Genomic DNA, 57,671 nt, shown 5'->3' with positions numbered 1-57,671 from the left:
GACGGGTGGCGCGGCCCTGTGGCTGTCCGCGCGGCAGGGCGCGCCCGCGCTACCCGAAGGTGGCTTCGGCTGGTCCACGGTCCCGGCACTGGGCTTCGTCGGTCTCGCCGACGTCGCCGCCAATGGCACGTACTCCGTCGCCGCCCAGCACGGCCCGGTCACCGTCGCCGCGGTGCTCGCCTCGCTCTACCCGGTGGTCACCGCGCTGGCGGCCCGCGGATTCCTCAGTGAGCGGCTGCGGGCCGTCCAGGCGGCGGGAGCGGGGCTGGCGCTGGTGGGGACGCTGCTGCTGGCCACCGGCTGAGTCAGTTCTCGCTCTCGAGGGCGGCGAGCCGCGCCACACCCTCCTCGTCCAGCTCCGCGAGGGCGCGCAGCTGTTCCGGGGTCATGCCCTCCGGTATCGGCACCGGCGCGGGCGTGCGCAGCGGCGGCTGCCAGCCGGTCTCGGGGGTCCAGCGGCGGACCACCCGGGCGGGCGCGCCAGCCACCACGGCGTGGTCGGGCACCGTGCCCCGGACCACCGCGCCGGCGGCCACCACCACGTTCCGGCCGATCCGCGCGCCCGGCAGGATCACCGCGCCGGTGCCGATCCAGCAGCCCGGGCCGATCTCCACGGACTCCATGCGGGGCCACTGCCTGCCGATGGGCTGGTGCGGGTCGTCGTAGGAGTGGTTGGTGGAGGTGACGTAGACGTACGGGCCGAAGTAGCAGTCGCTGCCGATGGTGACGGTGGTGTCGGCGATGACATGGCTGCCACGGCCGAGGACCACGCCGTCGCCGATGCGCAGGATCGGGTCCGGGCCGAGGTCGAGGTCGGGCATCAGGCCCGCGGTGAGGGTGACCTGTTCGCCGACGATGCAGTGCGAGCCGAGGTGGATCCACGGTTCACCGAAGACCGTGCCCAGCGGGAAGGCGAGGCGGGTGGCCTCGCCGATCGCGCCGAACCGGAAACGGCCGGGGTGGTCGGCGGTGACGGAGCCCGTGCGCTGCACCCAGGCCCAGCCCGCGTGCACCGCGCGCTGGGCGAGGCGGCGGCACCAGGACGAGAACGTGTTCTTGGGCTTCGGCACGGGGTCACGCTACGCGGAGGGGGCCGCCGACAAGAGGGTGGGCTGCTGTGATCTTCGCCCCAGGCGGTGAGCTAGGTTGCCGTGGACGTCGATGGCGACGGCCACGGCGACGGCGATGGGGATGGGAGACCGTGATGACGCGGAGGGCGCTGATCGTGGGGATCGGCGGGCGCGAGCCGAAGATCGAGGACGACGTGTTCGTGGCGCCGACCGCCTCGGTGATCGGGGACGTGACGCTGAAGGCCGGGGCGAGTGTCTGGTACGGCGCGGTGGTGCGGGGGGACGTCGAGAAGATCACCGTGGGGGCGCAGGCGAACGTGCAGGACAACGTGACGCTGCACGCCGATCCGGGGTTTCCGGTGAGTGTGGGTGAGCGGGTGTCCATCGGGCACAACGCCGTCGTGCACGGGGCGACGGTCGGGGACGACTGCCTCATCGGGATGGGGGCGACGGTGCTGAACGGGGCCGTGATCGGGGCGGGGTCGCTGGTCGCCGCGCAGGCGTTGGTGCCGCAGGGGATGGTGGTACCGGCGGGGTCGCTGGTCGCCGGGGTGCCGGCCAAGGTGCGGCGGGAGTTGAGTGAGGAGGAGCTTCAGGGGGTGACGCTCAACGGCACCTTCTATGCGGAGTTGGCGAAGGCGCATCGCGGGGTGCACGAATAGGTGGGACGGCGGGTGCAGCGGGTGGGGGCTGGTCGCGCCCACGCGGCGGAGCCGCACATGGACACAGCCCCGCGCCCCTTCAGGTGCGTCTACTCCCCGGCATCGACAAGCTCGGGTTCCTTCTCCTGTAGCTTGCTCGCCCTGCGCTTGACGATCAGCATCGACGCCACGCCCACCAGCACCGCCAGCGCCAGGCCCACGTACGAGAACCTCTTCAGCCAGTCCTCCGCGACGATGCCGACGTAGTAGACCACCGCCGTCGTGCCGCCCGCCCAGCAGATGCCGCCGAGCAGGTTCGCCGTCAGGAACTTCCAGTACGGCATGTGGAGGACGCCCGCCAGGGGCCCCGCGAAGATGCGGAGGAGGGCGATGAAGCGGCCGACGAAGACCGCCCACATGCCCCACTTCTCGAAGGAGCGCTCGGCGGTGGCGACGTGTCCCTCGCTGAAGTGCCTCGGGAACTTCCTGCCCAGCCAGGCCAGCAGGGGGCGGCCGCCCTTGCGGCCGATCGCGTAGCCGATGGAGTCGCCGATCACCGCGCCCGCGGTGGCGCAGGCTCCGAGGACGAACGGGTTGACGCCCGAGTGCTGGGAGGAGAGCAGCGCGGCGGAGACCAGCACGATCTCGCCGGGCAGCGGGATGCCCAGGCTCTCCAGCCCGATGACCAGCGCCACCACGGCGTAGACGGCGACCGCCGGCACCGAGTCGAGCCATTCCTGGACGTGCACCGCCGGATCCTCCCCTGTCGCGTGCTGCGTACCCCAGGAAGGCTACCCGGTCGGCCGGGCAGGGCCGTGCCCGCGGCACCGGCCCGCCCCCCGGCCTTCGGTTTTCCGACATCCGGGTGTCACACGGGGCGGGAAGGCTCCCCAGCGGTCCCGCACGCCTGCGGTCCCGCTCGCCTGCGGCTCCCCACCGCGGCCCGCCGTGGAAGGACAACGTCCCCGTGTCCTCACTGTCGTCACTGTCCTCGCTCCGCTCCGACGCGCCCGTGCGCGCCCTTTCGACGCCCTCGACGGCCGGCCGGCCGCTCCGGCTCGCCCTGTGTCTGTCCCCGCTGCTCATCGCGGCGGTCTGGGGGCTGACCAACCAGGCCCTGCTGTACGAGGGGGTGGGCCGGCTCGTCCGCGCCGAACCCGCGTGGCTGCTGGCCGCGGGCGGTCTCACCTGCCTGACGTGGGTGGTGGCCGCCTGCATGCGGCAGGGTGCCGTTCCCGACCGGCTGCCGCCGGGACTGCTGCTGGCCTCGCAGTTCGCCGCCGGCGCCGCCAACCACGCGCTGCCCGCCGGACTGGGCGCACACGCCGTCACCGTCCGCTTCCTCCGCACCCGGGGCGTCCCCCTGGAGCGGGCCACCGCCTCGGTCGCCCTGTACTCGGTGGCCAAGTCGGGTGCGAAGGCGGTCGTGCTCATCGGGTTCCTGCTGTCCTCGTCCGCCTGGCGACGGCTGGGCGAACTGGTCCCGGACGGCGTGGTGCTGATCCCGGCGGCCGCCGTGCTCACCCTGGTGGGCGTGGCCGTGGCGGTCGTACGACCGCTGCGGCGGCCGGTCACCGGGCTGGTGCGGTGTGCGCTCACCGACGCCCGGACGGTGCACTCCCGGCCCTCCCGGGTGCTGGCCCTGTGGGGCGGGGCGACGGCGATGCCGCTGGTGCAGGCCGGCGTGCTGGCCTGCACCGGGGAGGCGCTGGGGCTCGGGCTGTCGTGGGCGCAGGTGACCCTGGCGTATCTGGCGGCGGGCACCGCGGGCGGGGCCGTGCCGGCGCCCGGCGGGATCGCGGTGGACGCGGCGCTGGTGTTCACGCTGGCCGCGTTCGGCTCCCCGGTCGCGGTGGCCACCGCGACCGTGATCGGCTACCGGGTGCTGACCGACTGGGTGCCGCTGCTGCCGGGCGCCCTGGTGCTGTCGGCGATGATCCGCGCCAAGGTGCTCTGAGGGCTCAGTCGCGGCGGGCCACGATCCGGTAGGCGTTGGAGACGCGGAGGCGGTAGGAGAGGGGCCGTACGGCGAACCGGTCCAGGAGGGTGCCGGCGATCAGGGCCGGGATGCCGGCGAGGAGCAGGGCGGCGCGGAGCGTCTTCTGCAGGGCGCCGGGCGGTGTCGGCAACCAGGGGCCGTCCTCGCGCGGGGCGGTGTGGTCCAGGGCGAGCCAGACGGCGGCCAGCAGGTCGACGGGGTCGTGCGCCTCGGCGTGCTGTTCGGCGACCACCGTGAAGCCCAGGTCGGTGAGGCGGGCGCGGAGGTTGGCGACGGGGACGAAGTGCAGGTGCTGCGGCTGGAGCCAGGGCAGCCACCAGCGGCCGAGGAGACGGGCGTAGCGGCTCTCCGGGTCGGGGACCTCGATGAGGAGGTGGCCGCCGGGTCGTACCGCCTGGTGGGCGGCGCGGAGTTCGCTGTCGGGGTCGGTGCTGTGCTCCAGGTAGTGGAACATGCTGACCACGTCGTAGCCGGCGGTGAGGTCGGGGGCCAGTTCGGGGAAGGCGCCCCGGTAGGCGCGATCCACACGGCCCTCGCGGGCGGCCAGTTCGACGCCGTCGGTGAAGTCGAGGCCGTCGAAGGCGGTGCCGGGCAGTACCTCGCGGGCGGCCTCGCAGAAGTGGCCGTGGCCGGTGCCGACGTCGAGCCAGTTCTTGGGGGTGGCGTCGTGCGGGAGCATGGACTCGGCACGGCCCCGGTACATCTTGGTGCGGCCGCCGAAGGTGCCGCTCATCTTCTTTTCGCCGAGGCCGTCGTAGAAGTCGCGGTAGTAGAATTCCAGGCCCGTCTCGTTCAGGCGCGGGTTCTGGAAGGTGTGCCCGCACTCCCGGCAGCGGTCCAGGAGGAAGCGGCCGGGCTTGTGCTGGAGCAGGTCGGTGGTGCGCAGCCGGGTGGTCAGCCGGTCGGAGCCGCACCAGGGGCAGGTGGTGCGGCGGGGTTCGAAGAAGCGGTCGACGCCGTCGGCCAGGTCCCGCTGGTAGGCGGAGCGCAGCGCCTCGATCTCACTCTGCTTGCTCATCGGGTCTCCTGAATCGCGAGTCGACTGCCAGGTCTTCCAGGTGGGTGGCGGCCACCGGTGCGCCGCCCGCGGCGCGGAACGCGGTGCGGATCCGGGCCGCCGCGGTGCGCGGGCCGGGCTCGTACAGGACGGTGTCGAGGGCCTCGCCCAGCCGCTGGGCGGTGACCCTGCCGAATCTGACCCGGATGCCCGCGCCGGCGTCGACGACCTGCCCGGCGATCACCGGCTGGTCGTCCCGGATGGGGGCGACGACCAGCGGGACGCCGTGCCACAGGGCCTCGCACACGGTGTTGTGCCCGGCGTGGCAGACGACCGCGTCGACCCTCTCCAGGAGCGGCAGCTGGGGCAGCGAGGGCAGGATCAGGATGTCCTTGTCGTCGCTCGCGGGAGGCAGGGTGCCGCCGGGGTCGGCCACCAACGCCTGTACCCGGTGGGCGCGTTCGCGTACGGCGGCCACGCACTCGGCCAAAAACCGCCCGCCGACGTCCGCGTTGGCGGTGCCGAGCGAGACGAGGACCCGCTCCCGGCTCGGGTCCAGCCACTCCCAGGGGAAGCCGTCGGCCACCGGCCGCTCCGAGATCGACGGGCCGACATGACGAACGGTCATCTGACTGGTAGGGCCTGCCAGTTCAGGGGTGGTGAAGGCCAGCGTCAGATACGGCGAGAAGCGCGGGTCGGCCGTGCCCGCCGGGTCGCCGATGCGGTTCCGGAGTTCCGTGAGCCGGGCCCGGAGCCACTCGGCGACCTTGGGGATGCCGTCGTAGGCGCCGCCGAACTCGGCGGAGGTGGTCGCGGAGGTCGCCCAGGGCAGGCCGAGCCGCTCGGCCACGAGGGCGCCGGCGAAGGCCTGTTGGTCGGCGACCAGGACATCGGGACGGAAGTCGTCGACGGCCCGGCGGACCCCGGGCGCCATCGCCTCGGCGAGCGGCACCAGGAACCACTCCCACAGGAACTTCAGCGCCTCCGCGCCGCGCAGGTCGGCGGGCCGTTCGCCCTCGGCCGTCCCCGCGCACGGGTACACCCGGGCCTGGGATCCCGCCAGCCGGCGCAGCAGCCCGGCGTCGGGGCAGACCCAGGCCACCCGGTGCCCGCGCGCAGTGAGTTCGGCGGCCACGCCGACGGCCGGGTTGATGTGCCCGACCAGGGGCGGTACGACGAAGAGGAAGCCGCTCACCGGACGCCGGCCGCCCGCGCCCCGCTGACCGAGTGGATCAGCTCCATGATGTGGCCGCCGACCGTGCCGGCGGCCTCGACCAGCACCGAGTGCTCGTGTCCGGGCAGCACCACCGACCGGAAGTCCGCCAGCAGGGCCTCCTTCAGCGGGACCACCTCCACCAGGTCCGAGTCACCGCCGTACACCCCGAGGACCGGGCAGCGTACGGCGCTGATCTGGTCCTCGGTCAGGACCCGGCTGGCCGGGATGTCCCGGCCGAGGGAGGTCTCGCGGGCGAGCCGGGCCGCGCCCTTGGCCAGGCGGGCGGTGTTGTGGCCGCGGTTCGAGGTGATCCAGGCGATCGCGTCCGACTCGTTGTGGGCGAGTTCGGTGACGACCCGGGTCAGGATGGAGCCGAGTTTGTCCGCCCAGGCGGCGGTGGCGGGCTCGGACTCGATCAGGGTGAGGCTGGCGGCGCGTTCGGGGTGACGGGCCGCGTAGCCGAAGGCGATGGTGCCGCCGTAGGAGTTGCCGACGAGGTGGACCGGGCCGGTGATCGACAGCTGGTCGAGCAGGGCCTCCAGGTCGTCGATGTTGTGGTCGAGGGTGTAGCCGCCGGCCGGCCGGCCGCTGCGGCCGTGGCCGCGCAGGTCGTACATGACCACGTCCAGGCCGGAGGCGGCGAAGGCGGGCGCCACGGTGAAGTAGTAGCTGGCGAGGCTATCGGTGAGCAGCCCGTGGACCAGGACCACGGTGGCGACCGGGGTACGGCCCTGACCGGGGCCCATTCTCTGCACGTGCAGCCGGATGTCTCCGGTATCGACGATCGCCATGGCTCAGCCCGCCTCCGTGGCCTTCAGGCTCCACACGACGTACTCCACCAGCCGGCCGACGGTCAGCCCGATGATCTCGTCGAACTCCATCCCGGCCAGGAACTCGGCGAAGTTGACCCGCTTGCCGTACCGCTCCTCCAGGAGCCCGGCGAGGGTGACCAGGTCGATGCTCTCCAGCTCCAGATCACGGTTGAAGGTGGTGCTCATACCGATCTCGGCGTCGTCGTCGCCGTACTCCTCCAGGAGGACACGGAGCATCCGGGTGAGGTCGGCGAGCACCGCCTCCTCGTCGGCGCGGACTTCGGGCTGGGTCGGATTCATCGCGGGTCCTCCTCTGGGTCTGCGGCTGCCGGTCCGGTGGTCCAGGCCACGACGTAGTCGCGGTCCGGCAGTGCGGGGGGATTGCGGACCGGCGCGCAGTGCACCGGGTAGACGCGTTCCAGCCGGCCCGAGACCAGCAGCCGGCTGCCGTCCGGGGCCGCCTCCAGGACGGCGAAGTCCCTCGGGCGGCCGTCGAATCCGGTGCCCTCCGCCTTGGCGACGGCCTCCTTGGCGGCCCAGAACCGGGTGAACCACAGCGCTGTGGAACCGTTTCCGGAAAGTCCGTGCAGCAGGTGCAGTTCGCCCGCGCCGAGGGCTGCCGCCAAAGCGGCCGGGTCGCGTTCGGTGACCTCTTCGATGTCGATGCCCGGGCCGGGTCCGGGCCGGTGCGGTCGTACGATCGCCACGGCCGCCTCGGCCCGGTGGGCGAGCGACACGTCCAGCGCGGGCAGCGTGCGGCCGTGCACGCCGGTCACGTAGGGGCGGCCCAACTCGTCGTTGCGAACCCGGAGTTCGGCGGGGAAGACGGGTCCCTCGCCGTGCTGCCAGAGCCACTGCCGGACCGCGTCCTTGGCGGCGATCCGGCCGAGCAGCCACTGTCTGCGGCCGCGCGGCGGGTGCTCGGCGTACTGCGAACGCTCGACTCCGCCGAGGGAGTTGCGCATGATCAGTTCACGGGAGGCGAGGTCCGGCCAGCGTTCGTGGACCAGTGCCCAGCCGCCCGGCCGCGCCTCGGAGAGGGTGTTGCGGTCGGGGAAGCGCTCGACGGGGCGGGTCTGCGGGTCGTTGTCGAAGCGCCGGTCCTGCCAGCCCTCGATCCGGGCCCACACCCGGTCCTCCACGGTCAGCTCCACGTCCGCCTCCAGGACGGTGTCGGTGAGCGAGGTGATCCGCACCAGGCAGCCGACTTCGGTGGCGGGTGCGGGATGCGGGCCGTGGAAGCGGATCTCCCGCATCCCCACCGGGAAGACGACGGTCCGCTCGGTGCGGGTGGCCATGATCCAGTAGCCGAGGATCTGGCCGACGTTGTCCAGGAGGGCGCCCGGGGCGGCGGGCGTGGTGATCACGCCACGGACGTGCCGGTCACCGATCGCGGTGAGTTCGGTGACGCCCTGGAACGCCGGGCCGTGGAACATCCAGCGCTCGGAGTAGAGCTGGGCGGCGGTGTGGTCGGGGGTGCGTTCGGGGGCCGGCGGTGGGGTGGGGGCGGTGGGCGGCGGCGCGTGGCCCGGGGCGAGTTCGACGACCGCGCGGGCGGTGGGCCCGAAGGCGACCAAGACACGGCCGGGGCCCTCGGGGGTGACGGTGACCGGGACGTCGACGGGAGGCGTGGCGGTGAGCCAGCGGTCGAACCGGGCGCCGTGCACGGCCACCGCCCGCAGTCCGGTGGCCTCCTCGGCCGCCTCCATCAGGTGCCGGACGATGGTGGTGGCCGGGACGACCGGCCACCGGTCCTCGATGTCCGGCCAGCCGGGGCGTTGCGGATAGAAGCAGTGGTCGAGCAGATGGGGCATGGTGTCCGGGGAGACCCGGACGGTGGTGGTGCGGCTCTCGGGGGCACGGGGGGCGGGCGGGGCCGACGGAACCGGTGCAACCGGTGCAACCGGCGGGGCCGGCGGAAGGGGCGAGGCCGCGGGAGTCGACAGGACCGCGGGAGCCGGCGAGGCCGGTGTCCGGCGTGCGGTGAGGAGGGCGACCGCCGTGTCCGCGGTGTCGCGCAGCAGCGCGCTGAGTTCGGCGGCGGCCGGGACGCGGACGGCCAGGTCGTCGAGCGGGGACGGACCGGTGGGGGCCTGCGTACGCCCCAGCTCGGCGCGGAGCCGGTGCAGGACCGGGCCGTCCAGGGACACCAGGGCGCCGTCCAGGTCGAGGCGGACGGGCGGACGGTGTCGTACCGGCGTACTCGCGCCGCTGGTGGGGGGGACGACCGCTACGACGGCCGGTGCCACGGACCCGCCCGCCGTCCACAACGCCGTCGCCACGCGCCGGAGTTGGGCGAGGCCGGAGCGGTGCGGGGAGTTGGCGGCGACGGCCAGGTGGTCGCGGTCGCCGAGGGTGTCGGCGATGAGGGAGGCGAGCTGGCCGGGGCCGGTCTGGACGAAGGTGCGGTGCCCGGCGGCGTACAGGGCCTCGACCAGCTGCCGGAACCGGACCGGCTCCAGCAGGTGCCGGACGAACAGCTCGCGTACCTCCGCCTCGGCTTGCGGGAAGGGGGCCGCGGTGGTGCCGGACCAGACCGGGACGGTCGGCCGGTGCAGCCGGAAGCGCTCGGCGGCCTCCTTGATGGGCGTCAGGTACGGCTCCAGCATCGGCGTGTGGAAACCGGACCGGAACGGCAGCACCTGGCACAGCACGCCGTCGGCGCGGAAGGCGCGGACGAAGTCCGCCACGGCCCGGTCCGGACCGCACACCATCGACTGGCCGGGCGCGTTGTCGTGCGAGAGGACGATCCCGGCGTCCGCCCAGTCGTCGTCCAGGGCGGCCAGGACCCGCTCCGCGGGGGCGCCGACGGCGGCGAAGGCGAGGCCCGGGACGGTGACCGCGTCAGGGTCGAACTCGGCCATGAACGCGTCCACCTGGTCGCCGGAGTAGAGACCGGCGGCGACCATCGCCGTCCACTCGCCGACGCTGTGCCCGGCGACCGCGTCCGGGACCACGCCCATCCGGCGCAGCGCGGTGTCCAGGAGCCGCCCCACGCCGACGACGCCGAACCCATGACGGCCTACGTCACCGACCCTTACGTCCTGAGGGGCGGGGCCGGTGACGGTGGGGAGGCCGAGATGCGCGGCGATGTCGTCGACGCGGGGAGTGAACTCGCCTTCCAGACCGGGGAAGACGAAGGCCAGCTTGCCGGTGTCGAGGAGCGGGGCGGGCCGGAACCACACGTCGTTGCGGCCCTGCCAGGCCCGGCCCTTGCCGACCGCGCGGCGGGCGAGGGCGAGCCGTTTGGCGGTGGGGTCGACGATGCCCAGGCGGGCCGGACCGGCCTCCGGGTGGGTTCGGTCGGGGGCGAGACCGGCGACGAGGACGGCGGAGTCGTCGGCGGCGAGGGCGGCGGCGAGCTGTTCGGGGGTGCGGGCGGCGAGCAGGAGGATGCGCTCGGGCTCGGTGACCGAGGTGACGTGCGCGGCGTGCGCGGCGTGCTCGACGGCTGCGGCACGCTTGCCGGGTGCCTCCTCCAGCACCACGTGTGCGTTGATCCCGCCGAACCCGAAGGCGTTCACCCCGGCCCGGCGCACCGGCTGGTCGGGGGCGGTCTCCCAGGGCTCGGCCCGGTCCAGGGTGCGGAAGCGGGTGTCCGCGAGGGCCGGGTGCGGGTCGTCGCAGTGCAGGGTGGGCAGCAGGGTGGCGTGGTGCAGGGCGAGGGCGGCCTTGACCAGCCCCGCGACTCCGGCGGCCGGCATGGTGTGGCCGATCATCGATTTCACGGAGCCCAGCACGGCCCGCTCGTCGCTGCCGCCGCGCGGCCCGAACACCTCGGCGAGGGTGGTGAGTTCCGCTCCGTCGCCGGCCGGGGTCGCGGTGCCGTGCGCCTCCAGGAGCCCGACGGAGTGCGGAGCGGCGGGGTCGAGACCTGCGGCCCGCCAGGCCTGGCGTACGGCGTGGGTCTGGCCGCCGGGGTCGGGGCTGACGAGTCCGGCGGTACGGCCGTCGCTGGCCACGCCGGTGCCGCGGATCACGGCGTAGACGCGGTCGCCGTCGCGTTCGGCGTCGGCGAGGCGCTTGAGGACGACGACCCCGGTGCCCTCGCCGATGAGGATGCCGTCGGCGTCGCGGTGGAAGGGGCGGATGCGCTGGCTCGGGGAGAGCGCGCGCAGCTGGGAGAAGACGCTCCACAGGGTGATGTCGTGGCAGTGGTGCACGCCCCCGGCGAGCATCAGGTCGCAGCGCCCGGCGGCGAGTTCGGTGACCGCCTGGTCGACGGCGACCAGCGAGGAGGCGCAGGCCGCGTCCACGGTGTAGGCCGGGCCGCGCAGGTCGAGACGGTTGGCGATCCGGGACGCGGCGAGGTTGGGCACCAGGCCGATCGCGGACTCGGGGCTGGCGGGCCCGAGCCGCTCGGTGAACGCCGCCCGCACCCGGGCCAGTTGGCCGGGGGTGAGGTCGGGCACCAACTCGCCCAGGGTGCGCACGAGTTGCCCCGCCGTCCGGACCCGCTGGTCGAGGCGGACCAGACCGGGCGTGAGATAGCCGCCCCGGCCCAGGACCACCCCGATCCGGTGCCGGTCGGGCAGCCGGTCCTCGCCACCCGCGTCGGCGATCGCGGCGGCGGCCACGTCGAGGGCGATCAGCTGGTCGGGCTCGGTGCCGTCGACGGAGTTCGGCATGATGCCGTACCGGGTGACCTCCACCTCGGCGAGGCCGTCCACGAAGCCGCCGCGCCGGCAGTACACCTGGTCGGGGACGGCGGGGCCGGCCGCCGAGCCGGGCCGGTAGTAGTCCGCGTCCCAGCGCCCTGCGGGCACCTCGCCGATCGCGTCCACGCCGTCGCGCAGGTTTCTCCAGTACGCGTCGAGCCCTGCGGCGCCGGGCAGCAGCACCGCCATGCCCACGATCGCGACCGGTGTCCGTCGGTCGTCGGTCATGTCACCAGCCCGACGCGGTGTAGACGACGGCCCGGACGGACTCCGCGCCCCAGGCGAGTTCGCGCAGCAGTGCGGCGGCGCCCTCGTCGGGGTCGATCAGCTTGATCCCGCGCCGGGCGTACTCGCGTCCCAGCTCCGGGCTGACCATGCCGGTGTGGCCGCCGGTCGGCGCCCACGGCCCCCAGTGCACGGTCAGTGCCCGGTTGCCGGTGCGGTCCGCCCAGTCGGCGCCGAGGCTCTCCAGGGCGTCGTTGGCGGCGGCGTAGTCGACCTGGCCGCGGTTGCCGAGGACGGCGGAGATGCTGCCGAACAGCACCGCGAAACCGGGCCCGTTGGGCAGTTCCTCGAGGGCGGCGAGCAGGGTGGTCGCGCCGCCCGTCTTCGTGCCGTAGACGCGCTGGAAGGACTCCGGCGTCTTCTCGGCGATCAGCCGGTCCTCGATCACCCCGGCCGCGAAGACGACTCCGTCCAGGCGGCCGTGGTCGGCGTGGATCTCCTTGACGGCCTGGAGTGCGGCGTCCCGGTCGCGGAAGTCCACGGCCCGGTAGCGCGCCTCACTGCCGAGCGCGGCGAGTTCGTCCAGGGTGGCGGTGATCTCCCGCTGGGCGAGGATCAGTTCGGTCTCCCGGTTGACCTCGGCGGGCTTGAGTCCACCCCGGGCCGCGAGGGCCGCGCGGAGTTCGGCGGGGGTACCCGCGGCGGCGGTGTCCGGGGCCTCGGGGCCGGTGGGCGCGGGGGTCCGGCCGAGCAGTTCGACACGGCAGCGGCAGGCGGCGGCGAGGCCGGCCGCGAACTTCGCGGTGATGCCCCGGGCCCCGCCGACCAGCAGCACCACGGAGTCCCGGTCCAGGCCGAGCGCGGCGGCCTCGGCGGCGCCCTCCCCGGCGGGTCCGGCGCCGGTGCTGCCGAGCGGGCCCAGCGGCACCTCGGTCAGCTCCAGGCCCTGCCGGCCGGCCGCGGTGTACAGGACGACGGGGGCCGGTTCGGGTGCGAGCAGTTCGGCGAGCAGTGCTTCGGCGACGGCGGCCGGTCCGGTGTCCGCGAGGGTCACGACCCGGGCGACCGTCTCCGGGTACTCCCGGGCGACGGTACGGAACAGCCCGTGCAGTCCGGCCGAGCGGGCCGCGTCCTCGCCCTCGGCGGGCCGGGCGGCCAGCAGCCAGCGCGGGCGGCGCGCCAGGGCCGATCGCAGCACGGGGAACGCGTCCGGCAGCACGGGGGTGTCACCGGCGGGCAGCGCGCCCAGGTACAGCACTCCGTCCACGGGTCCGTCCGCCTCGCCGAGCCGGTGGTCCGGGCCGACGGCCACGCACTCGGCGCCGTAAGCGGAGAGCCGTTCCGCCAGGTGGGCGCCGTCTCCGAGGATCACGAACCGCCTGCCGGACAGCAGGGCGGCCGGGTCGGCCACGGGGTCCGGCTCCGGCAGCGCGACGGGACGCATCTCGAACCGCTTCGGTGCCTCGCCCGGGGGGATCTCCTCGGCCGAAGCGGCCGCCGCCGGCTCGGCCGCCGTACCCGTCCTGTCCATGGTGCCGCCGGGGGTGGCAGTGGCCGTCTCCTCCTGCCGGCCGCCGCTGTCGACCCGCGCCCGCAGCCATCCGGTGACGGCCGCGGCCGTCCGCGCCTTGGCCAGTTCCTCCAGCTCGGCGTCGTCCAGGGTCTCCGCCCCGCCCGCGATACCGAGCCGCTTCGCCAGCTCCCCGGCGATCTCGGCCCGTTTGATCGAATCGATGCTCAGGTCCGCCTCCAGATCGAGGTCGGGCTCGATCATGTCGACGGGGTAGCCGGTGCGCTCGCTGATGATCTCCAGAACGATCCGCTCGACGTCGGTCTCCGCAGCCGCCCCGGCGGGCACGGCCGGCACGGCCACCGGTTCCGGCTGGGGTACGGCGATTTCGGCGGGCGCGAGTGCGGGGGCGGGAGCAAGCGCGAGAGCGGGGGCAAGTGCGGGCGCGAGTTGCTGCGGCGACACCGGCGCGGCGGGCACCGCCCCCGGTGTGGCCCCGAAGTAGGTGAGCAGCACATCGCGCTGCGCGGCGATCATCTCCCGGCTGGTGCGCAGGAACTCGGAGATCAGCGCGTCCCGGTCGGCCGGGGCGCCGTACGGCTGGTTCGTCGTCACAGTCGTCTCCACGACTCGTCGGGCCGGTGCGAGGGCACCGGGCAGGAGGTCTCCGGCGGCGGTGCGTACGAGCTGTCCGTCGACCGTCCAGCCGGGCCGCTTGGGCACCGGGGTGCGGACCGCGTCCACGGCGTCACGGCCGCGCAGCAACCAGGCGGTGCGTACCGGTGCCCCGGCCACGGCCAGCCGGGCGAGTGCGTCGAGCCAGCCGCGCAGCCCGCTGTCGGCACGGGGTTCGCAGGCCACCGTGGTGTGCGGGCGGTCGCCGAGGATCTGCCCGACGAGCCGGGTGAGGACGGTGCCGGGGCCGGCCTCGACGAAGACCCGCGCCCCGGCCTCGTACATCGCCTCGATCTGGGCGGCGAAGGCGACGGGGGAGCCGATCTGGGCGGCGAGTTCGGCGCGTACGGCACCGGGATCCGACGGGTAGGGGGCCGCCGTGCGGTTGGACCACACCGGGAACTCGGGCGGTCGTACGGGCGTCTCCGCGAGGACCTCCGCGAACCGCTCTCCGGCGCCGGCGACCACCGGGCTGTGGAAGGCGCAGGCCACCGGGATCCGCTTGGCGCCGAGCCCGCCCGCACGCAACAGCCGTACGGCTTCCGTGACTTCTTCCGTGGGCCCCGAGATCACGCTCTGCTGGGGCGAGTTGTGGTTGGCGACCACCACCGAGTCCGGGACCGAGGCGGTGCGCAGCGCGCGTTCGACGTCCTCGGCCGGGCCGGACACGGCGGCCATGGTGCCCGGTTCGTCGCCCGCGGCGGCCAGGATCGCGGCGGCCCGTTCGACGCTCAGCTCCAGGAGGGCCTCGGGGGTGAGGGCGCCGGCCGCGCCGAGGGCGACGAGTTCGCCGTAGCTGTGTCCGGCGGCCATGTCGGGGCGGACCCCGGCCGCCGTCAGCAGGGCGTGGGCGGCGAGGCCGGTGATGCCGAGGGCGGGCTGGGCGGCCCGGGTGTCGGTGAGGGCGGCCCGGTGGCGCTCACGGGTGGTGTCGTCGAAGGCGGCCGGCGGGTAGAGGGGGCCGGCGTGGGCCCGGCCGAGCTGGAGGTAGTGCTGCAACTCGGGGAAGGCCACGAGGAGGTCGGCGAGCATGCCGGGGCGCTGGCTGCCCTGGCCGGGGAAGAGGAACGCGACCTTGGCGTCGGTGTCGGCCGCCGGGTCGGCCAGGTGGAGGCCGGCGGCCGCGTCGTGCTCGCCCGCGAGGACCCGCCGCAGCTGCCCGGTCAGCTCGTCCGGGTCACGCGCCACCACCGCGGCCCGCACCGGCTCGTGCGAGGCGTCCGCGCGGCGGGCGGCGGCGAGCGCCAGGTCACGCAGCCGCCACGACCCGGTCTCGGCGGCCCGCAGGATCTCCTCGACGCCCCGGTGGGCGGCCTTCTCGTCCCGTCCGCGGAACAGGAACAGCTCGGCGGGCCAGAGGTCCAGCCCCTGCTCCGGCGGTACGACGCTGTCGTAGGCGCCGAGCACGACGTGGAAGTTGGTGCCGCCGAAGCCGAAAGCGCTGACCCCGGCGAGCCGTTCGGCGGCGGGGGTGGCCCACGGCCGGGCCTCGGTGTGGAAGGCGAACGGGCTGTCCTCTTCCTTCCAGGCCGCGTTGGGCCGGTCGAGGTGCAGGGTGGGCGGCTTGACCCCGGTGTGCAGGGCGAGGGTGGTCTTGATCAGCCCGGCGAGTCCGGCGGCGCACTTGGTGTGCCCGATCTGGGACTTGACGGAACCGAGCGCACAACCGCCGTTCTCGGCACCCGCCTCCGCGAACACCTCGCTGAGGATGGTGAGTTCGGTGCGGTCGCCGACGACGGTGCCGGTGCCGTGCGCCTCCACCAGGCCGACCTGCGCCGGGGACACGCCGGCGTTGCGGTACGCGCGGAGCAGCGCGGCCCGCTGTCCCTCGGGGCGCGGTGCGGTCAGGCCCAGGGAGCGGCCGTCGCTGGACGAGCCGAGTCCCTTGATCACGCCGTAGATGCGGTCCCCGTCGCGTTCGGCGTCGGCCAGCCGCTTGAGGACGACGCAGGCCACGCCCTCGCCGAGCGCGATGCCGTCGGCGGAGCCGTCGAAGGCGCGGGAGCGGCCGGTCGGCGAGAGGGCGTGCACCGAGGAGAAGAGGACGTAGTCGTTGATGCCGTTGTGCAGGTCGGCGCCGCCGCACAGCACGACGTCGCTGGTGCCGGCGGTGAGTTCCTTGCAGGCGACGTCGACGGCGGCCAGCGAGGAGGCGCAGGCGGCGTCCACGGTGTAGTTGGCGCCGCCCAGGTCGAGGCGGTTGGCGATCCGCCCGGAGATGACGTTGGCGAGCATGCCCGGGAAGGAGTCCTCGGTGAGCCGGGGCAGCTGCTCTTCGAGACCGTCGGGGACCTTGCCGTAGTAAGAGGGCAGTACGGCGCGCAGGGTGGCCGCGTTGGAGAGGTCGCTGCCGGCCTCGGCGCCGAAGACCACGGAGGTGCGGGAGCGGTCGAAGTCCCGTCCCCGGGTGCCGTATCCGGCGTCGTCCAGGGCGCGTCGGGCGGCCTCCAGGGCGAGCAGCTGGACCGGTTCGATGTGGCCGAGGGAGGCGGGCGGGATGCCGTAGCTCAGCGGGTCGAAGGGGATGGGGGGCAGGAAGCCGCCCCACTTGGAGGTGGTGGTGCCGTCGGTGTGGTGGACCGCCGGGTCCCAGCGCTCGGGCGGGACCTCGGTGACCGCGTCGTGTCCGGCGACCACGTTGGCCCAGAAGGTGGCGAGGTCGGGAGCGTGCGGGAACATGCCGGCCATCCCGACGATCGCGATGTCGAGCGGGGCGGGGGCGGGCGGCTCCTCGTACGGTTCGGGTTCTCGCCGCCGCTGGACCAGGAAGTCGGCGGCACCGTCGGTCACGGCGTGGTGCAGGGCGGCCACGGTGGTCGTCGCCGAGCGCAGCACGGCGACCTCGCCGGCCATGAACATCCCCTCGTTGAGCTGACGTTGCTCGTCGACCGGCGCCAGTTCGCCGCCGTCCGCGCGGTCGACGCCCTTGCTGGCGATGCGCAGCCGGCCGACATTGAGCCGCTCCAGTTCCTCCCACAGCCGTCGGTCCGGTACGCCGTTCGCCCGCAGTTCCGCCTCGCGCTTGTGGTAGCCGAGGGTGAAGGGGCTGGGCACGCAGCGGGTGGCGTGGCCGGGTGCGGTCTCCAGCAGGGCGGTCGAGGCGGCGGCCCTGACCTGGCGCTGGAAGAGGGGCTGGATCGCGCCCCGGTCCACGGCCTCCTCGGTGAACAGGTAGGCGGTGCCCATGAGCAGGCCGACGGCCGCGCCCCGGGCGGTCAGCGGCGCGGCGAGCGCGGCGACCATGGCCGCGGAGCGTTCGTCGTGGATGCCGCCGGCGAAGAACACCTCCAGGCCCTGGGCCTCCGGGAAGTCCTCCAGTACGGCGAGCTGGGCCTCCCACAGCGGGAAGCTGGCGCGCGGTCCGACGTGGCCGCCGCACTCGGAGCCCTCGAACACGAACCGGCGGGCCCCGGCCTCCAGGAACTGCCGGAGCAGCCCGGGCGAGGGCACATGGAGGAAGGTGCTGATCCCGGCCCGCTCCAGCGCCTCCGCCTGGGCGGGGCGTCCGCCCGCGATGATCGCGTGGCTGGGCCGCAGTTCCCGTACGGCGTCGAGCTGGGCGTTTCTGAGTTCCTCGGGGGCGAAGCCGAGCACGCCGACGCCCCAGGGCCGGCCGTCCAGTGCCGCCTTGGCCTCGGTGAGCATCTCCCGGGTGCGGGCGCCGTCGGCGAGGGCCAGCGCCAGGAAGGGCAGCGCCCCGTCGTCGGCGACGGCCGCGGCGAAGGCGGCCCGGTCGCTGACCCGGGTCATCGGGCCCTGGGCGACGGGCAGCCGGGTGCCGAGGGCGCGGCTCATGGCGGAGGTGGCGGGCCGTAACGCGTCCGGGGCGGACAGGCCCGGCCTCGGCGCGTCCGGGGCGGACGTCTCGGGCCGTACCGCGGCCGGGGCGACGGCACCGCCGCCCTCCCGGATCGCCGCCGTCAACTCCCGTACGGTCCGCCGTACATCGCCCCACCGCTCGGCGAACCGGGCGGCGAGGAAGCCGTCCTGCCCCACCGGCAGCAGCTGGGTGCGCAGGTCCTCGGCACCCAGCAGCGCGGCGACCGCGGCCGGGTCGCCGGCGGGCGGCCGCACGGCGTCCGGGCCGCGCCGGTGCAGTACCCGGTGACCGGCCACGACGGTCGTCTCGGCGCCGTCCAGGGAGCGCAGTACGGCCGCCGTCGTCTCGGGCAGCCGGGACTCGGCGAGGAGGGCCAGCTGGCTGTCCAGGACGACTCCGGCCGCACCGCCGGCCACCGCGGCCGCCGCGGTACGCGGCCCGATGCCTCCGCAGGCCCACACCGGTACGTCCAACTCGGGCGTGTCGAGCAGCTGTTGGAGCAGGACGAAGGTGCTCAGGCCGCCCACCCGGCCGCCGCTCTCGGCGCCCCGGGCGATCAGCCCGTGCGCTCCGGCCGCGACCGCCTCGCGGGCCCCGGCCAGATCGGTCACCTCGGCCAACACGCGGCTGTGGGACGCGAGTTGGCCGACGGTCCAGGGCGCGCCAGCGGCCAGGACCACCGTGTCGGGTGCCGGGCCGAGGTCCTGCGGAGCGAGTGCGCAGCCGGGGGCGACCCGCACGCCGTACGGTGCCGGCGCCGCCCGTTTCAGCCGGGCCAGCGCCTCCCGGGTTCTTCGGTCACCGCGCCCCAGGTCCAGGACACCGAGTCCGCCGGCGGCACAGACCGCGGTGGCGAGCCGGGCATCGGGTTCTCCGAAAGGGGTGATGCACATGATCAGGTCGACGGCACGCACAGGGGACGTCATGATGCTCCGAATAATCGGGAGGACAGCACGGTGGGGGATGTGTGCGGCGGAGAGCTCGGGGTGAGGCCCCCGGAAACTAGCGAGCTCGTTACTCGCGGGTCAATAACGGAACGGCCCTATCACGGCCGGGGGTATTGATTCGGCCAGTCGGGGGAATTCACCGCAAGAGCCGAAAATCCGAGCAATCCTCTGCACCGGAACGGCGGTCGAGCTGGTGGAGCACTGGCGTCACACCATCACAAGACCGTCAAAGTGTCCCGGTCATTCATCCGGCACTCACCCCGACGCAACACCCCGTGCGGCCAGCCCGAGCTCTGTAAATTCCGGATGACTTCGGTCCGCTGGCTCGATCGTGGCACACCGGAAACGGTGGCGCGCGTTCCTGTACGAAGCCTGCACCAACCCCGACCCAAGCCTGACAAAAACCTGTCGGCAAGCGTATTACTTCACATGAAACACACGATGGGGAAAATCCTCGTAAACCATTGAAGTAAAGCGGCCGGCCGGAGAGCCTCCGCCCGCCGACCGCCCATGGACACGGATTCAGTGTTCTCAGTCGCTCACCCATGCGCCGGTGCGCAGCCTGAGGTCGCCCGACGAGGCGCCCACCCAGACGGTGCGCCGTCCGGTGCCGAGCGTCCAGCGGTGACGCCGGGCGTCCCACGACGACAGGGTGCGCGCGGCGACCCGCACGGTGACCCGCCGCCGCTCCCCCGCCCGCAGCTCCAGCCGTCGGAACCCGCCCAGCACCCGTACCGCCTGGTCGAGCCGGAGGTCGGGCGAGGGACCGACGTAGACCTGCGGAACCTCGACCCCCGTTCTGCGCCCGGTGTTGCGCACGCTGAACGTCACCTCCAGACCGCCGCGCGTCCAGCGAGCCTGAGCGCCGGAGTAGGCGAAGGAGGTGTACGACAGTCCGTACCCGAAGGGGAAGAGGGGCCGCACACCCTGCGCGTCGTACCAGCGGTAGCCGACGTGGATGCCCTCCGAGTACTCCTCGATGCCGTCGACGCCGGGGTAGCGGCGGGGGTCGCCCGCGACCGGGTGGTGGTCGTCGTCGACCGGGAAGGACTGGGTGAGGCGGCCGCCGGGGTCGCAAAAAACGGCCCGGTGCCGACAAGAACCGAAAACGGAGGGCCACTTCACACCGTGGCCCTCCACCGATCCACCCGCCGGACCTCCACCGTTCCGCGCGTGGCCCTCCACCGCTACAGCGCGTGGCCCTCCACCGCTCAGCGCATGACCCTCCACGGGCCGGCTAGCCGAGCAGGCTTCCCGCCCCGCTCACGACACCCGCCACCGTGGCCGGCACGGCCTTCAGGACGTCGCCGACCGTTCCGGCGAGCGTCGCGACGGGCTCCGGCTGCTCCTGCGGCTCGGCCGGCACGACGGGGGCCGGGTCGCCATGGGAGCCGACCTGCGCGACCCGCGTGCTGTACGGCTCCTGCGGACTCCCGGGCGCCTGCGGCGGAGCCTCCGGATCCGGAGGGGGCGCGGGGAGTTCCGCCCCCTCGCTCTTCTTCGGTCCCGGTGGCGCGGAGTGCGTGGCGCCCGGTGTCACCGGCGCGCCCCCGCCACCCGACGCCAGCTCCCAGCGCTGCCGGAACGATCCGTTACGCCGGGCCACGACCACCTTCGCGCCGTCCACGGCCAGCGCGAGGTCCTTGTCCCAGCGCAGCAGGAGCTCACCGCGGACCGTCAGGTCGTAGGACACCTCACCCGCGTGCACCAGGCAGCCGGAAACCACGAGCCGGTGCGTGCCCGGGTCGGCGGCGAGGCAGAGGCTGGGGTCGAGCGCGCTGCGCAGCAGGCCGTCGTCCCGGTACGACCACTGCTGGGACCCGGCATCCGAACACTTGCCGAGCCGCAGCTCCGCGCCCGGCCGCGGCCGGCCACCGCGCACGTCCAGGCAGAGCCCGGCATCGAGGCTGCGCAGCCTGCCGTGGGCGATCTCGACGGGTTCGCTCGCGGAGGCCGGGGACGGGGAGGTAGCGGCGGACGCCGTCCGGTCGGGGCCGGGCCGGGTGGTGCTGCCACTGGGGGCGCCCCAGGTGGTGGTGCCGGGGTGCGGGACAGCGTTGTCGTCGGACCAGCCCTTGGCCACGAGCACGGTGGCGAGCAGTGCGAGGGAGACCAGGCCGGCGCCCGCCAGCAGGGCCTTGCGCCGGCCGCCCTCGGACACCGTGCGGTGCCGGCCGCCGGACACCGCCGCGGGCTCGGGTTCGGTGCCGGCCGGCCAGGCCTCGACGGCGCCGTGGCCGGGCCGTGAGTCGAGATAGCGACGGGCGCCCCAGCCGAGCACGGTCTCGGCGAGCAGTACCTCCAGGCCGCTGTCGAAATGGCTGAGCTGTTCGGCGGCGTGCCGACAGAACCGGCACACCGTCAGGTGCTTTTGCACATCGGGGAGCAGAGAGCCGCCCCGTCGAATGGGGACGTCGAGGAGACGGTTGTAGAAACGGCATTCCTTCGAAGGCGCGAGTTCCCGGTGGGCGCGCACCAGGCCGACCCGGAATTGTTCACGGGCCTGGTCGAGGGCGGCCGTCGCGGTAGGGGTGTCGACACCCAACAGACCGGCGGGTATGTTTATGGGTTCGGCTTCGGCCTCGGTGTGCCAGAGGAGGCATTGCGAGGCCCCGGGAAGAGCCCAGAAGGCGCGTTCTGCGAGTTGCCGTCTTTCCGGGGTGCCGGGTCTCGCGGCGCTGAGTCCGCGGCCGCCGGTGGTTTTGCGCAGTTCCGGTACGACCACGGAAATGGCTTCGTCGGCCGCCCATGCGCGGACCGTCTCCCGTACGGCCACGAGGAGCTGTGGACGCAGGGCGCCGCCGATCGCGCCGCCGGCCAGCCGGCCGAGCACCCGCTCGAAGGCGGCGCTGGCGACCAGCTGCGCGACGGGAGTGGCAGAGGCGAGGCAGACGACCGCGTAGTCGCAGGTGGCCCGCCAGTGGCGGGTGAGCAGCAGGGCGACGGCATGATGCCTGGCCGCGGGGGTTCCGGTGAGCTGGGCGATGAGATCGCGGTCGGACTCCCCCGGGCTCGAACCGGGACGAGGCGGGTAAGGCGGGCGTGGGGGGTAGGGGGATTGCACTGAACCGTTTCCTTCCGAGCCGCAGGACGGCATGCGAAATGGCGTCCTGACGGAATGCAGTGCCTGATTGGTGCGTACCTTTTGGGACCCATAAGGACCGGACTAACGGCCATGCCGGTCTCTGGACCCTCCCGCGGGGAGGCTCACCTTCGCACACGGGCTCCACAGGAAACAAGAAGTTGGGGTGACCTAGGTTCAAAGTTCTGGAAATTCAGATAAGTTACCGTCGGTATCCACAACGGGATTGGATTCAGCGGGTTCACAGGTTCAACTTGTGCGCGCCACGGCCCCGATGGCACACGAAACCTTCAACTCCCGGGCGACCACGGTCGCCGGCGGCGGAACGCGGCCTTCCACAGTTGTCTCCCACGTTTCTCTCGGCCCGCTCTCATCCCGGTGGGCCAGCATGTGCCGCATGACCGCCCCCCACACCTCCCCCGCCCCCACGTCCCCCCGGTCGGTGCGCAAGGCCGTCGTCCCGGCCGCCGGACTGGGCACCCGGTTCCTGCCCGCCACCAAGGCGACCCCGAAGGAGATGCTGCCGGTCGTCGACAAGCCGGCGATCCAGTACGTCGTCGAGGAGGCCGCCCAGGCCGGGCTCGACGACATCCTCATGGTCACCGGCCGGCACAAGCGGGCCATCGAGGACCACTTCGACCACGCCTTCGAACTGGAGCAGGCGCTGGCCGCCAAGGGCGACACCGTGCGCCTGGACGCCGTACGCGATCCCGCGCGGCTGGCCGACATCCACCACATCCGCCAGGGCGACCCGCTCGGCCTCGGCCACGCGGTGCTGTGCGCCAGGCACCATGTGGGCGACCAGCCGTTCGCCGTGCTCCTCGGCGACGACCTGATCGACGCGCGCGAGACCCTGCTCAGCCGGATGCTGGACGTCCGCGACCGCTTCGAGGGCAGTGTGGTGGCGCTGATGGAGGTCGACCCGTCACAGGTCCACCTCTACGGCTGTGCCGCCGTCGAGCACACCGGCGAGGACGGCGTGGTCCGGGTGACGGGTCTGGTCGAGAAGCCGTCCCCGGAGAGCGCGCCCAGCAACTACGCGGTCATCGGCCGCTATGTCCTCGACCCCGAGGTGTTCGGCGTCCTGGAGCGGACCGCGCCCGGCCGGGGCGGCGAGATCCAGCTCACCGACGCACTCCAGGAACTGGCCGCGGGCGGCGCGGTGCACGGGGTCGTCTTCGACGGACTGCGCTACGACACCGGCGACAAGGCCGACTATCTGCGCACGGTGGTCCGGCTCGCCTGCGAACGCCCGGATCTGGGGCCCGAGTTCACGGCGTGGCTGAAGGAGTTCGTGGCGGGCCTGACAGCCGACGAGACCGCACGGCTCTCCGACCGGGCGGCCTGAGCAAGCCGCCCCAGAGGGGGAAGCCGACGCGCACGGTCCCCGAGGCCGACATCAGTGGCCCCCGCTTCACCGCCGAGGCGATCCTCGCCGTCATCGACGCGGCGGGCATCCGGCCGGCAGCTGATCCGAGGAGACCTCTCCGGCACCTGGGCCCGATCGTTCCGGGCCCAGGTGCTGATGCGGCGGCATGGCGCTACCGTCGTGTGGAGAGCCAGGGGCGTGTCCCTCGGTGCAGCGGGCTTGTTCTCTGATCCGCGTGCCCGGCCCTTCCTTCCTGTCCGGACGTGTTCCCTCCGGTGAAGCTGGAACAAGGAGGCTTCCGATGGCGTCCACCGCACGGCGGCGGAATCTCCCGATGACTTTGACGGGCGTCACGATCGCCGTCACCAGCATGCTCGCCGCGGCCCCACCGGGCGGTACGGCGAGCACCGCCCCCACGGCCGGCAATCAGACGAAACCCACGATCGTCCTCGTGCACGGCGCGTGGGCGGACACGTCGAGCTGGAACGGCGAGGTCACTCTCCTGCGCCGCGCGGGCTACACCGTGCGGGCCATCGGCAATCCGCTGGAGAACCTGACGACCGACGCGCAGACGGTCCAGTACTTCCTCAAGAGCATCAAGGGCCCGATCGTCCTGGTGGGGCACTCCTACGGCGGCTCGGTGATCACCAACGCCGCCCAGGGAGTCGCCAACGTCAAGGCACTCGTCTACGTCGACGCCGCCGTACCGGCGGTCGGGGAGACCACGGCGCAGCTCAGCGGCGCGACGTCGGTCCTGACCAAGGGGAAGCCGGCCGACCTGTACGACGCCGTGCCGTACCCGAACGCACCGTCCAAGGCGTCCGCGCTGTACCTCAAGGAGAACGTGTTCGTCAGCAAGTTCGCGAACGGTCTGCCCCATGACCAGGCGGTCAACCTGTGGGCCACCCAGCGCGCCGCGACCACGGTGGCCTTCAACACCCCGTCCAAGTACCAGGCGTGGAAAACGATCCCCTCCTGGTACTTCATCAGCACCGGCGACCAGATCATCACGCCCAGCTCGGAGAGGATGATGGCGCGCCGCGCGAAGTCCCACGTGACCGTCTACAACGGCGGTTCGCACCTCACGCTCGTGTCGGACCCGGCAGCCGTGACGAAAGTGATCCAGTCGGCGGCCTCGTCCGTGCGATGAGGCGGCGGGCGACCAACGCATCCCGAAACCGGCGCATGCCTCTCGGCCGCGGAATCCGCGCCTGTCCAGGACCGTCCGGTCCGGCCGAGCCCCTCGATTCGGCCGGTCCGGCCGCCCTCACGTAAGGATGAGCAATGAGCACGGTCACCACATCCGACGGCACGATCATCTTCTACAAGGACTGGGGTCCCCGCGACGGCAAGCCCATCGTCTTCCACCACGGATGGCCGCTGAGCTCCGACGACTGGGACAACCAGTTGCTGTACTTCCTGTCCAAGGGGTACCGCGTCATCGCCCATGACCGACGCGGCCACGGCCGTTCGAGCCAGACCGCCACCGGTCACGACATGGACACCTACACGGCCGACGTCATCGCGCTGACCGACGCCCTCGACCTGAAGGACGCGGTGCACATCGGCCACTCCACCGGTGGCGGCGAGGTCGCCCGCTACGTCGCGCGGGCCAAGCCGGGGCGGGTCTCCAAGGCGGTCCTCGTCGCGGCCGTCCCCCCGGTCATGATCAAGAAGGAGAGCAACCCCGAGGGCCTGCCCATCGAGGTGTTCGACGGGTTCCGCACCGCGCTGGCCGCCAACCGCGCCCAGTTCTACATCGACGTGCCGTCGGGGCCGTTCTACAACTTCGACCAGCCCGGGGTCGAGAAGTCGCAGGCCCTGATCGACCGTTGGTGGCTCCAGGGCATGACAGGCGCCGCCAACGCGCACTACGAGTGCATCAAGGCCTTCTCCGAGACCGACTTCACCGAGGACCTCAAGAAGATCGAGGTCCCGGTGCTCGTCTTGCACGGCACGGGCGACCAGGTCGTGCCGTACGCCGACGCCGGCCCGAAGTCCGCCGAGCTGCTCAAGAACGGCCGGCTCAAGAGCTACGACGGTTACCCGCACGGCATGCTGTCGACGCACCCGGACGTCCTCAACCCGGACATCCTCGCCTTCATCGAGGAGTAGCCGGGACTCCGGAGCGGCCTCCCCCAGCAGGCCCGTGGCCGGCCGGCGGGGCGGGCGACGGCGCGGACACGGCGGTACGGCGGGATATCCGCGGGCGGGACGGCCCACTCGGCACCGCTGCCGACCGCATGGCGGACGCCGTCACGCGGTGGCAGCAGCGCTCCAGACCGCCCCGCCCCTGAAGCCGCTCGGGCATCGGCGCCGACGGTCGGACGGCCTGCCGCTCCGCCTCCCGCTCCCGCTCCGCGTACGCGTGCGTCTCCGATCGCTCAGCCGTTGGGGCGCAGTGTCCAGATCACGGTCATCTCACCGGTGACCGCGCCGTCCTCGCGCTGGATGGCGACGGCGACCGGGAACTCGGGGCGCTTGCCCTCGTCGAGTTCGGCGACGACGTCGGCGATCGGGCGGCCCAGGGTGGCGGTCGCCTTGACCGGTCCGAGAGCCACCTTCTTGTAGGCGATCTCGGCGCTCACGGCGAGCGGCACGGCCCGGGAGAGCTGGTCGCCGAAGGCGGCGAGGACGATCGCGCCGCTCGCCGACTCGGCGAGGGTGAACATCGCGCCCGCGTGCGGGCCGCCGATGTGGTTGTGGAAGTCGCCCTGGTCCGGCAGGGACAGCACGGCCCGCTCCGGAGTGGTCTCCAGGTACTCCAGGTTGAGGGTCCGCACCATCGGGACCGTGGCGGCGAGCATCTCGCCGATCGACATCTGGTCTGTGCTCATGGCGGTCATGTTACTCACGGGTAGCAGGGTCTGAACAGTGCCGGTGCGCGGATCGTCGTCATCGTGGCGGCGACCTGGTGTGGACGTTCGCCGGCGCCGAGGAGGTACGGCGTCCCGGGCGGCACTAGGGTTACGGGCCATGTGGCCAGAACAGCAGCCGCCAGGGGGCGAGCAGTACCCGCAGAACAACCCGTATCAGCAACCGGGTTACCAGCAGCCGAACCCGTACCAGCAGCCCGGATACCAGCAGTATCCGCAGCCTGGCGGGTACGGGCAGCAGCCGCAGTGGGGTCCGCCGGGACCGGCCGGCGGGCCGCAGGCACCGCGGGGCGGGGGCGGCGGCAACCGGACGAAACTGGTCGCGATCCTCGCGGCCACGGCCGTCGTCGTGGCGGCCGGGGTGACCGGCTTCCTGGTGCTCGGCGGCGACAAGGACGACAAGGCGGACAACGGGAAGGACCAGCGGGCGACCCAGTCGCCGACACCGTCGCCGACCGTCTCCGCGTCCGCCTCGACGGACGACAACCCGCGCGGTGACGAGACCGAGAAGCCGACGGTCGCGGGCTGGAAGACCGTCGTGAACCCCAAGTGGGGCACGGCCTTCGACGTGCCGGCCGACTGGGAGGTGCTGACCCCCGGTACGTCCATCGGCTTCGAGGACAAGGACGGCAAGCCGATCATCACCATGTCGGGGGCCGCCCAGTACAAGTCGAAGTGGTGCACGAGCGACGACGACAAGGACGGCAGGACCGAGGACACCTCCCTCGCGGCGGTCGGTACCAAGGGCGAGAGCGGCGCGAAGAGCGGCGGTGACGCGGCCGTCCGGGAGGTCCCCTGGTGGGTCTACGGCGGCTACACGCAGCCGGACAAGAAGACCCTCGGATACGACAGGAAGGCCACCGCCTACACCACCGCGTCCGGCCTCAAGGGCGCCTACGCCTGGGCACGTTCGGCGCACACCCCGCAGAAGGGCAAGTGCGCGAGCGACGGCAAGGCGATCACGTTCGGCTTCGAGAACTCGGCCGGCGACCTGGTGTCCTGGGACTTCTACGGCGCCAAGGGCGTCGACGGCGAGGTCCCCACGGCGACGATCATGAAGATCCTCAGCACGGTCCGGCTGCACGGCACCCCGACCGCGAGCTGAACTGATCAGGGGGCTTAAAGCCCACAAAGGGTTTGGCAAGCTGGACCCCCGGCAGGGATAGTCAGGCGGTGACCTCCACCTCCGACGCCCCCGGCACCCCCGCCCGCCTGCGTAGACCCGGCTGGGCAGGCCGCAACTACAGCCTGCTGACCGCGGCGGCGGTCGTGACGAGCCTGGGCGCCAACGGCTCGCTGATCGCCGCCGCGTTCGCGGTCCTGGACGCGGGCGGCGACGGCGGGGACGTCGGCCTGGTGGCCGCCGCGCGGACCCTTCCGCTGGTGCTGTTCCTGCTCATCGGCGGCGCGGTGGCGGACCGGTTCCCCCGCCACCGGGTGATGGTCGCGGCCAACTGCCTCAACTTCCTCTCCCAGGGCACCTTCGCCGTCCTGGTGCTCGCGGGTGACCCCCGGCTGTGGCAGATGATGCTGCTCACGGCGCTGGGCGGCACCGGCCAGGCGTTCTTCAGCCCGGCGGCCGAGGGCATGCTGATGTCCTCGGTGAGCGGGGAGCAGGCGGGCCGCGCCTTCGCCGTGTTCCGGATCGCGATGCAGGGCGCGGCCCTGGGCGGCGCGGCGCTCGGCGGTGCCCTGGTGGCGGCGGTGGGCCCCGGCTGGGTGCTGGCGGTGGACGCGGCCGCGTTCGCCGTCGCCGGCCTACTGCGCTCCTTCCTCGACGTCAGCCATATCCCGCCGCGCGCCCCCGGCGAGGGGATGCTGGCCGACCTCCGGGAGGGCTGGCAGGAGGTCAAAGGGCGCCCCTGGCTGTGGGGCATCGTCGTCCAGTTCTCGATCGCGAACGCGGTGGTGGGCGCCGCCGACGCGGTCTACGGCCCGCTCGTCGCCCGCGACAGCCTGGGTGGACCGGGCCCGTGGGGCCTGGCGCTGGGCGCCTTCGGCGCGGGCACGGTGGCCGGCGCCCTGCTGATGACCCGCTGGAAGCCCCGCCGGCCGCTGTTCGTCGGCACCCTCTGCGTCTTCCCGCTGGCCCTGCCCTCGGCGGCGCTGGCGGTGCCCGTCCCGGTGGGGCTCCTCTACGTGGTGATGTTCGTGTCCGGGACGATGGTCGAGGTCTTCGGCGTCTCCTGGATGACCGTGCTGCACCAGGAGATACCCGAGGACAAGCTCTCCCGGGTCGCGGCGTACGACTGGTTCGGCTCCGTCTCCCTGCTGCCGCTGGCGACCGCGCTGGCGGGCCCCGCGGAGGAAGCCTTCGGCCGGAGTCCGGCGCTGTGGGGCTGCGCGGGCCTGGTCGTCGCCGTCACGGCGGCGGTCCTGCTGGTGCCGGACGTCCGCCACCTCACCCGCCGCACGGTCCCGGTCACCGCACGGCCGACGCCGGCGTCACCCGATGCCGAACGTTCCGCCGGGGGGCTCGGGTGACGGCACCGCGTCCGCGTCCTCGACCGGACCGGCCCCGCCGACGAACCGCCGCAGCGCGGGCCCGTGTTCGACCCGCGCCGGAAAGGCGTCGGCGGCCGTGCGCCGGGCCAGCACGGCGGTGTCGACGAGTCGGTGCGAGGCGATGAGCACCGCGTTCCCGAACCGCCGCCCGCGCAGCACCCCCGGCTCGGCGATGACCGTCAGCTCCTCGAACACGGCCGCGAACGTGGCGAGTTGGGAGCGCAGGAAGTCGAAGGGGGCGGAGTCCGCGAGATTGGCCAGGTAGACCCCGTCGTCCCGCAGCACCCGCTCGGTCTCCCGGGCGTAGCCCAGCGAGGTCAGATGCGCGGGGATCCGGGACCCCCCGAAGACATCGGCGATCAGCACGTCGGCCGAGTCGCCGGGCGCACCCTCCAGCCAGCCCCGGGCGTCGGCGGCGTGCAGGGCGACCCCGGTGCAGTCCGGCAGCGGCAGATGCTCGGTGACCAGGTCCAGCAGCCCCCGGTCGGCGTCCACGACGTCCTGCCGGGACCCCGGCCGGGTCGCCGCCACGTACCGGGGCAGGGTGAGGGCGCCCCCGCCGAGATGCAGCACGTCCAGGGGCGCCCCGGTCTCCGCCACCGCGTCCAGTACGTACCCGAGCCGCCGGGCGTACTCGAACTCCAGATGCGTCGGCGCGTCGAGATCGACGTACGACTGGGGCGCCCCGTCGACGGTCAGCAGCCAGGCCCGGTCCCGGTCGACGTCGGGCATGAGCTTGGCGGTGCCGTGATCGGTGACCCGGACCACGGGTATGGCTTCGTTCACCTCTCCATTGTGCGATGGCCCTGGCTACCCAGGGCGCGGGGCTCCGTCGACAGGTGACTCCGCCGCGCGGGCGCGAGCCGCCCCCACCGGCCCGCAGTCCCCTCGCACCGTGACCTCACTCCACCGAGGTCACGGTCCCCGCCCCCACCGTCCTGCCACCTTCCCGGATGGCGAACCCGAGGCCCGCCTCCAGTGGCACCTCCCGCCCCAGCTCCACGGTCATCTCCACCGTGTCCCCGGGCCGGGCGACCGCCACCTCACCGAGGTCGACGTTCCCGACCACATCGGCCGTACGGATGTAGAACTGCGGGCGGTACCCCGTCGAGACAGGGGTGGTACGACCCCCTTCGCGCCCCGACAGCACATACACCCGCGCCGCGAACCGCCGCGCCGGCACCACACTCCCCGGCGCAGCCACCACGTGCCCGCGCCGCACCGCGTCCCGCGGCACCCCCCGCAACAGCAGCGCCACGTTGTCCCCGGCCTGCGCCTCGTCCATCGGCTTCCCGAAGGTCTCCAGGCCGGTGACGACGGTCTCGACGTCCGCGCCAAGCACCTCGATCCGGTCGCCGCCCCGCACGGTCCCCCGCTCCACGGCACCGGTCACCACGGTCCCGCGCCCGGTGATGGTGAGCACGTTCTCCACCGGCAGCAGGAACGGCGCGTCCAGATACCGCTCCGGCATCGGCACGTACGTGTCCACCGCGTCGAGCAGCGCCTCGATGGAGGCCGTCCATCGCGGGTCCCCCTCCAGGGCCTTGAGCCCGGAGACCCGGACGACGGGCACCGAGTCGCCGCCGTACCCCTGCGCGGTGAGCAGTTCACGGACCTCCAACTCCACAAGGTCGGTGAGTACGGTGTCCTCGCCGTCGTCGACGGCGTCGGCCTTGTTGAGCGCGACCACGATGTGGTCGACGCCCACCTGCCGGGCGAGCAGGACGTGTTCGGCGGTCTGCGGCATGATCCCGTCGAGCGCGGAGACCACGAGGATCGCGCCGTCGAGCTGCGCGGCCCCGGTGACCATGTTCTTGACGTAGTCGGCATGGCCCGGCATGTCCACATGGGCGTAATGCCGGGTGTCGGTCTCGTACTCGACGTGCGCGATGTTGATGGTGATGCCGCGGGCGGCCTCCTCCGGGGCCCGGTCGATGCGGTCGAACGAAACGTATCGGGTGGTGCTGCCGGTGCCGCGCTCGGCGAGGACCTTGGTGATGGCGGCGGTCAGGGTGGTCTTGCCGTGGTCGACGTGGCCCATCGTGCCGATGTTGAGATGCGGTTTGGTGCGGACGTATGCCGTCTTGGGCATGGCTCTACCTCGAAGCCTGAACTGCGGTGAAGCGCCTCGTCAGCGCGAGACGCGGGGACCCCGGAGAACCGCCGACCCTCCCCCTGCGGGGTCCGCCGGACGATCCGGGGAGGGTCAGCTTCGGGCGCCGTCGGCAGCGGCCACGAGAACGGGCACGGCAGCCTTCGGCGCATCCGCGGCTGCGGATGCTGCGAGGAGGAAGGCGTACCGGAACATGACGCAGATCATTGCCGATCCGTCGCCGCACGTCGAACGGTTTTCCGTGGCGCCGGTTTCGCCCAATGGACAGGATCCATACGGCGATCACACATCTGCTTCGGTTAGTGTCACCGAATGCTCGATGCCAACCGCTCTGGCACCGCCACGGCCGTACCCCCGGCCGCCGCCGAGGAGCTGACCATTGCCCTGTCCGGTCCGGTGAGCTTCACCGCGCGCTGCACGAGAGTGCTGGTGTCGCCGTGGACCCGGCTGTCCCTGCTCGTCGCCCTGCTGGCCGCGGCCGCGTCGTCGGTGCTGCTCTTCGAGCCGCAGAAGCTGATGACGCAGGGCTGGCCACCCCAGGTCGAGGGCACCACCGCGGTGGTGATCTTCGCTGTGGCCTACGGCCTGATCACGGTGGCGTTCGTGCCGCGGCCGATCCTGAACCTCGCGGCCGGCGCGCTGTTCGGCTCGGCGCTGGGCATGGGCGCGGCCATGGCGGGCACCCTGCTCGGAGCCTGGATCTCCTTCGCGCTCGGCCGGATGCTCGGGCAGGACGCGTTGCGCCCGCTGCTGCGGGGCCGGCTGCTGAAGGCGGCGGACAACCAGTTCAGCAAGCACGGCTTCCGCTCGATGCTGGCGGTACGGCTGTTCCCCGGCGTCCCGTTCTGGGCCGCGAACTACGCGGCATCCGTCTCCCGGATGCGCTACGCGCCGTTCCTGCTGGCGACGGGGCTGGGCTCGATCCCGAACGTCGCCGCATACGTGGTGGCCGGCGCCCGGGCCTCGACGCCGACCTCCCCGGTCTTCCTGATCTCGGTGGCGGCGATCGTGGTCCCGGCGGTGGCAGGCGCGGTGGTGGCCTGGCGGAAACGCCACCACCTGCGCAGCGCCCCGCAGGGGCGCGAGGAACTGCGCGACCAGCCACGGTGACGCAGCAGCCGCATGACGGCCTGGCGCGGCACCTCGGAAGGCGCCCGCCGCCCTACCGCACCGCTTCCAGAATCATCGCGTTCGCCAGCCCACCCGCCTCGCACATCGTCTGCAGGCCGAAGCGAGCGCCGCGCTCCCGCATGGCATGCACCAGCGTCGTGGTCAGCCGAGTCCCGCTCGCCCCCAGCGGATGCCCCAGCGCGATGGCCCCACCATGCACGTTGACCTTGGCCAGATCCGCCCCGGTCTCCTGCCGCCAGGCCAGCACCACGCTGGAGAACGCCTCGTTCACCTCGAAGAGGTCGATGTCGCCGAGGCTCAGCCCGGCTCTGCGCAGCACCTTCTCCGTCGCCGGGATGACGCCGGTCAGCATCAGCAACGGGTCGGAGCCGGTCACGGCGAACGCGTGCAGGCGTGCCAGCGGCCGCAGCCCGAGTCGCTCGGCGGTCTCGCCGGCCATGATCAGCACGGCGGAGGCGCCGTCGTTGATCGGACTGGCATTGCCCGCCGTGACGCTCCAGTCGATCTCCGGGAAGCGCTCGGCGAACCCGGGGTCGTAGTAGGCGGACTTGAGCCCGGCGAGGATCTCGGCGGTGGTGCCGGGCCGTACGGACTCGTCCCGGCCGACCCCCTCCAGCCCCGCCACCTCGGCGTCGAACAGCCCCGCCTCCCAGGCGGCCGCGGCCTTCTGGTGCGAGGAGACCGCGAAGGCGTCCATCTCCGCCCGGCCGATCGACCACTTCGCCGCGATCAGCTCGGCGCTGATGCCCTGCGGGACCAGGCCCTCCGGATACCGGGCGGCGACGCCGGGACCGAAGGGGTCCTTGCCGGCCGGCACGTTGGACCACATCGGCACCCGGCTCATCGACTCGACACCGCAGGCCACGACGATGTCGTAGGCACCGGACATGACCCCCTGGGCCGCGAAGTGCACGGCCTGCTGGGAGGAGCCGCACTGACGGTCGACGGTGGTCGCGGGGACGGTCTCCGGGAAGCCCGCCGAGAGCACGGCGTACCGGGTGGTGTTCATGGCCTGCTCACCGACCTGGTCGACGGTGCCGCCGATCACGTCGTCGATGAGGGCCGGGTCGACGCCGGAGCGTTCGACGAGGGTGCGCAGGGTGTGGGCGAGGAGCTCGACGGGGTGGACGTGCGCCAGGGACCCGTTCGGCTTGCCCTTCCCGACGGGGGTGCGTACGGCTTCGACGATGACTGCGTCACGCATCGCGGGGACCTCGATTGCCAGTCTCGATTACCGGTGAGTAGGAAAACCGAACTCACCATAACTCCGTGAGTAGGAAAATCCAACCTTCCCCGGAGTGGCGTCTCCCGACCGCGTCCGCACACAGCTGAGGGGCGGACGGTCCGCCGACCGTCCGCCCCTCCTTTCGGCTCTGCGGCGCTACCGCCCCTGCCGGTACACGTCCAGCCGCCCGCACATCCCGTACCGGCCCCGCTCATAGGGCTGTTCGGCCTGTACGACGGCGTCGGCGAGGTGGCCGGCATCGCCCCGTTCGAGGCGGTCGAGCTGCTCCCCCGTGGCCGCGGCGGCCGCCCGGGCGCCGCGCTCCCAGCGGGCCCGCCAGTCGGCGAGCCGGGGCCGTACGAGGGCGGCGGCGGCCCGGTGGAAGGCGGCCAGCGGCTCCGGGCCGGTGGCCTCGCGCAGCGCGCGGTAGCCCTCCAGGGCCAGGTCACGGCGGGCGCGGGCGATCCGCTCCCGCTCGGCCTCCGGCGCGTCCGCCGGGATGGCGGTCACCGAGGCGTACGTCTCCGGGTCGGTCAGGTAGCGCGGCGGCAGCGTCAGCACCGCGTCGCCGGCCTCCGGGAGGCCGCTGTTCTGCATCAGCACGGTGATGCGCAGGTCGTCCTCGTTGACGAGGCGGTGCACGGTGCCCGGCGTGAACCAGGCGACCGTACCGGCTGCGAGAGGCGTGACCTGGTACCCGGAGGCGGTGAGTGTCTGTACCGCACCGCGGCCGCCGGTGACGACGTACCCCTCCGAACAGACCAGGTGCAGATGGGGAGTTCCGCCGCGCACACCGTCGGCGGCGGGCCAGTCGTACACGCACAGGCGCGAGACGGCGACCCCGCCCGGCAACCCCGCGAACCCGGACTCCCCGCCGCTCACCACGGATGCGCCTCCAGGTACTTGGCGATGTCCGCGCGTTCCCAGGCGCCGTTCGCGATCACGACCCGGTAGCGGCGCCGGAGGGTGTCCCCCGGGGCCAGTTCGAGTTCGTCGTGGAAAGCCCAGGAGGGGGCGATGCCGGCGAACGGGTCGTTGCGCACGAACCAGTGCGCCGGGTGGGTGCCGCCCGTACCCGAGTGGTCGTTCTCCGGGGCGTGTTCGAAGACGACGGTGGCATGGCCGTCGGCGCCGTCGTGCTCGCCGGACAGGGCCAGCCAGGACGACTGGGAGCCCATCAGCTCCGGGCCTTCGCCCTCGGGGCCGATGATCCGGCCGTCCCGGAAGGCGCGCGGACCCCGCCAGAACAGGCCGGTGTAGCCCGCCTGTTCGCGTCCTGCGGTGGTCGGGCTGCCGAACCGGAGCGGCTCGCCACGGACGTTGGTGACGGCACTGGACCACGTCAGCGCCCAGGCACCGGATTCGGGGTCGACGTCATGGACCTCGATGCGCCGCCGCTCCCGCGCCCACAGCGTCCCGTCGTACGGATGCCAGGTCAGCCGCTCCGCGACGACCAGCCGGCCGTCCACCGAGGACAGCTCGTCGAAGCCGACGTGCCGCATCGAGCCGACGCGCTCCGGGAGGACGAGGTAACCCTCGCCGTGGACATAGGAGTTGCCGCCCCACAGGTTCGCGCCGGACAGGTGCGAGGCGGTCAGGGAGAGGCCCTTGTGCCAGCGGTGGTCGTTGGGCCGGTAGTCGGTGACGACGTCCCCGGCGAGGGTGCGGATCGGGTGCAGATAGGGCTTGGGCGCCTCCCAGGCCGCCTCGGGCCGGTAGACGTACGCGAAGAGCCGCACCCCGGTGACCGGCTCGGTCACGCTGATCCGGTCGCCGTGGGTGTGCGTGATCCGCAGTTCGCCGCTCACGCGGACACCTCCTCGCGCTCACCCGGCGCCCAGCCCGGAGCGCCTCCGTGCAGGGCCGTGTAATAAGGATCACCGGGACCGATCTCGCCCGCACCTACGGTCGTGTCGGTGAACGCCGACTTGTACAGCGCGGTGATCAGCTCCAGGCTGGTGCGCCCGTCGGCGCCGCTGCTGCGCGGCCGCTCCCCCGCGCGCATGCTGGCGACCAGCTCGCGCAGCTGGGCCAGGTGCGAGCTGGGCACGTCCGGGCCGAAGTCCTGCCAGGCCGCCGCCTCGCCGGCGGGGACGCCCGGGGCCGGGGTGATGCGCCAGTTCTCGTTGGAGTGGCCGTAGAGGTGGGTCAGTTCGACGGTGGCGCGCTCGCAGTCGATGCGGATACGGCTGACCTCGTCAGGGCTCAGCACGCTGTTGACGACGGTCGCCAGGGCGCCGTTCGCGAACCGGACCAGGGCGGTGGAGACGTCCTCGGTCTCCACGTCGTGCACCAGCCGGCCCGCCATGCCCCGCACCTCGCTCCACGGCCCGAGCAGGTCGAGCAGAAGGTCCATCTGGTGGATGCCGTGGCCCATCGCCGGGCCGCCGCCCTCGGTCGCCCAGCGGCCGCGCCAGGGCACGGCGTAGTAAGCGGTGTCCCGGTACCAGGTGGTCTGGCAGTGGGCCACCAGCGGACGCCCCAGCGCCCCCTCCGCCAGCAGCCGGCGCACATGGGTGGCGGCGGAGCCGAACCGGTGCTGGAAGACGATCGACGCGTACGGCCCGCCGTCGGTGCCCTCCTCCGCCTCGACCGCGTCGAAGTCGGCGAGCGACGGCACCGGCGGCTTCTCGCACCACACCCAGGCGCCCGCCCGCAGCGCCGCCACCGTCTGGTCCCGGTGCAGGGTCGGCGGGGTGCCGATGGTGACCAGGTCGGGCCGTTGCTCGGCGAGCATCCGGTCCAGGTCGGTGTAGGCGTGCGGGATGCCGGCCTCGGCGCGGAACGCCTCGACGGCCGTGGCATCGATGTCAACGGCGGCGACGACCTCGGTCTCACCCTCCGCGGCCAGCTGGGCGAGCGCGGGCAGGTGCGAGCCGCGCCCGATGGCACCGGCGCCGACGACGGCGGCCCGGATGCGGCGTCCGGCGAAGGGGGCCGGGGAAAGGGGCGTGCGGGGCATGGACGTGATCAGCACTCCTCGGGGGGTGGGGACGGCGATGGGCGCGAACCGTCGCCCGACGTGCAGTGCGCCGCACACGCACCCCGATGTGCGGGAGCAAGCGCTTTCTCCTGGGGAAACGTAAGCGGCGGTGCCCAGGCCGGTCAACACCCCCCGCGCTCGTGTCCACCCGCCGAACCCCTGTGTCCGGGCCGTCATCGTGGCCCGCTACGCTGCCGTTGCACACGCATGATCACGCGCGCCCGCGCGTCCGCCAGCCTCTCTCTCACCCCTGGGACGCCGTACCTTCATGTCTTGGTTCGAATCGCTGATCCTCGGACTCGTCCAGGGGCTGACCGAGTTCCTGCCCGTCTCCTCCAGTGCGCATCTGCGGCTGACCGCGGCCTTCTCCGGGTGGAAGGACCCAGGTGCGGCCTTCACGGCGATCACCCAGATCGGCACGGAGACCGCGGTGCTGATCTACTTCCGCAAGGACATCGGGCGGATCGTCTCTGCCTGGTTCCGGTCGCTGTTCGACAAGACGATGCGACGCGACCACGACGCCAAGATGGGCTGGCTGGTGATCGTCGGCTCGATCCCGATCGGCCTGCTGGGTGTGACACTCAAGGACCAGATCGAGGGTCCGTTCCGCGATCTGCGGATCACGGCGACCATGCTCATCGTCGTCGGCATCGTCATCGGCGTCGCCGACCGGCTGGCCGCCCGCGACGAGACGGGCGGCCGGCACCGGGCGCCGAAGCAGCGCAAGACGCTGGAGAACCTGAGCGTGAAGGACGGCCTGATCTACGGTCTCTGCCAGGCCTGCGCCCTGATCCCGGGCGTCTCCCGCTCCGGCGCCACCATCAGCGGCGGCCTGTTCATGGGCTACAAGCGCGAGGCGGCGGCCCGCTACTCCTTCCTGCTCGCCATCCCGGCAGTGCTGGCCTCCGGCGCCTTCGAGGTCAAGGACTCGGTGAGCGAGGGCCACGTGGCCTGGGGCCCGACCCTGTTCGCGACCGTGATCGCCTTCGCGTCCGGATATGCGGTCATCGCCTGGTTCATGAAGTGGATCTCCAACAAGAGCTTCATGCCGTTCGTCTGGTACCGCATCGCCCTCGGCATCGTGATCATCGCCCTGGTCTCGGCGGACGTGCTGAGCCCGCACGCGGCGGAGTCGGCGGGCTAGTACCTCAGGCGGTACGCCAGACGGTGCGTCAGGCGGCCGGAGTGCCCTGGTGGAAGTACATCCGCCAGCCGGTCTCCGTCAGCCGCCACAGGGAGCTGCGCCAGACGCGGCGCCCCTGGTGGTCCGCGAAGTACGTCAGGTGGACGACGCCGGGTGCGAGCAGGGTCCCGGACATCTCGCTCACCTGGACCGGCGACTCCGCGGACACCGAACCTCCGCTGGTCACCGTGAGGATCGACACCGCGTCCCAGCGGCGCCCGGACGCCCCGATCTCGGTGAACTCCGGGTCGAGAAGCTCCAGGACGAGGTCCGGGGAGGCACGCACCTCGGGGTCGAGAAGCCGCAACTCCCCGTCGATGGCCGCCTGTACCGCGTGCTCGTCCCGGTCCGTCATGCGGGCAGGCTACGGCCTCGCCCCGCCCCGGCACAGCGGATATCGCGCTCGGGATCAGCCGAGCTCGAGCAGAAGACGACGCTCTGAGTGCCCCTCCGGCAGAGGACGACGGCGTGAGCGCTGGTGGAGGATGACTACGGCGTGAGCGCGGGGGCGGTCGTTCGTGGTGTGGGAGCGGCTGGGCGGCTTATCTCGGCCAACCCCCAACGCCCGCCGTTCGCCCGGGCTTCGAGGGCGTCGTACCGGCTCCGGTGAGGGCGAAGGCCAGGGCAGGGGCGTACCGCCGTATCCGCGTCGCGACCACCCACCCGGCAAATGCCAAGGCTCGGCGCCCCGCCCGCCGTTCCGCCCGTGACCAACCCCATACGGTCTGCGTAGCCGCCTGGTAGCGCACGGTCAGTTCTTGCCCCTACGCTGTTCGGTATGTCCCCCGATTCCCGAACCCCTGGTTCCGCGCGGTCTGCTGCCGAGGTCAACGAGCACATCCGGGCGCTGTGGCTGCGTGCGGGCGGAACGCTGTCGGCCCAGGAGCGGTCGGAGTACGAGCTGTTGGTGGTCGAGTGGGCCGAGGCGATCCGCGGGCGGATCATCGAGGCGGCCTGACCCGGCGCCGGGTTTCAGCGCCCGCCGGAGATCCGCAGCACCGTGCCCGTCGCGTAGGAGGCCTCCGGTGACAGCAGCCAGGCGATGGCGGCGGCGATCTCCTCCGGTCGGCCGGCCCGCCCCAACGGCACTGCGGCGCCGATCCGCCGGGCCCGTCCGGGGTCGCCCATCGCCGCGTGCATGTCGGTGTCGACGGCTCCGGGCGCGACCGCGTTGACCCGCACCCCGTCCGGTCCGAGTTCCTTGGCGAGGCCCACCGTCAGGGCGTCCACGGCCGCCTTCGTCGCCGCGTAGTGCACGTACTCGCCAGGGCTGCCGAGCGTGGCCGCCGCCGAGGACACGTTCACGATCGCCCCGTTCCCGCGCTCCGCCATCAGCCGGGCGGCCCGCCGTGAACACAGCAGCGTACCCAGCAGATTGACCTCGACGACCCGCCGCAGATCGGCGCTGTCCACGTCCGTGAGCCGCCCCAGCGGCCCGGTCACGGCGGCGTTGTTGACCAGCCCGGTGACGGCACCCAGTTCCCGTTCCGCCGTGTCGAACAGCCGCTCGACGTCTGCCTCCACGGCCGTGTCCACCGCTACGACGACACAACGCACCCCCCTCTTACGCACCCCCTCGGCGACCGTCTCGGCGGCGCCCGCGTCCCGGACGTAGCCGATCACGACGTCATGCCCATCAGCCGCGAGCCGCAGGCAGGTCGCGGCGCCGATACCGCGGCTCCCACCGGTGACGACGGTGACGGGACGTGTCATACGAGCCTCCTGAGACCGACCGGGCGATGATCTTACGGCCGAAGACAGGCGAGCGCCCGCTCGCCCACCGGGCACGGCCACACTCCGGGCAGCCGTCCTCGTGTGCCCCCAGGGACGACCGAGGATTTCGCCGAACTCGCGTTCTTGTCGGACTCACTGATCGCACACGTGACCGAGGTCGGGGCCGGGCCGGCTCGAACAACGACGAATATCACCCGCATATGGCCCACACCTCTTGGCTGTGCTCGCCCCGTACCCAACACTGAGCCGATGACGCAGCGCGTGGAGCTCGCGACCGTGATGGACCGGCTGGCCGTGGACGGACTGGTCACCGACTACGCGGTGGCCGTCGACGACGGGGACTGGACGGCGTACCGGAGACTGTTCACCGCGGACGGGCGGGCCGACTACCGGTCGGCCGGCGGGATCGAGGGGGATGCCGGGCAGGTGGCCGGGTGGCTCTCGGAGAGCCTGACCCTGTTCTCGATGCGGCAGCATCTGATCGTCAACCGCCAGGTGCGGTTCGGGATCCTGGAGCAGGACGCCGGGGACACCGCCCACCTCCAGGCCGACTACATCAACCCCATGCGGTTCGCCGGTGCCGAAGGCGCCTCCACCGCCCCGGACTTCGTGTGCGGCGGCCGCTACGCCTTCGCGTTCCTGCGCACCCGGGAGGGCTGGCGGCTGCGCCAGGTGGTCGTCGAGGAGAAGTGGCGCAGGATGAGCGACCAGCGCGCGGCGGCCGTACCGGACTGAGCCCGCGTCCATGCCCCCTGTCGGTGCTCCCCGCCTGTCCCGCACACTGGAAGGCCCCCGCAGGCAGGAGGCGATGCATGAGGACCGTCGAGCGCTGGCTCACCTCTCCGTGGCGGCGTTCCTGCGCGGCGGCGCTCGCGGGCGCGCTGCCCGTACTGGCCTTTCCGGCACCGTCGCTGTGGTGGTTCGCCTACGTCGCCCTGGTCCCCTGGCTGCTGCTGGCGCGCTCGGCGCCGACCGGGCGGCGGGCGGCTTACGACGGTTGGTGCGGCGGGTTCGGGTTCATGGTCGCCGTGCACCACTGGCTGCTGCCGAGCCTGCACGTCTTCATCTTCCTGATCGCCGGGCTGCTGAGTGTGCTCTGGGCGCCCTGGGGCGTGCTGACCCGCCGGCTGCTGGGCGGGGCGCCGTCACCGGGGCGGGCCGCGACCGCGGTGCTGGTGCTGCCGTCGGGCTGGCTGATGGTGGAGCTGGTGCGGTCCTGGCAGGGGCTGGGCGGGCCGTGGGGCATGCTCGGCGCCACCCAGTGGCAGGTGACGCCCGCGCTGCGGCTGGCCTCCGTGGGCGGGGTGTGGCTGCTGAGCTTCCTGGTCGTGGCCGTCAACGTGGCGCTGACCGTGCTCGTCTCCGTGCGCGAGGCACGGGTGCCCGCGGTGGCCTCGCTGGTGGCCACGGCCGCCGCGACCTCCGCCGCCTGGGCGTGGTCACCGCGCCCGGACGTCGACGGCCATGTCCGCATCGCCCTCGTACAGCCCGGCATCGTCGACGGCACCGACAGCGGTGACCGGCGCTTCGCCCGCGAGGAGCAGCTGACCCGGCAACTGGCCGGGCAGCGCCCCGACCTGATCGTCTGGGGCGAGAGCAGCGTCGGGTACGACCTCGGTGACCGGCCGGACCTCGCCCGGCGGATCGCCGCCCTCTCCCGGGAGACCGGCGCGGACATCCTGGTCAACGTGGACGCCCGGCGCTCCGACCGGCCCGGCATCTACAAGAGTTCCCTCCTGGTGGGCGCGGACGGCCCGACCGGGGACCGGTACGACAAGATGCGGCTGGTCCCGTTCGGCGAGTACATACCGGCCCGTTCCCTGCTCGGCTGGGCCACCTCGGTCGGCAAGGCGGCCGGCGAGGACCGGCGCCGCGGCACCGAGCAGGTGGTGATGAACGTCGGCCACGGGCTGCGGGTCGGCCCCATGGTCTGCTTCGAGACCGCGTTCCCCGACATGAGCCGGCATCTCGCCCAGGACGGTGCCGAGGTGCTGATAGGCCAGACCTCCACCTCGTCCTTCCAGCACAGCTGGGCCCCCGAACAGCACGCCTCGCTGGCCGCTCTGCGGGCCGCCGAGACCGGCCGCACCATGGTCCACGCCACGCTGACCGGCGACTCCACGGTGTACGGCCCCGCCGGGCAGCGGCTGGGTCCGTGGCTGGGCACGGACGCCAGCAGGGCACAGGTGTACGAGGTGCCGATCGCCCGCGGTGTCACACCGTTCGTACGGTACGGCGACTGGACGGTGGACGGCGCGCTGCTGGTGCTGGCCGGCCTCTGTCTGACCGAGGGGCTGCGCGCGGTCAGGCTGCGCCGGAGTGCCGCCGAACCTCTCGTACCACCTGCTCGCACAGCTCATGAGTCGCCAGTGCGTCCCGGGCGCTGAGCACCTTGCCGGCGCGGACGGCGTCGAGGAACGCGAGCACGGCCCCTTCGATGCCGCGCTGCCGGGCGACCGGCACCCAGTCGCCGCGCCGCCGGACCGTCGGCTGCCCCTTGTGGTCGATGACCTCGGCGAGGTTGAGGACCTGGCGCTTGGTGTCCTGACCGGAGACCTCGAGGATCTCCTCCGCCGAGCCGCTGAGCCGGTTCATCACGCCGAGCGCGGTGAAACCGTCCCCGGACAGTTGCAGGACCACGTGGTGCAGCAGCCCCTCGGCGACGCGGGCGCGGACGGTGATGTCGTCGACCGGGCCGGGGACGAGGAAGCGGAGGGTGTCGACGACATGGATGAAGTCGTCGAGGATCATCGCGCGGGGTTCCTCGGGCAGTCCGATGCGGTTCTTCTGCATCAGGATCAGCTCGCGCGGGTGGTCGGCGCACTGGACGTAACCGGGGGCGTGGCGCCGGTTGAAGCCGACGAACAGCGAGACGTTCCGCGCCTCGGCGAGCGTCACAAGGCGCTCGGAGTCGTGGAGCCGGTAAGCGAGGGGCTTGTCGACGTACGTCGGTACGCCCGCCTCCAGAAGCCGGGTGACGATCTCCGGGTGGGCGGCCGTGGGCGCGTGCACGAAGGCGGCGTCGAGATCCTGGGCGAGGAGGTCGTCGAGGGTCGCGTGCCGGCGGTCGGCGGGCAGCCGGAGGCTGTCGGCGACCTCGGTGAGGGTGGCCGGGGTGCGGGTCTGGAGATGGAGTTCGAGGCCCGGCTGGGCGCCCAGCACCGGCAGATACGCCTTGCGCGCGATGTCGCCGAGTCCGATGCAGCCGACCTTCACTGACGCTCCCCTAGCGGTTGCCCATGTGCCTGTCCGGAAGCATACGGGCCGATATTCCGTGGTGGGATCGGGCGGGATGGGCGAGGATGCCGGGCATGACGACCGAACGCCGTTTTCCCGCCGTCGACGCCGGCGAACGCGCCATGCTGGAGGGCTGGTTGGAGTTCCACCGGCAGACCCTCGCGATGAAGTGCGCGGGCCTGACCGACGCCCAGCTCGCCATCGCCTCGGTGGAACCGTCCCCGCTGTCCCTCATGGGGCTGGTGCGGCACATGGCCGACGTGGAGCGGTCCTGGTACCGCAGGGTTCTCGCCGGCGAGGCGGCACCCCCGCTCTACTGGAGCGACGCGGAGCCGGACGGCGAGTTCCACTTCGGCGAGGGGGACACCTGGCAGGAGGCGTACGCGAGCTGGCAGGCCGAGATCGAGGCCGCCCGGCGCAACGCTGCCGACTTCGGCCTGGACGACCTCTCCAAGGGCCGCCACCGCCGCACCGGCGAGCAGATCAGCCTGCGCTGGATCCACACCCACATGATCGAGGAGTACGCCCGGCACAACGGCCACGCCGACCTGATCCGGGAGCGTATCGACGGCGCGACCGGCGACTGACGTCAGCCTCGCACCTGCCGGTCCCCCGTACGGGGCACGAGATCACCCGTGCGGGGCACCAATCTCCCGTCGGCGGTGTCAACCTCCGTGCGGACCCAGCAGAGTTGCGCGGGTGCATCGAACGACCACCACCGCAGCGCTTCTGGTCTCCGTGACCGTCTCGGCCCTCTCCGGCTGCGTGACGGTCCAGCGTCCGGCGGCGCCCGGCCCGCCGCCCGGTGCGGCGCCCTCACAACCGTCGGTGCCCCGCCCGGACGGGTCCGCCGAGCCCCGGGTGGTGCAGGCGCCGGTCAAGGAGGCCCTGGAGATGGTCGGCCCGTCCCACCCGGCCCATCGGGCCACGCCGACCGCCGCCCACGCCCCGGCGCCCCCTCCCCCGGCCCACCACCGGACCCCCGCCCCGCGCGCGGCCGCCCCCCACCCCCACCCGCACCCCCAGCGGACCCGCGGCCCGGGGACCGACATCCCCGATCTCTCCGGGTCCGTGCCGAAGGCCCCGGACGTGTGCGCCCTCGGCAGGCAGTACGGCGGCTGGCGCACGGACAGCCCGGAGACGCGGATCTGCGAGCAGACGTACGGGCGTTGAGGAGGCGCCGGCCGTGGTGCGGTGAACGGCGACCGGGGTCTGGTCGGCCCGACAGCATCTTGACGGCGGCGGCGTGCATGGTCGTCGTGCTGAGGACGCCCCCCAAGCCCCGCGCGGACCACACGATCGTGACCGTCACGAAATTCCGACCAGACCCCGGATCGACCGGACCGCCGCTAGTTGGGCCGCTGCCGTGGTGGGCCCCAGGAGTCGCCGTCCGGCGTGTCGTCCTCCCCCAGCCGCAGCTCCAGGCGGCTGATCGCGGCCCGCACTCCGTCGCCGTACCCGTCGTCGCCGAGGGCGGCGGCTGCGCCGCGGGCCCGGCGCAGATGGGTGCGGGCGGCCTCGGTGCGGCCGAGCTTGACGTAGTCGGCGGCGAGGTTCAGATGCAGCGAGGGGTAGAAACCGCGCAGTCCCTCGGCTCCCGCCGCCTCGTCCGCCGCCGACAACGCCCTCAGATCCCAGGCGAGTTCGTCGGACGGGTCGTCCTGGGTGTCGGCCAGATAGTGGGCCAGGGTGCAGCGGTGCAACGGCTCGCCGTGTTCGCCGAGCTCCGCCCACAGGTCGAGCAGGCGCCGGCGGGCCTCCTCACGGTCCCCGGCGTGGTGCAGCATCACGACCTGCCCGATCCGTGTGAGCACGGCATCGGGTGCCGTGCGCTCCTGTCGCTCCGCCACCAGGTCCTCCGAGCTCTCCGCTGTCTCCGACGACGCTAACCGCCACCGGGACCCCTCAGTGCCATCCGACCCACCCCGAAACCAACGTGTTCCCACGCACCGGCCGGCCCCGCGCCCGAGCGGCCCACATCCCGCGGGACCACCGCCCCCGGCTCCCCACTCGGACCGGATCGCCGTCCGCTCACCGCGCACAACCGCCGCGCCCACCAGCCCGCCCTGCGGGCGACCGCCCCCCACCCGCCCGCACCGCGCCGAACCGCCCCGGCGGCCCCGCCCCCCGTCGGCCGACACCCCCGTAGCCCCGGCACCCTGTCCCGCGGGCTCAGCCCAGGTTCGGGATGCGCCAGTCGATCGGCTGGTGGCCCTGCTTCGCGACCGCCTCGTTGATCTGGGTGAACGGGTGGGAGCCGAAGAACTTCTTCGCGGACAGGGGGGAGGGGTGGGCGCCCTGGACGACCACGTGCCGGGTCTCGTCGATCAGGCGGAGCTTCTTCTGCGCGTAGCCGCCCCAGAGGACGAAGACCGCCGGGTCGGGCCGCTCGGCGACCGCGCGGATCACCGCGTCCGTGAACTTCTCCCAGCCCTTGTTCTTGTGGGAGTTGGCCTCACCGGCGCGGACGGTGAGCACCGCGTTGAGCAGCAGCACGCCCTGCTGGGCCCACGGCATCAGATAGCCGTTGTCCGGCGTCTCCTCCCAGCCCAGCTCCTCCTTCATCTCCTTGTAGATGTTCCGCAGGGACGGCGGGATCTTCACGCCGGGGCGGACGGAGAAGCACAGACCGTGGCCCTGGCCCTCGCCGTGGTACGGGTCCTGGCCGAGGACCAGCACCTTGACCTGGTCGTACGGCGTAGCGTCCAGCGCGGCGAAGACCTCCTCGCGCGGCGGGTAGACAGGGCCGTTCGCCCGCTCCTCCTCGACGAACTCGGCCAGCTCCTTGAAGTAGGGCTGCTGCAGTTCGTCGCCCAGAACCCCGCGCCAGGACTCGGGCAGCATGGCGATGTCGGTCACGTCAACGTCCTCACGATGTGCGGTCACTTGCAGTTCCTGCTGATGCCCAAGAACCTACAGGCGGCCACTGACAATCGCCCTCGCACAGCGGTTCACCAGCTGGTCTTGCGGTGCAGCTCCCACATCATCATGATCGTCGACGGGTCGAGCGCCCGCTCGCCGCCGGAGATGTCGTCGCTGGCCGCGACATACTGCCGCCCCTGCCACAGTGGGATCAGCCGGGCGTCGTTGACGAGGATCTGCTGGGCTTCCTTGAACTCCTTGACGACCTCGCCGCGGTCGCTCTCGGTGCGCGACTCGGGCAGCAGCTTGCCGGTGATCACGGGGGACGGGTACGGCGTCCCGAGCGCGTTCTGCTCGCCGACGAACGGGGCGATGAAGTTGTCCGCGTCGGGGAAGTCCGGGAACCAGCCGCGCCCGAACACCGGGTACTCGCCCTTCTGGTAGCCGACGACGTAGGTCTTCCAGGGCCGGCTTCTGAGGGTGATGGTGAACAGCCCTGAGTCGTCCAGCTGTTGCTTGAGTTCCTGGAACATCCGGCCGGTCTCGGAGCCGTAGCGGTCCGTGGTGTACCAGAAGGTGAGCGGGACCCTCTGGGTGATGCCGGCGTCGGCGAGGATCTTGCGGGCCTTGGAGGTGCTGGGGTCGCCGTAGTCGTCGAAGAAGCCGGTGGTGTGGCCGGTGAGGCCCGCCGGGACCATGGAGTAGAGCGGGTCGACGGTGCCCTTGTAGACCTTGTGGGCGATCGCGGAGCGGTCGACGATCTGGGCCACCGCCTTGCGCACGGCGGGCACTTTGGCCCACGGGTCGGCGGGGTTGAACACCAGGTAGCTGATGTCGGTGCCGGTGCCGTCGACCAGTTGCAGGTCGGTGTCGGCGTGCGCCTCCAGGGCGACGATGTCGGAGGCGGCGAGGCCACGGTAGGTGACGTCGATGTCCCCGGACCGCAGGGCCTTGACCATGGTGGCCGAGTCCTGGAAGTAGCGGATGGTCACCGCGTCGTTCTGCCGGTCGGCGAAGCCCTGGTAGCGGTCGTTGCGGACGAGTTCGGCCCGCTTGTCGTCGTACGCCTTGAGGGTGTACGGCCCGGAGCCGTACACGGAGTCGTCCTTGCGCAGCGACCTCGCGGGATAGTCGTCGGGGTCGACGATCGACATGGCCGGGGTGGCGAGCACGAACGGGAAGGTGGCGTCGGTCTTGTTGAGGTGGAAGACCACCTCGCGGTCACCGAGCGCCTGCACCCGGTCGAGGCTGCCGAGCAGTCCGGCGGGTCCGCTGGGCGCCTTGATGGTCCGGATCCGGTCGATGGAGTACTTGACGGCCTCCGCGTCGAGCGCGTCGCCGTCCGCGAACTTCAGGCCGGAGCGCAGTTCGCAGCGGTAGGTGCGTTTGCCGGAGTCCGTGAAGGCGCAGTTCTCGGCGGCGTCGGGTTGCGGGGCGGTGGCACCGTCGGGGTAGGCGAGCAGGCTCTGGTAGATGTTCCGGAACAGCTCCCAGGAGCCGTCCCAGGAACCGGCGGGGTCGAGGGTGCTGGGGGCGCTGGTGGTCCCGACGACGATCGGCCCGCTGTCACCCGTACCGGTGCTGGAGAACACTCCACAGCCGGCCACCAGGGCTATGGACGCGACAGCGGCCACTCTTCGAAGGCCTCGGTTCCGGTTGAACACGCGCTCGCTCCTCGATCCGCCATACCAGGGGTCGGCGGCAGACCATACCGCAGCGTTGTCCTCCTTGAACCGCCCCGGAAACACGGGCGTTGATCGAATGTGCTATGACGACGTTGTCATTCAGCTGTGCGGATCTTGTACGGCGATCCGGGCGTCGTTTCCGTCGTTCCTGGGACGAAATGTCTGTGACGAAGACGACGCCCGGAGGCGGCCCGGACGGTCTGTGGTGCCGTCAGGCCATGCCGGCGTTGAGGAAGATGCCGCCGTCGACCACGAGGGTCTGGCCGGTGACCCAGTCGGACTGCTCCGAGGTCAGGAACGCGGCCGCGCCGCCGATGTCGGAGGGCACGCCGAGCCGCTTGAGCGGGTAGCCCGCGGCGGCCTCCGCCTCCCGGCCCTCGTACAGGGCCTCGGCGAACTTGGTCTTGACGACCGCGGGGGCGATCGCGTTGACCCGGACGCCCGGCGCGAACTCGTGCGCCAGCTGCTGGGTCAGGTTGATCATCGCGGCCTTGCTGATGCCGTAGGCGCCGATGAACGGCGAGGCCGACAGACCGGCGACGGAGGCGATGTTGACGATGGCGCCGCCGTTGTCCTTCTGCCAGGCGTGCCAGGTCTTCTGGGCGAAGCCGAGGGCCGAGACCACGTTGGTCTCGAACACCTTGCGGGCCACGTCCAGGTCGACGTCGGCGATCGGGCCGAAGACCGGGTTGGTTCCGGCGTTGTTGACGAGGAAGTCGACGCGGCCGAAGACCTCCATGGTGCGCTCGACGACCTCGCTCTGGTGGGCCAGGTCGTGGGCCTTGCCGGCGATGCCGATGACCCGCTCGGAGCCGAGGCTCTCGACGGCCTCCTTGAGGGCGTCCTCGTTGCGGCCGGTGATGGCGACCCGGTCGCCGCGGGCGATCAGCGCCTCGGCGACGCCGTAGCCGATGCCGCGGCTCGCGCCGGTGATGATGGCGACCTTGCCGGACAGCTCGGGCAGTTCAGTCATGTCGGTGATCCTCGATAGTCCCTGGTGAGTCCCTGGTGCCCGCTAGTCCAGCGGTCCGCCGGCCACGTACAGCACCTGGCCGGAGACGAAGCCGGCCGCCTCGTTCGTGAAGAAGGCGATGGCGTTGGCGATGTCCTCGGGCTCACCGACACGCTGCACCGGGATCTGGGTGGCGGCGGCTGCCTTGAACTCCTCGAAGCCCATCTTCACGCGCTCGGCGGTGGCCTTGGTCATCTCGGTGGCGATGAAGCCGGGGGCGACGGCGTTGGCGGTGATGCCGAACTTGCCGAGCTCGATGGCGAGGGTCTTGGTGAAGCCCTGCAGACCGGCCTTGGCGGCGGAGTAGTTGGCCTGGCCGCGGTTGCCGAGCGCCGAGGAGGAGGACAGGTTGACGACCCGGCCCCAGCCGGCCTCGACCATGTGCTGCTGGACGGCCTTGGTCATCAGGAAGGAGCCGCGCAGGTGCACGTTCAGGACCGTGTCCCAGTCGGACGCGGACATCTTGAACAGCAGGTTGTCGCGGAGCACGCCGGCGTTGTTGACCAGGATGGTCGGGGCGCCCAGCTCCTCGACGACCCGGGTGATCGCGGCGGCGACCTGGGCCTCGTCGGAGACGTCGGCGCCGACCGCGATCGCCTTGCCGCCGGCCCCGGTGATCTTCTCCACGGTGTCCTTGCAGGCGGCCTCGTCGAGGTCGATCACGGCGACCGCGCGGCCCTCGGCGGCCAGTCGTACGGCGGTGGCGGCGCCGATCCCGCGTGCGGCACCGGTGACGACCGCGACCCGCTGCTCTGTGGTGGACATTCCTGTGTCTCCTCGCCCTTGAGAGAACCTGATCGAGTGAGCCCGCTCGCGGAGCCCGCCCTGCGGTGAGCGACCGCTTAGTACCTTCAGCAGACGTGACGCTAGAAGCCCTGGCACGCGGTGTCAACGTCACCCCGCGCGGGTGTGATCCATTACCTCACCAGGAGGTCCAGCAACCGCGCGGTCTCGGCCGCCGGATCGAGGGTGAGACCGGTGTGCACGGGACCGGGCTGCACGACCGTCGAGCGGGGGGCGACGAGCCACCGGAAGCGCCGCCCCGGGTCGTCGCCGGCCGCCTGCCCCGCCGCCTCCCCGCCCGCGCAGACGCTCTCGACCGCCCCGAGCGCGGCGCGCACCCCGGCCACGTCCGCGCCCGGGTCCAGGGCCAGCAGCCGGGCCTCGTCGAGATGGGTGCGGGCGCCGACGTAGGCCTTGGCCCGGCAGTAGACGATCACGCCCGCGTTGATGCACTCGCCGCGCTCCACGCGGGGCACCACACGCAGCAGGGCGTACTCGAAGACATCCCGGTCGCCGCCCTGGCCGGACCGGGTGATGTGCCGCTCGACCACATGTCCGGCCACGTGAATGTGGTTCTGGCTCACTTTGCTCCCTTGGTGCGGGGCTCGACGCCGGTGATGCGCTCATGGATGACGGCGGCCCGGGCGAGCAGCGGCCGGGCGTAGGTCCGCCGCAGGTCGTCGGGGGTGTCGAAGCCGGGTTCGTCGGCGAGCCAGACGTCGGGGATCTCGGCGGTGACCTCGGCGAGCAGGTCCTCGGTGACCCGGGGCGCCAACTCCGCGGCGGCCGCCCGGACATCGGGGGCGAAGCCGCTCAGCGCGTGGTCGGCGGCGTCGTACGCGCGGGCGGCGGAGGCCTCGGCGGCGGGCCAGTTGTGCTGCCAGATCATGGTGGCCCCGTGGTCGATGAGCCACAGGTCGCCGCGGTGCACCAGCAGGTTGGGGTTGCGCCAGGAGCGGTCGACGTTGTTGATCAGCGCGTCGAACCAGACGATCCGCCCGGCCTCCTCGGGGCTCACCGCGAAGGCGAGCGGGTCGAAGCCGAGGGCGCCGGAGAGGAAGTCCATGCCGAGGTTGGTGCCGCCGCTCCCCCGCAGCAGGTCCTGCACCTGCTGCTCGGGTTCGCCCAGCCCCAGCACGGGGTCCAGTTCGACGGTGACCAGACGGGGCATCCGGAACCCGAGCCGGCGGGCGAGTTCACCGCAGACGACCTCGGCGACCAGTGTCTTGCGGCCCTGCCCCGCGCCGGTGAACTTCATGACGTACGTCCCGAAGTCGTCGGCCTCGACGAGCCCCGGCAGTGAGCCACCCTCACGCAGGGGCGTGACATAGCGGGTCGCGGTGACCTCTTTCAACACTTTCCCAGGCCACCTATCTCTTCAATCTTGCGATCAACGGCCGACTTGGCGGGGGCTCAGCAGCGGGAATCATCCGTCAACGGGCCTGGGCGGAATCTGGGGAGTTTCGGCCGCCCTGCCGATCTCTCCGCTCCCCAAGCAGTCCGTCGATGGCGGTAGCGTCCCTGCCGGCCTCCGACATGAAGTGAGCATAATAACCGAGGGTGATCGCGAGCGAGCAGTGCCAGATCCACCGCGCCAAGGTCACCCAAGAGTCCCCCGTCTCCAGCAGCCACTGCGGTCTCGTATGCGCCGCGACGCCTTCTCCGCGGCGGCGAAGAAGCCACTGTGCTCCCGCCCGCGGTGCGAGGCCGGGCTCGCCGACGCCGCCCGCGCGGGAGCGGTCGGCGCACATCACCAGGATCGGGCGATGTGCGTTCACCAAGCCGCGCCGGAGGCTGGTGCGTGGCTGACGGACACGAGGAGGAGCGGTGAGCGTATTGGCGATCGGGCTGAGCCACAACAGCGCGCCGATGGCCCTCCTGAACCGGGTCTCGGTCACGGGGGACACACTCGGCAAGCTGCTGCATGACGTGGCGCTGGCCGAGCCCGTGGCCGAGGTGTTCGTGGTCTCGACGTGCAACCGGATCGAGGTGTACGCCGACGTCGACCGATTTCACGCCGGTGTGACGGTGATCTGCGAGCTGCTCGCACGGCACTCCGGGGTCCCCCTCGATGACCTGACCCCCCACCTGTACGTGCATTACGAGGACCGCGCGGTCAGCCACCTGCTGACCGTGGCCTGCGGGCTGGACTCGATGGTGGTGGGCGAGGAGCAGGTCGTCGGCCAGGTGCGCGCGGCGATCAGGCTGGCCGCGCGGGAGGGCACCATCGGACGGGTCCTGGGCGACCTCGGCCGCGTCGCGCTGCGGGCGGGCAAACGAACCCGGGCCGAGACCGGGATCGGCCGCGCCGGGGCCGGTCTGCTGGGCCTGGCGGTGGAGCTCGCCGCGCCGCGTCTGGGCGAGCGGGGTCTGACGGGCCGGGATGTGCTGGTGGTCGGGGCCGGGTCGATGAGCGCGCTGGCGGTGGCGACCGCGGCCAGGAGCGGGGCGGCCACGATCGTGGTGGCCAACCGGACCCGCCGGAAGGCGGAGCGGCTGGCCGCCCGGCCGGGCGCGTCGCTGACCCGGGTCGTGGGCCTGGGGGACCTGCCCTCCGCCATGGCGGAGGCGGACGTCGTGATCTGCTGCACCGGTGCGGCGGGGTACGTGATCACCGCCGACATGGTCCGCGTCGAGCGGTGCGGCGGCCTGGTGTTGCTGGATCTGGCGATGCCCCGCGACGTGGAGCCCGCCGTGGCCGACCTGCCGGGCGTGACGGTGATCGGCATGGACGCGCTCAGGGAGAACCGGACCGGCGCCGCTACCGACGACCTCGCTGCGGTGCGGGCGATCCTGGAGACCGAACTTGCCGCCTATCGATCGGCGGTCGACGCCGCCCGGGTCGCTCCCCTCGTCGTCGCGCTGCGCGCCAGGGCGGTCGGCGTGGTCGACGCCGAACTGGCCAGACTGACCGGCCGGCTGGGCCCCGACGCGCCGAGCGGCCGTGTCCTTGCCGAAATGGCTCAGTCCATGCGGCGGGTGGTGGACAAGCTCCTGCACGAGCCGACCGTACGGGTGAAGGAACTCGCGGGCTCGCCGAAGGGCGAGGACTACGCGGCGGCACTGGGAATCCTGTTCGATCTCGATCCTTGCGCGGTCCAGGCGGTCACCCGGGCCCCCACCCCGGGGCAGGAGGAGCTCCCGTGAACGCACAGCCGCTGCGACTCGGCAGCCGTAGGAGCCCGATGGCCGGTCCCGGCGGGTGGCCGGCATGATCACCGAGCGGACCGGCCGACCGGTGGAGATCGTCCGGGTGACGACGCCGGGCGGCGTCGGCCGGGCGCGACCGCACCGGGGCGGCGGCACCGGAGGGTGCGCCGGCGCGCTCGCGAGGCCCAGCTCGGCGGTGAGATCGACCTGGCTCTGAGAACCCTCCCATTTCGAAGGTGAGACACCCGTCCGAGGGCACTCACCACCGACCTGTGCGATGGTCGGAAGTGCGCACCATGCCCCTGCCCACTTCACCGTGACGGCCATGAGAACTGCAGGCCCCTTCCAGAGCGCCGACGATCGGACGGCACCTGCTGTCCGGGGTCGGATCGTCTCCCGCCCCGCGCTGTACGCACGGCTTGCCGGAGCGGCACGCGTCACCACGGTGTCGGCGCCGGCCGGCAGCGGGAAGACCTTCCTGTTGCGGTCCTGGGTCCGCGAGACAGGCCTGGCGGAGCGTGCCGCGAGCGTCTCGGTGCAGCGCGAGGAACGCGACCCGCAACGGTTCTGGATCACCGTGTGCGACGCGCTGCGGGCCACGGACGTCGGGTCCGGCCTGGTCCGGCCGTTGACGGAAGCGCCGGATCTGGACGGGTGGACCATCGTGGAGCGACTGCTCGGGGACCTGGCGCCGCTGGCGGACCCGGTCTGGCTGATCATCGACGACCTGCACGAGCTGGTCTCGACGGAGGCGCAACGCCAGCTGGAACTGCTGCTGATGCGCGCGCCGCCGGAGCTGCGGTTCGTGCTCGCCACCCGGCGGGATCTGCGCCTTGGCCTGCACCGGCTGCGACTGGAGGCGGGACTCACCGAGATCCGCGCAGACGGACTGCGGTTCAGCCTGGACGAGGCGGCGGCGCTGTTCCACGGCGCGGGGGTGGAGCTGGCCGGGGCCACCCTCGCGCGGCTGCACGAACGGACCGAGGGATGGGCTGCGGGCCTGCGGCTGGCCGCACTCTCGTTGGAGGGGCATCCGGACCCGGAGGGATTCGCGGCCGGGTTCGCCGGCAGCGAGCGGACAGTGGCCGATTACCTGCTGGCCGAGGTGATGGAGCGGCAGAGCGAGGAGGTCCGGCGACTGCTGCTGCGGACCAGCGTGCTGGAACGGGTCAACGGCGAACTCGCCGACCTCCTGGCGGGGAGTTCCGGCGCGGAGCGGGCCTTGCAGGACCTGGAGGAGGCCGGGGCGTTCGTCATCTCGCTGGACCCGCGGCGGTCCTGGTTCCGGTACCACACGATGTTCGCGGACCTGCTCCAGCTGGAACTGCGACGTACCGCTCCGGACGAGGTGCCCGCGGTGCATCGCACCGCGGCCTGCTGGTACGCGGACCACGGCTATCCGGTGGAGGCGGTCCGGCACGCCCAGGCGGCGGGGGACTGGGGTCCGGCGGGCCGCCTGCTCTCGGACCACTGGATCGGTGTCGGCCTGGACGGACAGGCCGCCACGGCCCACGCGCTGCTGGCCGGATTCCCCGCCGAGATGATCTCCGCCGACGGGGAGCTCACGACACTGGCCGCCTTCGACGAAGCGGTGAACGGCTCGCTGGCGGAGGCGGAGCGATGGCTGGCCCTGGCCACCCGAGGCTCGGCGCCGACGTCCGCGGACCGGCGGGAGCATGTCGATCTGATGGTCACCGTGGTGCGGCTCCTGCTGGCTCGCCAGCGCGGCGACCTGCCGGCCGTGGTCGAGGAAGCACAGCGGCTGCTCGCCCGCGGTGACGCCCTGGACGCGGCGGAGTTCGAACGCGGGGCCGAGCTGCGTGCCCTGGCGCTGATCAGCCTGGGCATCGCCGAGACCTGGTGCCAGCGGTACGAAGACGCCGACCGGCACCTCGAACGGGGCGTCGCACTGTCCCACCGGATCGAGCGGCCGTATCTGGAGATCCTGGGGCTGGCGCACTGGGCGGTCGTGGCGCTCAGCCGGGAGCTCGCCGTGGCCGCCGAGCGCGGCCGGCGGGCCATGGAGCTGGCCGACCGGCACGGCTGGGCCGACGAGCGGATCGTCACGGCCGCGCATGTGGCGCTCGGCCTGCACATGCTCTGGCGGGGACGGCTCGACGAGGCGGAGCCGTGGCTGGAGCGGGCCGAGCGGACGGTGCACCAGGAGGCCGATCCGGTGACCGTCCTGATCCTGCACTACGGCCGCGGGCTGCTGGACCTGGCCCGTGGCCGCGACGAGGACGCGCTGGCCGGTCTCCGCGCGGCCGAGCACGTGAGCGGTCTGGTCGCCGCCCGTCATCCGCTCTCCACGAAAGCGCGGGCGTTCCAGCTGCACACATGGGTGCGGCTCGGTGAGGGGCAGCGTGTCGAACAGGCCCTGGCCGAGATGGACACGTGGGAGCTCGAAACCGGGGAGACACGGGTCGCCACGGCGGCGCTGTGGCTGGACCGGGACGAACCCCTGGCGGCGATCGCCGCGCTCGCGCCCGTCCTCGACGGCTCCGCCCCGCTCATGGAACCCCGGGGCTGGCAGATTCAAGCCCTCCTGCTCGATGCGCTCGCACGCGATGCGCTCGGCGACCAGGCCGCCGCGGAGCGCACCCTGGAACAGGCACTCGATCTCGTCGAGCCCGACGCCGCTCTGCTGCCCTTCCTCCTTCACCCCGCACCGGGAGTGCTGGAGCGGCACGCCCGGCGCGGCACCGCCCATGCCGCCATGATCTCCGAGATCCTCGACCTCCTGGCCGGCAAGCAGGCGGCGCCGGCGGCCGGCGCACCGGCGCGGCTGCGCGAGCCGCTGACCCACAGTGAGACCCGCGTCCTGCGCTACCTGCCGACGAACCTGCCGGCACCGGAGATCGCCGACGAGCTGTCCCTGTCGGTGAACACCGTGCGGACACACATGCGGCACCTGTACGGGAAACTCGGCACCCACAGCCGTAGCCAGGCCGTGGGGCGAGCCAGGGCCCTGGGCCTGCTTGCCCCCTCTTCGCGCAGGTCCTGAGACGGGTCTCGGGCCCGGCGCGGGTGTCAGGCCTGGCGGCGCCTGCCGTGGACCCGGCCGCTCACGGGCGTGCCGTCGCAGCGGTGGAGTTCGATCAGCTCCAGGCCGAGAGCTTCGATCTGGGCCAGCGCGCCATGCAGCGCGGCGCGATCGGGCAGCGTCCCGCTCAGCAGGGTCTCGGCTCCCTGGATCTCGGCGCGCAGGCCGGGAAACGCGCCGAGGAAGGTCTGGCTCAGGTGCCCGCGCAACCGGATCTCGTAGCACGCGGATGTCGTCGGAATGTTCATGTCGCCAGCCTTCCGCCCAGAGTCTGGGCTGTTCCATGCCGGACGCCTGCTGTTCCGGACCTCGGGGGAATGGGCCCGGTGCCTGTCGGCGCCGGGCCCGTGGGCGGGTTGGGACCGTCGGTCAGGGCTGCCCGTCACGGACGGCCTTCTCGACCTGCTCGCCGAGGGTCTGGTCCACGTTCCGCCAGTACTGGAAGGCGCGTTCGAGCACCGGCTCGGACACGCCGCTCAGCAGGTGGCCGGCGATGTTGGACACCAGCCGGCCCCGCTCGGCGTCGTCCAGGACCTCGCGGACCATGGTGCGGGCCTGGCCCCAGTCGTCGTCGTCACGGCGCAGCGTGTAAGCGGACCGGACCATGTCGCCGTCGGCGGACCAGTGCACCTCTGCGGCCGCGACCGGGTCGGCCTGCGGGCCGCCGTAGGAGTTGGGCGCGTACACCGGGTCGGAGACGTTGCGGACACGCATCACGCCGTCCTTGGAGTACGAGTGCACCTCGACCTTCGCCGAGTTCACCGGGATCTGCTTGTAGTTGACCCCAAGCCTGGCGCGATGCGCGTCGGAGTAGGAGAACCCACGGGCCAGCAGCATCTTGTCCGGCGACAGCCCGGTGCCGGGCACCTGGTTGTTCGGCTCGAACGCGGCCTGCTCCATCTCCGTGTGGAAGTCGCTCACGTTGCGGTCCAGCGTCAGCCGGCCCACCTCCTGCAGCGGATAGTCGCCGTGCGGCCACACCTTGGTCAGGTCGAACGGGTTGAACCGGTAGGTCTTGGCGTCCTCGAACGGCATGATCTGCACCTTCAGCGTCCAGCTCGGGTACTCCCCGCGCCTGATCGCCTCGAACAGGTCACGCCGGTGGTAGTCGCCGTCCCTGCCGGCCAGGTCGTCGGCCTCGGCCTGGGTGAGGAACTCGATGCCCTGGTCGGTGATGAAGTGGTACTTGACCCAGAACAGCTCACCGTCGGCGTTGAGCCAGGAGTAGGTGTGACTGGAGTACCCGTTCATGTGCCGCCAGGTCCGCGGGATGCCCCGGTCGCCCATCAGCCAGGTCACCATGTGCGCCGACTCCGGGGACAGGGTCCAGAAGTCCCACTGCATGTCGTTGTCCCGCAGCCCGCTGTCGGCGCGGCGCTTCTGCGACCGGATGAAATGCTGGAACTTCAGCGCGTCGCGGATGAAGAACACCGGGGTGTTGTTCCCTACGAGGTCGAGATTGCCCTCGGAGGTGTACATCTTCAGCGAGAACCCGCGCGGGTCCCGCCAGGTGTCCGGGCTGCCCTGCTCCCCGGCCACGGTGGAGAACCGGATGAGCGTGTCGGTGCGGGTGCCGGGCTGGAACACCGCGGCCTTGGTGTAGGCGCTGACGTCGTTCGTGACCTCGAAGTGTCCGAACGCCCCCGCTCCCTTGGCGTGCGGCTGACGCTCCGGGATCCGCTCCCGGTTGAAGTTGGCCATCTGCTCGATCAGGTAGTGGTCCTGCAGCAGGATCGGACCGTCGGGGCCGACGGTCAGTGAATGGTCGTCGCTGGCCACCGGGATACCGGCGTCGTTGGTCGTCGGCTTGGGCTGGATGCTGGTCATGGACCGTTCTCCTCTAGGCGCGTGGGGGAATGCGGGGTGGTGGAAAGATCGGGGGGAACCGACCCGGGGCCGGCCTTTCCCGGGGTGTACAGGACCGTTGACGGTCCGTGCTCGGTCACTTGTCGCCGGGGTTGAGCGCCCGGAAGGCCAGGCCCGCCGCGATGCCGGCGGCCAGCTGGACGACGAGATAGACCCAGATCGTCGACCAGCCGAACAGCCCTGCCGTGGCGCCGCCCAGCGCGACCGCCGGGTTGAACACACCGCCGGAGATGCCGCCGACGGCGAACGCGCCGGCCGCGACGGTGAAACCGATCGCGAGCCCGTAGAACCCGTTGTCGGGCTGGTCCTTGCTGGTGGCCACGTTCAGCACGACGTAGCAGAGCGCGAAGGTGACCAGCAGTTCGACCACGGCGGCGGCCGCCTCGGTGTGCCCGGACAGCGTCAGGGTCCTGGCCGTCACGGGGTTGACCACCGCGCGGGCGATGATCCCGGCGACGACGCCGGCGACCACCTGCGCGACCACGTACGCGGCCGCGTCCCGGACTCCGATCCGGCGACGGACCAGCGCCGCCAGTGTCACCGCCGGGTTGTAGTGGCCGCCGGAGATGTGCCCGCCGGCGTAGATCATGACCATCAGGGTGGCGCCCGCCGCCAGCGGCACGAACACACTGCCGCTCAAGGCGGCGACCGCGACCGCGAACGTCAGGAAGAACGCGCCGATGAACTCGGTGACGTATTTCCGCGCCGCCACCCCGTACTGCGGGAGAGGAACCGCGTACGTGGCCGCTCCCTCTCGCGTGATTGCTCCTGCCATGATGGTGCTCCCTTTCCTACTGTTCGGCCTGCCCGACGCACTCAGCCTCCTGTCCGCCCTGATGAATCGACATCACCTGATTTTTGTGGTTTTCAGGGCATATGTCCGAACCGCAGGTTGAGCCACCCGTCGTCGGAAGCGACGAGGAACGCCCTGAGGACGGGCCGACGACCGGTCGACACTTGGTGAGGCGCGCGTCACACGACCTTGGTGAGGTCGGAGGAGACGGCTGGTGGGCGGCCCTTCGTTCCGGGAACCCTGTCGTTCCCCGGGGGGATCCGTCGCGCCGGCGTGGCCGGGCACCGTCGTCCGCGTCCATGCGAGGGGGATCACGGCGGCCGTCGCCGGTGAACTCGTCGACGGCTGGGGCATCGAGATTCGGCCCGGCCGCCCGCTTCGCCCGCATCGCCGGGAGGCGGCCCCCCGACTCGGCCACGCCCGCATCGCCGGGGAGGCGGCCCCCCGACTCGGCCACGCCCGCATCGCC

The 57,671-nt window shown here is 72.4% G+C and carries 48 protein-coding genes (1 of these 48 only partly in view); 18 read left to right on the top strand and 30 right to left on the bottom strand.

The features are described from left to right. On the top strand, positions 1-304 hold the 3' portion of the coding sequence (locus AB0N16_RS38045) for a DMT family transporter (RefSeq protein ID WP_365804989.1). The gene continues 554 nt to the left of window position 1, outside the view; only the last 304 of its 858 coding nucleotides appear in the window; the start codon falls outside the window, past its left edge; its stop codon occupies positions 302-304. A 1-nt stretch (position 305) separates the two neighbouring features. Here AB0N16_RS38045 and AB0N16_RS38040 read toward each other — a convergent pair whose 3' ends face one another. Continuing rightward, positions 306-1,070: an acyltransferase gene (locus AB0N16_RS38040; protein ID WP_365804987.1), complete on the bottom strand. Its 765-nt coding sequence runs from the start codon at positions 1,068-1,070 to the stop codon at positions 306-308. A 134-nt stretch (positions 1,071-1,204) separates the two neighbouring features. Here AB0N16_RS38040 and AB0N16_RS38035 point away from each other — a divergent pair, with 134 nt between their 5' ends. Next, a complete protein-coding gene (locus tag AB0N16_RS38035) occupies positions 1,205-1,732 on the top strand; it encodes a gamma carbonic anhydrase family protein (protein WP_365804985.1) in 528 nt (175 codons plus the stop codon). A gap of 89 nt (positions 1,733-1,821) precedes the next feature. Here the strand turns inward: AB0N16_RS38035 and AB0N16_RS38030 are convergent, their stop codons facing one another. After that, positions 1,822-2,460 (bottom strand): DedA family protein, encoded by a 639-nt coding sequence (locus AB0N16_RS38030; RefSeq protein WP_365804983.1) that lies wholly within the window; start codon positions 2,458-2,460, stop codon positions 1,822-1,824. Between the two features lie 263 nt (positions 2,461-2,723). On the opposite strand from AB0N16_RS38030, the gene AB0N16_RS38025 reads away from it, so the two are divergent. After that, on the top strand, positions 2,724-3,668 hold the full coding sequence (locus AB0N16_RS38025) for a lysylphosphatidylglycerol synthase transmembrane domain-containing protein (protein ID WP_365805091.1): 945 nt from the start codon (positions 2,724-2,726) through the stop codon (positions 3,666-3,668). A gap of 4 nt (positions 3,669-3,672) precedes the next feature. Here AB0N16_RS38025 and AB0N16_RS38020 read toward each other — a convergent pair whose 3' ends face one another. The 8 genes from AB0N16_RS38020 to AB0N16_RS37985 form a co-directional block, all read right to left on the bottom strand. Further along, the gene (locus tag AB0N16_RS38020; RefSeq protein ID WP_365804981.1) at positions 3,673-4,728 is read right to left on the bottom strand and encodes a class I SAM-dependent methyltransferase; all 1,056 of its coding nucleotides are present in this window, start codon (positions 4,726-4,728) and stop codon (positions 3,673-3,675) included. Beyond that, positions 4,712-5,902, bottom strand: a complete 1,191-nt coding sequence (locus tag AB0N16_RS38015; protein ID WP_365804979.1) for a glycosyltransferase — start codon at positions 5,900-5,902, stop codon at positions 4,712-4,714. The genes AB0N16_RS38020 and AB0N16_RS38015 overlap by 17 nt, the downstream gene beginning before the upstream one ends. After that, on the bottom strand, positions 5,899-6,714 hold the full coding sequence (locus AB0N16_RS38010; protein ID WP_365804977.1) for an alpha/beta fold hydrolase: 816 nt from the start codon (positions 6,712-6,714) through the stop codon (positions 5,899-5,901). Before AB0N16_RS38010 ends, AB0N16_RS38015 begins: the two co-directional genes overlap by 4 nt. Positions 6,715-6,717: 3 nt before the next feature. Continuing rightward, positions 6,718-7,035, bottom strand: a complete 318-nt coding sequence (locus AB0N16_RS38005) for an acyl carrier protein (protein ID WP_351706099.1) — start codon at positions 7,033-7,035, stop codon at positions 6,718-6,720. Next, positions 7,032-11,621: a beta-ketoacyl synthase N-terminal-like domain-containing protein gene (locus AB0N16_RS38000; protein ID WP_365804975.1), complete on the bottom strand. Its 4,590-nt coding sequence runs from the start codon at positions 11,619-11,621 to the stop codon at positions 7,032-7,034. Before AB0N16_RS38000 ends, AB0N16_RS38005 begins: the two co-directional genes overlap by 4 nt. Position 11,622: 1 nt before the next feature. Further along, positions 11,623-18,549: an SDR family NAD(P)-dependent oxidoreductase gene (locus AB0N16_RS37995; RefSeq protein WP_365804973.1), complete on the bottom strand. Its 6,927-nt coding sequence runs from the start codon at positions 18,547-18,549 to the stop codon at positions 11,623-11,625. 552 nt (positions 18,550-19,101) lie between these two features. Next, a complete protein-coding gene (locus AB0N16_RS37990) occupies positions 19,102-19,695 on the bottom strand; it encodes a fibronectin type III-like domain-contianing protein (RefSeq protein WP_365804971.1) in 594 nt (197 codons plus the stop codon). Positions 19,696-19,807: 112 nt separating this feature from the next. Further along, complete coding sequence (locus AB0N16_RS37985) at positions 19,808-21,634, bottom strand: RICIN domain-containing protein (RefSeq protein WP_365804969.1); 1,827 nt, start codon at positions 21,632-21,634, stop codon at positions 19,808-19,810. 415 nt (positions 21,635-22,049) lie between these two features. On the opposite strand from AB0N16_RS37985, the gene galU reads away from it, so the two are divergent. The 3 genes from galU to AB0N16_RS37970 all read left to right on the top strand — a co-directional run bounded on the left by galU (position 22,050) and on the right by AB0N16_RS37970 (position 25,136). Continuing rightward, complete coding sequence (gene galU / locus AB0N16_RS37980) at positions 22,050-23,000, top strand: UTP--glucose-1-phosphate uridylyltransferase GalU (RefSeq protein WP_365804967.1); 951 nt, start codon at positions 22,050-22,052, stop codon at positions 22,998-23,000. 322 nt (positions 23,001-23,322) lie between these two features. Beyond that, a complete protein-coding gene (locus tag AB0N16_RS37975; protein WP_365804965.1) occupies positions 23,323-24,171 on the top strand; it encodes an alpha/beta hydrolase in 849 nt (282 codons plus the stop codon). Between the two features lie 134 nt (positions 24,172-24,305). Beyond that, the gene (locus tag AB0N16_RS37970) at positions 24,306-25,136 is read left to right on the top strand and encodes an alpha/beta hydrolase (RefSeq protein ID WP_365804963.1); all 831 of its coding nucleotides are present in this window, start codon (positions 24,306-24,308) and stop codon (positions 25,134-25,136) included. A gap of 269 nt (positions 25,137-25,405) precedes the next feature. Here the strand turns inward: AB0N16_RS37970 and AB0N16_RS37965 are convergent, their stop codons facing one another. Next, on the bottom strand, positions 25,406-25,843 hold the full coding sequence (locus AB0N16_RS37965) for a DUF4442 domain-containing protein (RefSeq protein WP_362576482.1): 438 nt from the start codon (positions 25,841-25,843) through the stop codon (positions 25,406-25,408). 154 nt (positions 25,844-25,997) lie between these two features. Between AB0N16_RS37965 and AB0N16_RS37960 the strand changes: the two genes are divergently transcribed. After that, positions 25,998-27,002, top strand: coding sequence for a hypothetical protein (locus AB0N16_RS37960; protein WP_365804961.1), 1,005 nt, complete (start codon positions 25,998-26,000; stop codon positions 27,000-27,002). A 68-nt stretch (positions 27,003-27,070) separates the two neighbouring features. Beyond that, the gene (locus AB0N16_RS37955) at positions 27,071-28,381 is read left to right on the top strand and encodes an MFS transporter (RefSeq protein ID WP_365804959.1); all 1,311 of its coding nucleotides are present in this window, start codon (positions 27,071-27,073) and stop codon (positions 28,379-28,381) included. Here AB0N16_RS37955 and AB0N16_RS37950 read toward each other — a convergent pair. Then, a complete protein-coding gene (locus tag AB0N16_RS37950; RefSeq protein WP_365804957.1) occupies positions 28,343-29,188 on the bottom strand; it encodes a fused MFS/spermidine synthase in 846 nt (281 codons plus the stop codon). The two genes, AB0N16_RS37955 and AB0N16_RS37950, sit on opposite strands and share 39 nt — an antisense overlap. Before the next feature lie 115 nt (positions 29,189-29,303). Then, entirely contained in the window at positions 29,304-30,494 is a 1,191-nt protein-coding gene (tuf, locus tag AB0N16_RS37945; RefSeq protein ID WP_365804955.1) for an elongation factor Tu, read from the bottom strand. A gap of 333 nt (positions 30,495-30,827) precedes the next feature. Between tuf and AB0N16_RS37940 the strand changes: the two genes are divergently transcribed. After that, entirely contained in the window at positions 30,828-31,625 is a 798-nt protein-coding gene (locus AB0N16_RS37940) for a TVP38/TMEM64 family protein (protein WP_365804953.1), read from the top strand. A gap of 52 nt (positions 31,626-31,677) precedes the next feature. Here AB0N16_RS37940 and AB0N16_RS37935 read toward each other — a convergent pair whose 3' ends face one another. From AB0N16_RS37935 to AB0N16_RS37920, 4 genes are all read right to left on the bottom strand, one after another. Then, positions 31,678-32,850 (bottom strand): thiolase family protein, encoded by a 1,173-nt coding sequence (locus tag AB0N16_RS37935; protein ID WP_365804951.1) that lies wholly within the window; start codon positions 32,848-32,850, stop codon positions 31,678-31,680. A 177-nt stretch (positions 32,851-33,027) separates the two neighbouring features. After that, positions 33,028-33,756 carry a cupin gene (locus AB0N16_RS37930; RefSeq protein WP_365804949.1) on the bottom strand — a complete coding sequence of 243 codons (729 nt, stop codon included), beginning with the start codon at positions 33,754-33,756 and terminating at the stop codon, positions 33,028-33,030. Then, positions 33,750-34,679 (bottom strand): PmoA family protein, encoded by a 930-nt coding sequence (locus tag AB0N16_RS37925; RefSeq protein ID WP_365804947.1) that lies wholly within the window; start codon positions 34,677-34,679, stop codon positions 33,750-33,752. Before AB0N16_RS37925 ends, AB0N16_RS37930 begins: the two co-directional genes overlap by 7 nt. Continuing rightward, on the bottom strand, positions 34,676-35,833 hold the full coding sequence (locus AB0N16_RS37920; RefSeq protein ID WP_365804945.1) for a Gfo/Idh/MocA family oxidoreductase: 1,158 nt from the start codon (positions 35,831-35,833) through the stop codon (positions 34,676-34,678). Before AB0N16_RS37920 ends, AB0N16_RS37925 begins: the two co-directional genes overlap by 4 nt. Before the next feature lie 289 nt (positions 35,834-36,122). On the opposite strand from AB0N16_RS37920, the gene AB0N16_RS37915 reads away from it, so the two are divergent. After that, positions 36,123-36,998, top strand: a complete 876-nt coding sequence (locus AB0N16_RS37915; RefSeq protein ID WP_365804943.1) for an undecaprenyl-diphosphate phosphatase — start codon at positions 36,123-36,125, stop codon at positions 36,996-36,998. 28 nt (positions 36,999-37,026) lie between these two features. Here AB0N16_RS37915 and AB0N16_RS37910 read toward each other — a convergent pair whose 3' ends face one another. After that, positions 37,027-37,392 carry a DUF4440 domain-containing protein gene (locus tag AB0N16_RS37910; RefSeq protein ID WP_365804941.1) on the bottom strand — a complete coding sequence of 122 codons (366 nt, stop codon included), beginning with the start codon at positions 37,390-37,392 and terminating at the stop codon, positions 37,027-37,029. Positions 37,393-37,815: 423 nt separating this feature from the next. Here AB0N16_RS37910 and AB0N16_RS37905 point away from each other — a divergent pair, with 423 nt between their 5' ends. Beyond that, positions 37,816-37,995, top strand: coding sequence for a hypothetical protein (locus AB0N16_RS37905; protein ID WP_046727191.1), 180 nt, complete (start codon positions 37,816-37,818; stop codon positions 37,993-37,995). Positions 37,996-38,009: 14 nt separating this feature from the next. Here AB0N16_RS37905 and AB0N16_RS37900 read toward each other — a convergent pair whose 3' ends face one another. Beyond that, a complete protein-coding gene (locus tag AB0N16_RS37900) occupies positions 38,010-38,750 on the bottom strand; it encodes an SDR family oxidoreductase (protein WP_365804939.1) in 741 nt (246 codons plus the stop codon). Positions 38,751-39,020: 270 nt separating this feature from the next. Here AB0N16_RS37900 and AB0N16_RS37895 point away from each other — a divergent pair, with 270 nt between their 5' ends. After that, a complete protein-coding gene (locus tag AB0N16_RS37895; protein ID WP_365804937.1) occupies positions 39,021-39,506 on the top strand; it encodes a nuclear transport factor 2 family protein in 486 nt (161 codons plus the stop codon). 77 nt (positions 39,507-39,583) lie between these two features. After that, on the top strand, positions 39,584-41,158 hold the full coding sequence (gene lnt, locus AB0N16_RS37890) for an apolipoprotein N-acyltransferase (protein WP_365804935.1): 1,575 nt from the start codon (positions 39,584-39,586) through the stop codon (positions 41,156-41,158). Here the strand turns inward: lnt and AB0N16_RS37885 are convergent. Then, positions 41,076-41,987, bottom strand: coding sequence for a Gfo/Idh/MocA family oxidoreductase (locus AB0N16_RS37885; protein WP_365804933.1), 912 nt, complete (start codon positions 41,985-41,987; stop codon positions 41,076-41,078). The two genes, lnt and AB0N16_RS37885, sit on opposite strands and share 83 nt — an antisense overlap. 95 nt (positions 41,988-42,082) lie before the next feature. Between AB0N16_RS37885 and AB0N16_RS37880 the strand changes: the two genes are divergently transcribed. Together AB0N16_RS37880 and AB0N16_RS37875 are read left to right on the top strand one after the other, a co-directional pair. Next, positions 42,083-42,595: a DinB family protein gene (locus tag AB0N16_RS37880; protein WP_365804931.1), complete on the top strand. Its 513-nt coding sequence runs from the start codon at positions 42,083-42,085 to the stop codon at positions 42,593-42,595. Positions 42,596-42,707: 112 nt separating this feature from the next. Beyond that, complete coding sequence (locus tag AB0N16_RS37875; protein ID WP_365804929.1) at positions 42,708-43,181, top strand: hypothetical protein; 474 nt, start codon at positions 42,708-42,710, stop codon at positions 43,179-43,181. 176 nt (positions 43,182-43,357) lie between these two features. On the opposite strand, the gene AB0N16_RS37870 is transcribed toward AB0N16_RS37875, so the two are convergent. From AB0N16_RS37870 to AB0N16_RS37840, 7 genes are all read right to left on the bottom strand, one after another. Continuing rightward, complete coding sequence (locus tag AB0N16_RS37870; protein WP_365804927.1) at positions 43,358-43,858, bottom strand: hypothetical protein; 501 nt, start codon at positions 43,856-43,858, stop codon at positions 43,358-43,360. 322 nt (positions 43,859-44,180) lie between these two features. Continuing rightward, complete coding sequence (gene ung, locus AB0N16_RS37865; protein ID WP_365805089.1) at positions 44,181-44,867, bottom strand: uracil-DNA glycosylase; 687 nt, start codon at positions 44,865-44,867, stop codon at positions 44,181-44,183. A gap of 92 nt (positions 44,868-44,959) precedes the next feature. Then, positions 44,960-46,534, bottom strand: a complete 1,575-nt coding sequence (locus tag AB0N16_RS37860; protein ID WP_365804925.1) for an ABC transporter substrate-binding protein — start codon at positions 46,532-46,534, stop codon at positions 44,960-44,962. A 232-nt stretch (positions 46,535-46,766) separates the two neighbouring features. Next, entirely contained in the window at positions 46,767-47,528 is a 762-nt protein-coding gene (locus tag AB0N16_RS37855; RefSeq protein ID WP_365804923.1) for an SDR family oxidoreductase, read from the bottom strand. A 42-nt stretch (positions 47,529-47,570) separates the two neighbouring features. Continuing rightward, positions 47,571-48,332, bottom strand: a complete 762-nt coding sequence (gene fabG / locus AB0N16_RS37850) for a 3-oxoacyl-ACP reductase FabG (RefSeq protein ID WP_365804921.1) — start codon at positions 48,330-48,332, stop codon at positions 47,571-47,573. 152 nt (positions 48,333-48,484) lie between these two features. Then, positions 48,485-48,901 (bottom strand): DUF3037 domain-containing protein, encoded by a 417-nt coding sequence (locus tag AB0N16_RS37845; protein ID WP_365805087.1) that lies wholly within the window; start codon positions 48,899-48,901, stop codon positions 48,485-48,487. A 29-nt stretch (positions 48,902-48,930) separates the two neighbouring features. Beyond that, complete coding sequence (locus AB0N16_RS37840) at positions 48,931-49,707, bottom strand: HipA family kinase (protein WP_365804919.1); 777 nt, start codon at positions 49,705-49,707, stop codon at positions 48,931-48,933. 470 nt (positions 49,708-50,177) lie between these two features. Here AB0N16_RS37840 and AB0N16_RS37835 point away from each other — a divergent pair, with 470 nt between their 5' ends. Continuing rightward, on the top strand, positions 50,178-51,497 hold the full coding sequence (locus AB0N16_RS37835) for a glutamyl-tRNA reductase (protein WP_365804917.1): 1,320 nt from the start codon (positions 50,178-50,180) through the stop codon (positions 51,495-51,497). 328 nt (positions 51,498-51,825) lie between these two features. Beyond that, positions 51,826-54,504, top strand: coding sequence for a LuxR C-terminal-related transcriptional regulator (locus AB0N16_RS37830; RefSeq protein ID WP_365804915.1), 2,679 nt, complete (start codon positions 51,826-51,828; stop codon positions 54,502-54,504). A gap of 26 nt (positions 54,505-54,530) precedes the next feature. On the opposite strand, the gene AB0N16_RS37825 is transcribed toward AB0N16_RS37830, so the two are convergent. From AB0N16_RS37825 to AB0N16_RS37815, 3 genes are all read right to left on the bottom strand, one after another. Continuing rightward, positions 54,531-54,791, bottom strand: coding sequence for a hypothetical protein (locus AB0N16_RS37825; protein ID WP_365804913.1), 261 nt, complete (start codon positions 54,789-54,791; stop codon positions 54,531-54,533). Positions 54,792-54,912: 121 nt separating this feature from the next. Continuing rightward, on the bottom strand, positions 54,913-56,370 hold the full coding sequence (locus tag AB0N16_RS37820; RefSeq protein ID WP_365804911.1) for a catalase: 1,458 nt from the start codon (positions 56,368-56,370) through the stop codon (positions 54,913-54,915). A gap of 115 nt (positions 56,371-56,485) precedes the next feature. Further along, on the bottom strand, positions 56,486-57,184 hold the full coding sequence (locus tag AB0N16_RS37815; protein ID WP_365804909.1) for an aquaporin: 699 nt from the start codon (positions 57,182-57,184) through the stop codon (positions 56,486-56,488). Positions 57,185-57,416: 232 nt separating this feature from the next. On the opposite strand from AB0N16_RS37815, the gene AB0N16_RS37810 reads away from it, so the two are divergent. Continuing rightward, positions 57,417-57,671: hypothetical protein (locus AB0N16_RS37810; RefSeq protein ID WP_365804907.1), on the top strand; the 255-nt coding region annotated here is incomplete at its 3' end.

The organism is Streptomyces sp. NPDC051105, assembly GCF_040682795.1.
GTDB lineage: Bacteria > Actinomycetota > Actinomycetes > Streptomycetales > Streptomycetaceae > Streptomyces.
This window is presented reverse-complemented; position numbering and strand designations above follow the sequence as displayed.

Bases quoted from the DNA above. Each gene is read 5' to 3' on its own strand.
- AB0N16_RS37995 (WP_365804973.1), bottom strand. From the start codon at position 18,549: ATGACGTCCCCTGTGCGTGCCGTCGACCTGATCATGTGCATCACCCCT.
- AB0N16_RS37900 (WP_365804939.1), bottom strand. From the start codon at position 38,750: ATGACACGTCCCGTCACCGTCGTCACCGGTGGGAGCCGCGGTATCGGC.
- AB0N16_RS38005 (WP_351706099.1), bottom strand. From the start codon at position 7,035: ATGAATCCGACCCAGCCCGAAGTCCGCGCCGACGAGGAGGCGGTGCTC.
- fabG (WP_365804921.1), bottom strand. From the start codon at position 48,332: ATGTCCACCACAGAGCAGCGGGTCGCGGTCGTCACCGGTGCCGCACGC.
- lnt (WP_365804935.1), top strand. From the start codon at position 39,584: ATGAGGACCGTCGAGCGCTGGCTCACCTCTCCGTGGCGGCGTTCCTGC.
- AB0N16_RS37855 (WP_365804923.1), bottom strand. From the start codon at position 47,528: ATGACTGAACTGCCCGAGCTGTCCGGCAAGGTCGCCATCATCACCGGC.
- AB0N16_RS37825 (WP_365804913.1), bottom strand. From the start codon at position 54,791: ATGAACATTCCGACGACATCCGCGTGCTACGAGATCCGGTTGCGCGGG.
- AB0N16_RS38000 (WP_365804975.1), bottom strand. From the start codon at position 11,621: ATGACCGACGACCGACGGACACCGGTCGCGATCGTGGGCATGGCGGTG.
- AB0N16_RS37880 (WP_365804931.1), top strand. From the start codon at position 42,083: ATGACGACCGAACGCCGTTTTCCCGCCGTCGACGCCGGCGAACGCGCC.
- AB0N16_RS37905 (WP_046727191.1), top strand. From the start codon at position 37,816: ATGTCCCCCGATTCCCGAACCCCTGGTTCCGCGCGGTCTGCTGCCGAG.
- AB0N16_RS37820 (WP_365804911.1), bottom strand. From the start codon at position 56,370: ATGACCAGCATCCAGCCCAAGCCGACGACCAACGACGCCGGTATCCCG.
- AB0N16_RS37915 (WP_365804943.1), top strand. From the start codon at position 36,123: ATGTCTTGGTTCGAATCGCTGATCCTCGGACTCGTCCAGGGGCTGACC.
- AB0N16_RS38020 (WP_365804981.1), bottom strand. From the start codon at position 4,728: ATGAGCAAGCAGAGTGAGATCGAGGCGCTGCGCTCCGCCTACCAGCGG.
- AB0N16_RS37960 (WP_365804961.1), top strand. From the start codon at position 25,998: ATGTGGCCAGAACAGCAGCCGCCAGGGGGCGAGCAGTACCCGCAGAAC.
- AB0N16_RS37895 (WP_365804937.1), top strand. From the start codon at position 39,021: ATGACGCAGCGCGTGGAGCTCGCGACCGTGATGGACCGGCTGGCCGTG.
- AB0N16_RS37975 (WP_365804965.1), top strand. From the start codon at position 23,323: ATGGCGTCCACCGCACGGCGGCGGAATCTCCCGATGACTTTGACGGGC.
- AB0N16_RS37935 (WP_365804951.1), bottom strand. From the start codon at position 32,850: ATGCGTGACGCAGTCATCGTCGAAGCCGTACGCACCCCCGTCGGGAAG.
- AB0N16_RS37970 (WP_365804963.1), top strand. From the start codon at position 24,306: ATGAGCACGGTCACCACATCCGACGGCACGATCATCTTCTACAAGGAC.
- galU (WP_365804967.1), top strand. From the start codon at position 22,050: ATGACCGCCCCCCACACCTCCCCCGCCCCCACGTCCCCCCGGTCGGTG.
- AB0N16_RS38035 (WP_365804985.1), top strand. From the start codon at position 1,205: ATGACGCGGAGGGCGCTGATCGTGGGGATCGGCGGGCGCGAGCCGAAG.
- AB0N16_RS37910 (WP_365804941.1), bottom strand. From the start codon at position 37,392: ATGACGGACCGGGACGAGCACGCGGTACAGGCGGCCATCGACGGGGAG.
- AB0N16_RS37965 (WP_362576482.1), bottom strand. From the start codon at position 25,843: ATGTCGATCGGCGAGATGCTCGCCGCCACGGTCCCGATGGTGCGGACC.
- AB0N16_RS37940 (WP_365804953.1), top strand. From the start codon at position 30,828: ATGCTCGATGCCAACCGCTCTGGCACCGCCACGGCCGTACCCCCGGCC.
- AB0N16_RS37815 (WP_365804909.1), bottom strand. From the start codon at position 57,184: ATGGCAGGAGCAATCACGCGAGAGGGAGCGGCCACGTACGCGGTTCCT.
- AB0N16_RS38010 (WP_365804977.1), bottom strand. From the start codon at position 6,714: ATGGCGATCGTCGATACCGGAGACATCCGGCTGCACGTGCAGAGAATG.
- AB0N16_RS37830 (WP_365804915.1), top strand. From the start codon at position 51,826: ATGAGAACTGCAGGCCCCTTCCAGAGCGCCGACGATCGGACGGCACCT.
- tuf (WP_365804955.1), bottom strand. From the start codon at position 30,494: ATGCCCAAGACGGCATACGTCCGCACCAAACCGCATCTCAACATCGGC.
- AB0N16_RS37920 (WP_365804945.1), bottom strand. From the start codon at position 35,833: ATGCCCCGCACGCCCCTTTCCCCGGCCCCCTTCGCCGGACGCCGCATC.